This is a genomic window from Achromobacter colocynthidis (assembly GCF_057334535.1).
Genome location: NZ_JBHFIZ010000038.1, coordinates 431,308 through 485,830 on the forward strand (window position 1 = coordinate 431,308; position 54,523 = coordinate 485,830).

Genomic DNA, 54,523 nt, shown 5'->3' on the forward strand with positions numbered 1-54,523 from the left:
CCAGTTCCATGGGCAGCATGTAGTTCTGGAATTCGTGGGCCTGGCCCGCGTCGTCGATCAGCTTGTATTCAACGCTGGGACCCACGTTGCGCAGGTTCTCGTTCTTCTTGCCCGCCGCGCTGCCCGACACCGATGCCACGTGCTCGGCAAAACTCTGGTTGGGGCCCTTGGGATCGCCGCGCGTCAGGTCTTCCACATTGATCGGCCGCATGGCCGTGATCTCTACGCCCATGCTGCGCGGACCGGCCGACGTGTGAGCGGTCACTTCGCTTGTCTTGCCCACCGTGCCGTCAACGGCGAAAGTGGCATCCTGGGAACCTACTAGCGGATAACCCTTCAAGACCACCGTGCTGCCGCCATCGTCAAAGCTGGACTGGTACACCGTCATGCCCTTGAAACGCAACGGCTCGTTGACCTCGATGGTGGAATCGAAGGTCTTGCCCGTATCCGGGTCGGTGACTTCAACTTCGCTGGCGAAACGACTGGGCATGCCGGTCGAGTAGTAATCAACCACGAACTTCTTCAGCTTCAGCGTGAAGGGCATCGGCTGCACCAAGGCGCCGTCGCCCACCATCACGACCGCCGTACTGGCCTGGCCGCCTTCGGGCACCAGCACGCTGGCGCGGAAACTCGGGTTATTGACCGACAGGCGGCCGCTTTCGGGCACTTCCGAGATCAGCATGTTGTCGACAATGGGTTGCTTGCCGCCGAACATGACTTGCAGCCGCACGGGCAACTCGCTGTCTAGCAGACCGCCCACGCAGATGATGACCATGGCCGCGTGCGCGAACACATAGCCCAGGCGGTTGGCGCTGCCCTTCTTGGCGGCCAGCAGCACGCCGTCGTTGTCCTGCCGTACACGCACGGCGTAACCCAGCCGTTCCAGCAGCGCCTTCAGCCCTGCCGAGGTCTGCGCGACATCGGTGGGCTCTTCCGTTTCAACGCGATGCGGAAACGCGCGCAGGCTGCTCGCGCGCACGTGCTCGCGGAATGAGCGCGCTTCGCGCAGCATTTTGGGTGCGTTGCGGGTCAGGCACACCGAGGTCGACACGACCAGGAAACCCATGATCAGCAAGAACCACCAACTGTTGTAAACGTGCCAGATGGAAAACTTGTCGAACACCTCGTACCAGAACGGGCCGAACTGGTCGATGTAGTTGCTGGACGAGCGGTTCTGCTGCAACACCGTGCCCACCAGGCTCGCCACGCAGATGAACATCAACAGGCTGACGGCGAACCGCATCGAACCGAGCAGTTCGAAGAAGTCACCGGGCAGGCTGCGCAAAGAGGGGCGAGTGTGGGTTCGTGTTGAATTCATGAAAAAAGGGGGGCCGCGCGATCGGCTACCCCCCTCATAGACAGCGCGTAACGGAATCGGGTTCCGTCACGCTCAGGTTGCATGAACGCGGACCAGCCGCGCGTGTTGCGGGCTGGCGCCTACCGCAGGCCTGCCGCGTAGTCGGACACCGCCTTGATATCGGCATCCGACATGCGGTCCGCAATCGCGAACATGATGTCGTTCTTGCGGTCGCCGCTGCGGAACAGCTTGAGCTGCTCTTCAATGTACATGGGGAACTGCCCCGACAAGCGGGGGTACTGCGCGGGCATGCCCGCGCCATTGGCAGAGTGGCACGCCGCGCAGGCCGGCACATTGCGTTCGGGCAAGCCACCGCGCCAGATCTTCTGGCCCAGATCCACCAGCTTCTCTTGGCCTGCCGTGGCGGGTTCCTTGAGAGGCTGTTGCGCCAGGTACAGCGCGATGTTCTGCATATCGGCCGGCGTCAGGTTCTGCGCCATGGCGGTCATCGGCGTGGGGTTGCCACCCGCGCCGTTGCGCACAGGCAGCTTGGCGCCCTGCTTGATCTGGAAGTCGGCCAATTGCTTGGCCAGGTATTCGTGGGGTTGCGCGGCCAGGTTGGGGTTCACCGGGATGGTGCTGTTGCCCGCCGCGCCGTGACAGGACGCACAGGCGATGATGCCTCTGGAGGCGTCGCCTTGGTCAAACAGCTGACCGCCCTTGGCGGCATCTGGCTTGGCCGGGCCCGCAGCGCCGTCAGCGGCGAAACTGGGTGTAGAGAAGGCGGAGGCGCCGAGCAACAGCCCGCTCGCAACCAACATTCGGGACAGCACACGCTTCATGAAGACCTCGACGATCACATCGATCAAGGCGCAAAAAGGCGCCCACGCCTGCCCCGCACACCCTGGAAAACCGTATCGAACCTCATTTGCCCAATCTGCCTGCCAAGTTGCCGCTGGCACCTAAACAGTAAGCAAAAAAGACGGCTCCGCGCACGGGGACCACTGTTGCAAACGCCGGATTATACAATAGGGCTCGAAACCAACCGTATCCAAAGCCCATCCGTGTCCCTCCTACATCGCGCCTCCTTCCTTACCTCCGCAGCTCGCCTCGACCAGTTGCCGGCCGCCGGCGCTCCCGAGGTCTGCTTTGTTGGCCGCTCCAACGCCGGCAAATCCACGGCCATCAACGTGCTGTGCAACCAGCGCCGCCTTGCGTTTTCCAGCAAGACGCCGGGCCGCACGCGCTTGATCAACATGTTCGGCTTGCCCGACCCGCTGGATCCGGAAGGCCACATCGGTTTTCTCGTTGACTTGCCCGGCTATGGCTATGCGTCCGTCGCGCGCAACGAAAAAGAAAAATGGGCGGACATCCTCGGCGGCTATCTGCGCGACCGCGAGTCGCTTGCAGGCATCGTGCTGCTGATCGACATCCGCCGCGGCGTCACCGAACTTGACCGCCGCCTGGCCAACTTCATCGCCCCCACCGGACGCCCGGTGCTGGCGCTGCTGACCAAGGCCGACAAACTGCCTTACGGACAGCGCATGCGCACGGTGTTCTCCGTCCGCAAAGACCTGGCCGACATCGGCGCCCTGCACACCATCCCGTTCTCGGCGCCCGAGCGCATCGGGCTGGAAGAAGCCGGCGCCCACATTGAGAATTGGATTTCCCCCAAGGTCGAATCATGAACCCGCAGATCATCACCCCTGAGTTTCCGGTTTCCCGCCCCCGCCGCCTGCGCCGCGACGACTTCACCCGCCGTCTGGTGCGCGAAAATGCGCTGACGGTCAATGACCTGATCTACCCCGTCTTCGTGACCGACGGCACGGGCGTGCAGCAAGCCGTGGCGTCCTTGCCCGGCGTGGTCCGCTATTCGCTGGACACGCTGCTGCCGGTGGCCGAGCAATGCGTGAAGCTGGGCATTCCGGTGATGGCGCTGTTCCCCGTCATCGACCCCGCGCTGAAAACGCCCGACGGCATCGAAGCCACCAACCCGCGCGGCCTGATTCCGCGCGTGGTGGGCGAGCTGAAAAGGCGGTTCCCCGAACTCGGCATCCTGTGCGATGTGGCGCTGGACCCCTATACCAGCCATGGCCAGGACGGCGTCATTGACGAGAACGGCTACGTCATCAATGAAATCACGGTCGAGATCCTGGTCAAGCAGGCGCTGACTCAAGCCGCGGCCGGTGTCGATATGGTCGCCCCCAGCGACATGATGGACGGCCGCATCGGCGCGATCCGCCAGGCGCTGGAAGCCAACGGCCACATCCACACGCAGATCATGGCTTACTCGGCCAAGTACGCCAGCGCGTTCTACGGCCCGTTCCGCGACGCGGTGGGCTCGGCCACCAACCTGGGCAAGTCAAACAAAATGGCTTACCAGATGGACCCGGGCAATCTCGATGAAGCCTTGCGCGAAGTGGCCGCCGATCTGAACGAAGGCGCCGACATGGTCATGGTCAAGCCGGGCATGCCGTATCTGGACGTGCTGCGCCGCGTGAAAGACACGTTCCGCGTGCCCACGTTCGCCTATCAGGTCAGCGGCGAATACGCGATGATCAAGGCCGCCGCCGCCAACGGCTGGCTGGACCACGACAAGGTCATGATGGAAGCGCTGCTGGCGTTCAAGCGCGCTGGCGCCGACGGCATCCTGACCTACTTCGCCATCGAAGCGGCCACGCTGCTCAAGGCGCAGCGCTAAACGCTTTTACGGCTAGGCGCCGGCTTCGTCCGGCGCAGCCCCAGCCACGTTCCACCCAACACGCAAGCCAGGCCCAGCACGTGGGTCAACGTGACGTGTTCATCCAGGAACAGGGACGCGAACAGCAACCCGAATATCGGCAGCCAGTTCACGAACAAGGCCGCGCGGCTGATGCCCAGTCGCGCGATGCCGGCATTCCAGATGATGTTGCTGACGCCTGACGCAATCACCGCTGAAAACAGCAGCACCAGCCACGGCCACCACGTCATCTGCCAGGTATCGGTCTGGTAGGAAGACGGCGTCACCGCCGCGTGCACCACCAGCATCAGGCCACCCGCCAGGTACATGTACCAAAGCATGCCCAACGGATCCATCGTGCGCGACATGCGCTGGATCACCAGCCCGCCAAACACGAACACCAGCACGGCCACGAAAACCACCGCATCGCCCCAGCCCGTCAGCCCGAACTGCGCCCCGCTGCCCGCCACCACCATGCCCACGCCCAGCAGGCCGAGCAAGGCCCCGCAGATGCGTACCGTAGTCAGTTTTTCGCGATAGAACAGCGCGGCCAGCAATGCCGACAACAGCGGGCTGGTGGCCATGATCAGCGTGCCGTTGGCCGCCGATGAAAACCGCAGCCCCGACACCAGCGCCACTTGGTGCGCGTACACAACCAAGAAACCCGCCAGCGCCACCCAGCCAAGTTCCATGCGGCCCAGCTTGGGCACGCGGCCTCGACGGGCCTTGATGATCAGGGTGACGGTGATGAACGCAATGACGATCCGCACGGCGGCAAGCGCCTGGATGTCCATGTGCTGCGTGAGGTACTTGATGGAGACGATGTTCAGGCCCCATGTGGCCATGACGAACATCAATTGAACATAGATAAGACCGTTACGGTCCTGGCTTGCATCAACTGTTGTGGACGTCACGGGCGCCGGCCTGGAGGGAGTGGAATGCGCCGCCCACGCGGCGCAGCCGCCATGGTATATCGCCCGTCGTCAGCGCACCAGCACCTTGTCCAACGATTCCGTGAAGCGCTTGGCGTCCTGGAAACCGACGACGCGCGCGTCCGGCAATTCCTTGCCGCCCGGTTCAAAGAACATGATGCCCGGCGGCCCAAACAGCCGGAAGCGCTTGAGCAGGGCCCGGTCGTCGGCGTTGTTCGCGGTGACGTCGGCCTGCACCAGCAACATACCGGACATGCGCTGCGCTACGCCCGGATCGGTAAACGTGAAGCGCTCCATTTCGCGACACGACACGCACCAGTCGGCATAGAAATCCAGCATGACCGGCTGGGTGCTCTGCGCCAGCAGCGCGTCCAGTTCCGCGTTGTTGCGCACGCGGGTGAACTGAAGCTCGCCTTTGGTGACGGCCGTGCCCACGGATGCGTCGCCACGCGCGGCCAGGTGCGACAACGGTTGCAATACGTCGCGCCCGCCGCTGGCCGCACCCAGCAGCCACGCAGCAGCGGCAAGCGCCAACAACAGCCCCAGCCCCTTGCCGAACATGCGCGCGGCGCCGGCGCCCGCGGGCAAGGCATCAAACGCACGCAGCATCACCGCCGACACAACCGCCAGGAAGGCCCAGCCCGACATCTGCACCCAGGTTGGCACCACGGGTATCAGCATCCACCACGCCGTCGCCAGCAGCAGCATGCCGAACAGGCGCTTGACGCCGTCCATCCAGGGGCCGGCCTTGGGCAGCAAGGCGCCCGACGATGCACCCACGATCAACAGCGGCACGCCCATGCCCCAGGCCATGGCGAACAGGGCCGAACCGCCCAGCACCACGTCGCCCGTCTGCGAGATATACAACAGCGCACCCGCCAGCGGCGCGGCAACGCAAGGTCCGACAATCAGCGCCGACAAGGCGCCCATCAGCAGCGCGCCGGTGTAGCGGCCGCCCGGCACGCGCGATGAGCGTTCTGACAGTTTGGCCTGCACGCCTGACGGCATCTGGAAAGTGAAGACGTCAAACATCGCCAGTGCCAACACGGTCAGCAGGATGGCGAACAGCGTCAGGATCCAGGGGGTTTGCAACCATGCGGCCAGGCCCGCGCCGCTCAGTCCGGCGGCGACGCCCAGCGCGGTGTACACCACCGACATGCCCAGCACATACGTTGCGGCCAGGGCCAGGCCACGCCCGCGCGAGGGCCGGGCCTGCGTTGCGCCGCCCAGCACGATCGAAGACAGGATGGGGATCATCGGCAACACGCAGGGCGTGAATGCCAGCAGCAAGCCCAGAACCAGGAACACGCCAGCGGTCTTGGCCCAACCCAGGCCGCCCAACGCATCGGCCAGGCCGGTATCGCCGGCCTTGACCAGCGCGCTCAAGCCGCCAGAAGACCCGGCGGGAGCGGCTTGCGCGCCTGCCCCATCCGCCAGCGCGTAGCCGCCGGCAACCGGCGTGAGCTTGACGCTGCTGTCCATGGGCGGATAGCACAGGCCGGCATCCGCGCAGCCCTGTCCGGTCAAGGTCAGGGTGAAAGGTTGCCCACCCGCGCCCACCGGCACGCGGATCATCACATCCTTGTGAAAGACCTCCATGTCCTTCTCAAAGGTCGGGTCGTACTTGACCTCGCCTTTGGGGTAGACCGCCTCGCCCAACGTGGTGGCGCCGATCGGGCTGATCGTGATGCCGAAGCGCTCGCGGTACATGTAGTAGCCGGGCGCGACCTTGTAATGCAGTTCCAAGGTGTCGGGCGCGGCCATCTGCGCGCTGAACACGAACGCCTTTTCGGGTTCCAGGAATTCGGCTTCGGCCTGCGCGGCCGCCTGCCAGGTCAGCAGCAACAGCGCCGTCGCCAGCAACACCAGGCTGCGCCCGATCAAGGCGCGCGCCGCGCGGATGGCAGGAATCGAGCGCCCGCGCGCACCGACGATACCGGCAAGTTGCAACATTATTCTCTCTTGGTTTGCTTGACGGCCGTCTGTTCGCGAACCCAGTCCAGATAGGGTGCGGCGCCGCCGATAACGGGCAGCACAATGATCTCGGGCACATCGTAGGGATGCATCTGCGCCAGGGCCTGAACAACGGCCTGATGACGCGCGTAGGTGGTCTTGATGTGGATGGGGACTTCTTCCGTCCCCTCGACCTCTCCGTTCCACAGATAGATGGACAGGCCCGGCGCGCCAAGGTTCACACAGGCGGCCAAGCCATCTTCCACCAGCACATGCGCAATGCGCTTGGCCAACAAGAGATCGGGTGCATTGCTGATGACCAGCACGACGTCGTCATCGCGCAACATGGAGCCTCCTTGGGATACCCGTGTGGGATGTAACTCGGGGTATTTTATCGATATTGCGGCGACCGCTCCGGTTCCATCAACGCGGACGTCCCCCCACCATGCCACCCGCTTTCACGAGGCCCGCATGCCAGACCAATGCCTGTTCTGCCGGATCGCCCGGCACGAGATTCCCGCCCACATCATTCATGAAGACGAGCGTTTGCTGGCCTTCCTGGACATCCAACCCGTGCGGCCGGGGCACACGCTGATCATTCCCAAGCAGCATTACCCGTACTTCGAGGACATGCCGGCTGACCTGGCGGGGCACATTGTGAACCTGGGACAGAAGCTGGGCCGCCACATGAAGCGCCTGTACGGCGTGGAGCGGGTGGGCTTCGCCTTCACCGGCATACACGTGGCGCACTCGCACGCGCACGTTATCCCCATGCACCACACGCAGGACGTCACGTCCACGGCGTACATCGAACAGCAGAACCTGACGTTCAAGATGCCGCCACAACCGCCTCAAGAGGCCCTGGCGGCCACCGCCGCGCAATTGCGGGGGGAACTGCACGCGTCCTGATTCAAAGCGCGAGTCGGATGCGCCAACGCCGGGCAAGCAAATGCCCGGCGCAAATAAAACAAGGGCGGGCCCGAAGACCCGCCCTTGTCGCTTATCTAGCAACCGAATTTATTCGGCGCTGTCCTCAGCGGCTTCATCAACTTCCGGACGGTCAACCAGTTCCATGAAAGCCATGGGAGCGTTGTCGCCTTGACGGAAGCCCATCTTCAGCACGCGGGTGTAGCCACCGTTACGGGCCGCGTAACGCGGGCCGATTTCGGCAAACAGCTTCACCACCGCATCGCGATCGCGCAGACGGGCAAATGCCAGACGCTTGTTCGCCAGCGTGGGCTCTTTGCCCAGCGTGATCAGGGGTTCGATGACGCGGCGCAATTCTTTCGCCTTCGGCAGCGTGGTCTTGATAGCTTCGTGAGTGATCAACGAAACGGCCATGTTGCGGAACATGGCAAGACGGTGACTGCTGGTGCGGTTGAGCTTACGCAAGCCATTACCGTGACGCATGATAAGTTTCCTTTGAATCTAAAGATGGCGTTCGCCATCGGGTTGCCGGCTCTTCTATCAACCTGCAATCAGGCTGCGGTCCGGTAGAAAACGGTGCATTTTACGACGAATTCGCAAACCGCCCGACGGGGTTGCCGGGCGTTGCAGGAGACGCCCCGTTGCCAGGGCGCCACCCGTTTAAAACTTAGGGACGCTCCAGGCCCAGGGGCGGCCAGTTCTCGAGCTTCATGCCCAAGGTCAAGCCACGTGCAGCCAGAACTTCCTTGATTTCGTTGAGCGACTTGCGACCCAGGTTCGGGGTCTTGAGCAGCTCGTTTTCGGTACGCTGGATCAGGTCGCCGATGTAGTAGATGTTTTCGGCCTTCAGGCAGTTGGCCGAACGCACGGTCAGTTCCAGGTCGTCGACCGGACGCAGCAGGACCGGGTCGATCTGCGGCGTGCCGCGGACCGGCGCTTCGTACGAATCGCCAGCACCTTCCAGCGCGGCGAAGACCGAGATCTGGTCCATCAGGATGCGAGCCGACTGGCGCACCGCTTCCTCGGGCGAGATCACGCCGTTGGTTTCGATGTCCAGAACCAGCTTGTCCAGGTCGGTGCGCTGTTCAACACGGGCGCTTTCCACCGCGTAGCTGACGCGGCGAACCGGGCTGAACGAAGCGTCCAGAACGATGCGGCCGATGGTGTGGGTGCGGTCTTCCGACAGCGCGCGCACGTTGCCCGGCACATAGCCACGGCCCTTCTCAACCTTGATCTGCATTTCCAGCTTGCCTGCGTCCGTCAGGTTGCAGATGGCATGGCCGGGGTTGATGATCTCGACGTCGTGCGGCAGTTCGATGTCGCTGGCCAGCACGGTGCCCGCGCCAGTCTTGCGCAGAACCAGGGTCACTTCGTCGCGATTGTGCAGCTTGAAAACCACGCCCTTCAGGTTCAGCAGGATGTCGACGACATCTTCGCGAACGCCCGGGATGGTCGAATATTCGTGCACCACGCCCGTCATTTGCACTTCGGTCGGCGCGTAGCCGGTCATCGAAGACAGCAGGATGCGGCGCAGGGCGTTGCCCAGAGTATGACCGTAGCCACGCTCGAACGGCTCCATCACGATCTTGGCATGGTGCGTGCCGACCGGTTCGACTTCAATGGAGCGCGGCTTCAGAAAACCTTGAGTGGACATTTACTGTGTTCCTTTTCAATACCCTCGGCTCGTTACACCGATAAGGCTGATGGACAGGGTGAAACATGAAACTCGGGCGGCGCAAAAACGCCGGCCGATACTTACCGCAAAGCCCGCCCCACCAAAAGGCGGAAAGCGGGCTGCTGCGAGACGTGCAAACGGGGCGCGGGACCAGTAGCCGGCACACCTGCGAAGGAGGCGCCGGCCGACCTGATTAACGCGAGTACAGTTCGACGACCATCGATTCGTTGATGTCGCGAGCGACGTCAGCGCGATCGGGAGCCGACTTGAACGTACCGGTCAGCTTGGTCGTGTCGACTTCCACCCATTGGGGGATGCCCATGCTGGTGGCCAGATCGAGCGATTCCTTGATACGGCCTTGCTTCTTGGCCTTTTCGCGGATCGAGATGACGTCACCGGCCTTGACCAGCATCGAAGCGATGTCAGCCGTGTGGCCGTTCAGTTCGATGGCGCGGTGGCTCACCAGCTGGCGAGCTTCGGCGCGCGTCGAGCCGAAGCCCATACGGTAGACGACGTTGTCCAGGCGCGATTCCAGCAGCTGGATCAGGGTTTCGCCGGTGTTGCCACGGCGACGCTCTGCTTCAGCGAAGTACTTGCGGAATTGCTTTTCCAGCACGCCGTACATGCGCTTCAGCTTTTGCTTTTCGCGCAGCTGCAGGCCGTAGTCGGAAGTGCGGGCACCCGAAGTGCGGCCGTGTTGGCCAGGCTTGGAATCCAGCTTGCACTTGGAATCCAGCGAGCGACGGGCGCTCTTCAGGAACAGGTCAGTACCCTCGCGGCGCGAGAGCTTGCATTTGGGTCCAATATAACGTGCCATGTGGATTCCCTTTAGATACGACGACGCTTCGGCGGACGGCAGCCGTTGTGCGGAACGGGCGTGATGTCGGCGATGGACGAAATCTTGATGCCCAGCGCGTTCAGAGCGCGGACAGACGATTCGCGGCCAGGACCGGGGCCCTTGATGCGCACTTCCAGCGTCTTGATGCCGTATTCCAGCGCGACGCGGCCAGCCGTTTCAGCGGCGACTTGCGCGGCAAACGGGGTCGACTTACGCGAACCCTTGAAACCAGCACCACCCGAAGTGGCCCACGACAAAGCGTTGCCCTGACGGTCGGTGATGGTGATGATGGTGTTGTTGAACGAAGCGTGAACGTGCGCGATGCCGTCCGAGACGTTCTTCTTAACCTTTTTGCGCACGCGCGAAGCGCCGCTGGTGGAAGCTTTCGCCATAATCCAGTTCCTCGATTATTTCTTCAGGGACGCAGCAGCACGACGCGGGCCCTTACGGGTCCGGGCGTTGGTGCGAGTGCGCTGGCCGCGCACGGGCAAACCGCGCTTGTGACGCATACCGCGGTAGGTTCCCAGGTCGATCAAACGCTTGATCGAGAGCTGTACTTCACGACGCAGGTCGCCTTCAACCGTGAACAAACCAACATGTTCGCGGACGCGTTCCAATTCAGCGTCGTTCAGATCCTTGACCTTTTTGTCAAAGGGTACGTTTGCCGCTTCGCAGATTTTGCGAGCGCGCGTACGACCAATGCCAAAAATGGCGGTCAGTCCGATCTCGGCGTGCTGTTGCGGCGGGATGTTAATGCCAGCAATACGGGCCATGACTATTCCTTGAATAAATCTGTTGCGTAGTCGCTAACCCGAGTTAGCCTTGACGCTGCTTGTGACGCGGGTCGGTGCAGATAACACGCACCACGCCGTGACGTTTGATAACTTTGCAGTTGCGGCAGATCCGCTTAACCGATGCCATTACTTTCATGGTTGACTCCTAATTTTCCGTAATCCGGTTCCGCTCATTTGGAGCGGAAAACTATCCTGGCTCGCGTCAGATCATAGGGCGTGAGCTCCACTGTGACCTTGTCACCCGGCAGGATCCGGATGTAATGCATACGCATCTTGCCGGAAATATGGCCCAACACCACGTGGCCGTTTTCGAGCTTGACGCGAAATGTCGCGTTCGGGAGGTTCTCAAGAACCTCGCCTTGCATCTGAATGACGTCGTCCTTGGACATTCTTTTGCTTACCGCATCGGCAAACCCGCGCCCTTGAAGTTGGCCTTCTTGAGCAACGAGTCGTACTGGTGAGACATCATGTAGGCCTGAACCTGTGCCATGAAATCCATCGTCACCACCACAATAATCAACAGAGACGTACCACCGAAGTAGAAGGGAACGTTCCAGCGCATCACCAAGAATTCAGGCAACAGGCACACCAAAGTGATGTACAAGGCACCTGCGAGCGTCAGACGCATCAGGATCTTGTCGATGTAGCGCGCCGTTTGCTCGCCCGGACGAATACCCGGAACAAACGCACCACTCTTCTTCAGGTTGTCCGCCGTTTCGCGGCTGTTGAACACCAGAGCCGTGTAGAAAAAGCAGAAGAAAATAATAGCGACGGAGTACAGCGTGATGTAGAGCGGTTGACGAGGTGACAGGGCCGCAGCCAGGTCACTAAGCCAGCGCATGTTCTCACTGCTGGAGAACCAGCTCGTGATCGTGGCCGGGAACAGAATGATCGACGATGCGAAAATCGGCGGAATCACCCCTGCCATGTTCAGCTTCAGCGGCAAATGCGAGCTTTGACCACCGTAGACCTTATTGCCGACCTGACGCTTGGCGTAGTTCACCGTGATCTTGCGCTGTCCGCGTTCCACGAACACCACAAAAGCGGTAACCAGCACCACCAGAGCCACAATGAACAGTGCCGAAAGCACGGACATCGCGTTGGTGCGGACCAGGTCCAACAGTGCAGCCAGCGCCGCGGGCAGACCCGCAACGATACCTGCGAAGATCAGGATGGAAATCCCGTTGCCAAGACCACGTTCAGTGATCTGCTCACCCAGCCACATGACGAACATGGTGCCAGTGACCAGAGTCACAATGGTCGTGAAGCGAAACAGCATACCCGGATCGATCACCAGTCCCTGTTGGGACTCCAACGCTACCGAAATGCCCACTGCTTGCACCAGCGCCAGCACGACTGTGCCGTAGCGGGTGTATTGGGTAATCTTCCGACGACCGGATTCGCCCTCTTTCTTGAGCGCTTCCAGCGACGGCACCACCACCGACATCAACTGCATGATGATGGATGCCGAAATGTACGGCATGATCCCCAGGGCAAAAATCGAGAAACGCGAGAGCGCCCCACCCGAGAACATGTTGAACAGGCCCAGGATCCCGCCCTGGTTCTGACGGAACAAGTCCGCCAGCGCATCCGGATTAATACCCGGTACGGGGATGTGTGTACCCAAACGGTAAACCACCAGAGCGAGCACCAGGAACACAAGACGGCGCTTCAAATCACCGTACCGTGCTCCGGTTTTGCCCAATGCCTGCGCGTTAGCCACTCGTCACCTCATGATCAAGCAAGCGAGCCGCCCGCGCCTTCGATGGCGGCGCGAGCGCCGGCCGTCGCGGTAATGCCCTTGAGCACGACCTTGCGCGAGAGTTCACCCGACTTGATGACCTTGGCGTAACGAACCGCCTGACCAATCACGCCAGCCGCCTTGAGCACTTGCACGTCGACTTCGTCGATGGGCAAGGCTTGCAGGTCCGACAGACGGACTTCGGCGTACAGGTGCTGACCGAGCGGGGTGAAACCACGCTTGGGCAGACGACGCTGCAGCGGCATTTGACCGCCTTCGAAGCCAACCTTATGGAAACCGCCCGAGCGCGACTTCTGACCTTTGTGGCCACGGCCGGCGGTTTTACCCAGACCCGAACCGATACCACGGCCGACGCGGCGCTTGGCGTGCTTGCTGCCCTCAGCGGGCTTCAGCGAATTAAGTTGCATATCCGACATGGTGATTCCTTAGGCTTCCGAGACGGAAACGAGATAATCCACCTTACGGATCATCCCACGCACCTCGGGCGTATCGACCAACACGCGGCTGCTGTTGATGCGGCCCAAGCCCAAACCGCGAACCGTGTCACGGTGCGATTGCTTGGTACCGATCACGGAGCGCACGAGGGTCACTTTGATCTGCTTCTGAGCCATGATTTACCCCAGGATTTCTTCGACCGACTTGCCGCGCTTGGCAGCAACATCGGCCGGGGTCAGGGAAGCGCGCAGACCATTCAACGTGGCGCGAACCATGTTGTAGGGGTTGCTCGAGCCCAGGCTCTTGGCAACCACGTTACGCACACCCATCACTTCAAAAATAGCGCGCATCGGGCCGCCGGCGATAACGCCAGTACCTTCAGCAGCCGGCGAGATCAGCACGGTAGCGGCGCCATGCTTGCCAACCACGGTGTGGTGCAGCGTGCCGTTCTTCAGAGCAACCTTGAACATGCCGCGACGGGCCTGTTCCATTGCCTTCTGGACGGACACCGGCACTTCACGCGCCTTGCCCTTACCCATGCCGACGCGACCATCGCCATCGCCAACCACGGTCAGCGCGGCAAAGCTCATGGTGCGACCACCCTTGACCACTTTGCTCACGCGGTTGACCGCGATCATCTTTTCGCGGAGGCCGTCATCGTTCTCTTTTTCCGCGGCGTTCTTGCCTTGTACTTTAGCCATTTGACAGATCCTCGCTTAGAACTTCAGGCCGGCTTCACGCGCGGCATCGGCCAGCGCTTTCACGCGGCCATGGTAACGAAAGCCCGAGCGATCGAAAGCGACCAGTTCAATACCGGCAGCCTTGGCCTTTTCGGCCACGCGCTTGCCAACCAGCGTCGCAGCGGCAGTGTTGCCACCTTGACCGGTTTGGCCAGCCAGTTGCGCACGCACTTCGGCTTCCACCGTCGAGGCGCTGACCAGAACGCGATCGCCTTCCGGCGAAATGATGTTGGCGTAGATGTGCTGGTTCGAGCGGAAGACCGAGAGGCGGTGAACGCGCAACTCGTTGATCTTCCGGCGGGTCGGAACCGCACGACGCAAACGGGAAACTTTTTTGTCCATGATTCGTCCTTGCGTGCGCCGTTATTTCTTCTTGGTTTCTTTGATGACGACGCGTTCGTCCGAGTAACGCACACCCTTGCCCTTGTAGGGTTCGGGTTCGCGGTACGAGCGGATTTCAGCGGCCATCTGACCGACGACTTGCTTGTTGGCGCCCTTGATGACGATTTCCGTCTGGGTGGGGCATTCGGCCTTGATACCGGCCGGCAACTGATGCAAAACGTCGTGCGAGAAACCGAGCTGCAGCTTAACGGCATCGCCTTGGATCGAGGCGCGGTAACCCACGCCAACCAGGGTCAGCTTGCGCTCGAAGCCCTTGCTCACGCCGGTAACCATATTGGCAACCAGAGCGCGCACGGTACCCGACATGGCATTGGCGTGACGGGATTCGTTGGCGGCGGCAAACGTGAGCTTGCCTTCGTCCATCGCAACCGTAACGTCGCCAGTCAGGGCTTGAGTCAGGGTGCCCAGCGGGCCCTTGACGATGATCTGATCCTGCTTGATGTCAGCTTCGACACCCTTGGGCAGTTCGACCGGATACTTAGCGATACGTGACATTCGAATTTCTCCTTAGGCCACGTAGCACAGCACTTCGCCGCCGACGCCGTTGGCGCGAGCCTTACGGTCGGTCATGACGCCGCGCGAGGTCGAAACGATAGCCACGCCCAGGCCGTTCATGACCTGAGGAATGCTGGTACGGCCCTTGTAGATACGCAGACCGGGGCGCGAAACGCGTTCAATGCGCTCGATAACCGGACGACCAGCGTAGTACTTCAGGGTGATCTCGAGCTCAGGCTTGGCCTGGGTGCCCTTGATTTCAAAGCTGTCGATGTAGCCTTCGTCTTTCAGCACAGCGGCAATAGCCGCCTTCAGCTTCGAGGAGGGCATGCTCACCGTAACTTTGTCCACTTGCTGCGCATTGCGAATGCGGGTCAGCATATCGGCGATGGGATCGCTCATGCTCATAATGTATCTCCTACCAGCTGGCCTTGGTGATGCCGGGGATTTCGCCCTTCATCGCCATTTCACGCAGTTTGTGACGCGTCAGGCCGAACTTGCGGAACACACCGCGCGGACGACCGGTGACCACGCAACGGTTACGTTGGCGCGTCGGATTGGCATTGCGCGGCAGCTGTTGCAGCTTGAGCCGAGCTTGGTAACGTTCTTCGTCGGTCTTCGACTGGTCGTCGATGATCGCCTTCAACTCAGCGCGCTTGGCAGCGAACTTGTCAGCCAGCTTGGCGCGCTTGATGTCGCGATTGATGAGGGAAAGTTTAGCCACGTCATCAGCCCCTTAGTTACGGAACGGGAAGCTGAAGGCCGTCAACAGCGCCTTGGCTTCTTCGTCGGTCTTCGCGGAGGTGGTGATGCTGATGTTCAGCCCACGCAGCGCGTCGATCTTGTCGTACTCGATTTCGGGGAAAATGATTTGCTCTTTCACCCCGATGTTGTAGTTGCCACGGCCGTCGAACGCACGACCCGAGATACCACGGAAGTCGCGCACGCGAGGCAGCGCGACCGCAACGAGGCGATCCAGGAATTCGTACATGCGTTGACCACGCAACGTGACCATGCAACCAATCGGGTAGTTTTCGCGGATCTTGAAACCGGCGATAGCCTTCTTGGTCTTCGTCACGACAGGCTTTTGGCCAGCGATCTTGGTCAGGTCCGACACCGCGTGTTCGATAACCTTCTTATCGGACACGGCTTCCGAGACACCCATGTTCAGGGTGATCTTGGTGATGCGCGGCACTTCCATGACGCTCTTGTAGCCAAACTTGGCCTGCAGGTCGCCAGCGACCTTGCTCTTGTAGAAATCTTGCAAACGAGACATGTCTATCGCCCCTTACGCCTTGGCGCCGACAACGGCACCATTGGAACGGAACACGCGGACCTTGCGACCTTCGACTTCTTGAACGCCCACGCGGTCGCCACGACCGGTTGCGGGGTTGAAGAGCGCCACATTCGAGATGTGGATCGGCATGGTCTTTTCGACAATCCCGCCCGGGTTGTTAGCCATCGGGTTGGCTTTCACGTGCTTCTTGGCAACGTTGACGCCTTCGACCAGGACGTGGTCGGCATCAACACGTGCCAGCACGGTACCGCGACGCTTCTTGTCGCGGCCGGTCAGGACGATGACTTCGTCGCCTTTACGAATGTTGTTCATCGTAGGGCTCCTTACAGCACTTCCGGGGCCAACGACACGATCTTCATGAACTTCTCGGTACGCAACTCGCGCGTAACGGGTCCGAAGATGCGGGTGCCGATGGGCTCCAGCTTGGCGTTGAGCAATACGGCGGCATTGCCACCGAACTTAATCAGCGAACCGTCTTTACGGCGCACGCCCTTGGCGGTACGAACCACCACGGCATTGTAAATTTCGCCTTTCTTGACGCGTCCGCGCGGAGCCGCATCTTTGACGCTCACCTTGATGATGTCGCCGATACCGGCATAACGGCGCTTGGAGCCACCGAGCACCTTAATGCACATGACATGACGCGCACCAGTGTTATCGGCCACGTCCAGCGTGGTCTGCATTTGGATCATGATTTTTCCTGTTCCAACTTAACTGGAAATACTGTTTTCCCGGGGTTTTCCCCCCGAGGAACTCTGCAATTCCTGCCAGTTTTGGTCCCGTCAGGTCTGCCGCCCTGCTTTTGTGTTGTAGACCTAGAGCTTTCGCTCTACCTCTGCAACGGGTTGGCAACGCAACGACCCTGGGTTGAAATCCTGCGGGTATTCCCCCAACACGACGAGTTCAGAAGCTAGCTTTTAGTGCTAAACATCCCTTAACTCAATCGACAATCTGGGAAAGCTGATCATTCTAGCGTGGTTAAATTTTGAGCGCAAGCACTTTGTTGGAATGACGCACAAAAGACCACGCTCCCCTATAAGGGGAACGGTATTCGAGCTATCCGCCCCTATTTCTGACGGTAGTAGCCCTTCTCCCAGGCGTCATGATTGGCCTTGCCGCGACGGATTTCATCCGTGAACGGCGCCGCTCTGAGCACCAGGCGATTCAACCATTTTACCGGAACCCGGCAGGGGCGCTCAAAGTCGACAAACAACACGGCCCGCAGGCCCGGCGTGTCGTTGTGGACTTGATGGGGATACAGGTCGTCAAACACCACGGCCCGACCTTCCTGCCAGTGGTACCGCTCGCCCCCGACCTCGATCCAGCAGCGTTCGGCGGGTTCCGGCACAACCAAGCCCAGGTGCAGGCGCAGCACGCCGTTGTAGGGGCCGGTATGCAGCGGGATCCGTTTGCCCGGTTCCAGAATCGAAAAGAACGCGCTTCGGATGCCGGGTATGCCTTGCAGGGCGCGCGCAGTCTCGGGACAGCGCGCCAGGTTGCGCTCGGAACGCAGCCCGTAGCCCATGAATACGAACGTCTTCCATTGGTCGTCGGACGTGATCATGCCGACATCCGGGGAGATCTCGTGAAACGCCGGCAGATGCTGGCGTTCGGCCAACAATTCCGTAAGTTCAGCACGGATAGCAGGGGTGCGAGCTTCAAGCTCGGGGATCCACGGGAACTGGCTGTTCTGGAAGATCGGCTTGTCGCCCACCAGCGATGCCCGTGCTATCCGGTGGCGCAACCAATCAATAAAGCGAAACAGCAGCCGGGAATACAGACTGGGTTTGCTGCCGGGAAGCGCATCAACGGGTTGCACGATAGGAATGGGATCAGGCTGCATAAGAGGGTCCCATTGTGTCCAAGCCCGCATGGCCTTGCAAGGCTCGGCCTGTGGATTGGCTCCAATCTTGCAATGCGGATTGGACCTCCCCGCCACACGCAAGCTGGTTTAGACTGGCGTGGGCGATACGCGATCGCACTCCACTCCCATTTCGCAAGGAACGACAGGCATGTATGAACAGTTGGCGCTGTATATCGACGGCGAATTCATCTCCGGCGAGGGTAGGCGCACCCAGGACGTCATCAACCCGGCCACGCTGGAAGTGCTTGGCCAGTTGCCTCACGCCACGGAAGCGGATCTGGACCGTGCGCTAGCCGCCGCGCAGCGCGCGTTCGAATCGTGGAAGAAGTCTTCTCCGATGGATCGCTCCGCCATCTTGCGCAAGGTTGCAACGCTGTCGCGCGAGCGCGCCAAGGAAATCGGCCGCAACATGACCTTGGACCAGGGCAAGCCGCTGGCCGAAGCCGTGGGCGAAGTTACCTCCTGCGCCGAACACGCTGACTGGCACGCCGAAGAATGCCGCCGCATCTATGGCCGCGTGGTCCCGCCCCGCAACCCGGACGTGCGCCAGTTCGTCGTGCGTGAACCCATCGGCGTGTGCGCCGCGTTCACGCCCTGGAACTTCCCGTACAACCAGGCCATCCGCAAGATCGCCGCCGCGCTCGGCGCCGGTTGCACGGTGGTGCTGAAGGGCCCGGAAGATTCGCCCAGCGCCGTCATGGCGATTGCCCGCATGTTCCACGACGCAGGCCTGCCCAAGGGCTGCCTGAACATCGTCTGGGGCGAGCCCGCCAAGATTTCCGATTACCTGATCCGTTCGCCGATCGTGCGCAAGGTGTCGTTCACCGGCTCCGTGCCGGTGGGCAAGCAGCTGGCCGCGCTGGCCGGCGCGCACATGAAGCGTGTCACCATGGAACTGGGCGGCCATTCGCCCGTGCTGGTGTTCGACGATGCCGACATCGACCGCGCCGCTGAAATGCTGGCCAAGTTCAAGGTCCGCAACGCCGGTCAGGTCTGCGTGTCGCCCACCCGCTTCTACGTGCAGGAAGGCGCCTACGAACAGTTCCTGGCGCGCTTCTCCGACGTGCTGAAGAACATCAAGGTTGGCGACGGCCTGGAAGCCGGTACCGACATGGGCCCGCTGGCGCACGAACGCCGCGTGCCCGCCATGAGCGCCTTCATCGACGACGCCAAGAAGCATGGCGGCAAGGTCGTGGTCGGCGGCGGCCCGCTGGACCGCAAGGGCTTCTTCTTCGCCCCCACGGTCGTGACGGAACTGCCGGACGACTCGATGCTGATGACCGAAGAGCCCTTCGGCCCCGTGGCGCCGGTGGTCCGCTTCAAGGACACCGACGAAGTCCTGCGCCGCGCCAACAGCCTGCCGTTTGGCCTGTCGTCCTACGTGTTCACGAACTCGCTGAAGACGGCCACCAAGGTCTCCAATGGCCTCGAAGCCGGCATGGTCAACATCAATCACTTCGGCAGCGCGCTGGCCGAGACGCCGTTCGGCGGCATCAAGGACAGCGGCATCGGCAGTGAAGGCGGCCTGGAAACGTTCGACGGTTATCTCGTCACGAAATTCATCACGCACATCTGATCGGTTTCGACCGTCAGCCAAAAGCCCCGCAAGGGGCTTTTTTTTCGCCCAGCACCCAGCACCAACCCCCCAAGCCCCAAGCGACAAGCACTCCCCATGCGTTTCATGATGCTGTCATGGGTGTCCGGGAATATTGCGCTTCGCTGACAGGCACCTGACCTTGAACAAGGAACTGTCTGCCCCTCTTTCCAGGAAATGTACGCGCAATGAATGCCCTCTCCCGCTTCGCCCGCACTGCCGGCGCCGCCACGCTCGTGGCCCTGCTCGCCGCTTGTGGCGGCGACGATGACGACAGCAGCTCCCCGGTCACCGAGACGCCCCCGCCTGTCACGGAGACGCCGGTCGCGCCGCCCGCCCCCGTGCAAGTCGCGTTCATGCCCGACATCCACTTCCACGACGTCTACGCCGACTTCAAGGATGGCTCGTTCCCCGGCATCCCGAACCCGAAGCATGGCGACAACGCCACCATCCGCACGATGTACGCGCAACTGACGTCGACCCGCCTGTTCAACGAAAACTACTTCGCTTTCCTGGCCGCGCTGGATAACGCCGTATCGCGTGGCGTGAAGTACATCGCGCTGCCAGGTGACTTTTCGGATGATGGCCAGCCCGTGCACATGCGCGGCCTGGTCAAGATCATGGACGACTATTCGAAGAAGCACGGCATTCAGTTCTTCGCGGCCCCGGGCAACCATGATCCCAACCGCCCCTTTAACCAGGCCGCCGGAAAAAGCGACTACCTGGGCCTGGACCCGGTAACCGGCGCCATCGGCTTCTCGCAACCGATCTACAGCCGTGGTGGCAATGCCGCTTGCAGCACGCCCTACAGCGGCGACTGGGCGCTGATCGGCAGCACCTACTGCACGGAAGAAGTCCTGCACATGGGATACGCCGGCATCACCGACGCGTTGAAGCAGCACGGCTTCATGCCGCAGCCGCAAAACGTCTATTACGAAACACCGTACAGCACCTACAAGTACGAAGACTACGACTACACCACCGCACGCGATCAAGCCAACTGGATCAACCGCCAGTACGAGATCTGCGCGGAAGGCACGGGCGGCCCGAACAAGCCGCAGAACTACACGCTATGCAAGATGGTTCCGGACACGTCCTACGTGGTGGAACCGGTCAAGGGCGTCTGGTTGGTTGGCATCGACGCCAACGTCTATGTGCCCACCGGCATCGGTGCGAATGACTTCACCGGCTCTGGCGACCAAGGCTACAACAAGATGCTCACGCACAAGGCCCACGTCATCAAATGGCTGACGGACGTGGTCGCGCGCGGCAAGGCGCAGGGCAAACAGGTCATCGCGTTCAGCCACTTCCCGATGTCGGAGTTCTTCAACGGCGCGTCGGACGACATCGAGGCGCTGTTGGGCGCCAACAAGATGCAGATGATCCGCCGCCCGGCCGAGAACACCACGCGGGCGCTGGCCGAAACCGGTTTGAAAGTGCACGTGGGCGGCCACATGCACTTCAACGACATGGCGGCGCGCAACTACGGGGCCGATACGGCGCTGTTCAACATCCAGGCGCCGTCGATGGCGGCCTACGTGCCGGCCTACAAACTGATGACGCTACACAGCGCGGACGAGATCGAAGTGCAAACCATCCGCCTGGACAAGGTGCCGCGCTTTGACGAGTTGTTCGACCTGTACCGCGCCGAGAACGCCTACACGACGCCGGCGCGCTGGGACGTGTCGATCCTGGACGCCAAGGACTACGGCGACTTCACCTATCGCTACATGAGCGAATTGGTGCGCCTGCGCCTGCTCAACGACGACTGGCGCTGCGAAATGCGTGAACTGGTCAAGAGCCCGCTCACCGGTGCCGACCTGCTGACGCTGTCGCAACTGCAAACCACCGTCACGCTCAAGGAACTGGCGAGCACCGGCAATCAGAACAATCTGACTCCCGCCTTCTTCGCTTGCCTTGCGGAGGGCGGTGGCAGCGGCGCCAGCAACGCCGCCTATGCCGGCAACGTGGCGGATGCCCAAGCACGCGCTCAAGCCCTGGCGCAAGCCAACGGCATGCAGTTGTCTGACTTTGCGCAGTGGAAGGCACTGGACATGGCGGGTGACTTCGTGCGCATCGCCAACGCGGGCGACCTGGCGTTTGCCGACATCCCGGCGCAACGCGCCAACCAGTACAAGCTGTTGGCCCAGGCCCTTGCCAATAGCAACGCTTCGGTTCAGATGAACGGCAACAGCGTCAGCAACGCCAACACGCTGGCCGACCTGTTCAAGGCGCGCTTCAAGCCGCTGATGGCGATCATGTTGAAGCTGGCTGCGGGCGCCCCGTCGGAACACATCCGGCTGGACCTGACCAGCAACAGCATCGTCAATCTTTCGAACGAGCCTTCACCGTTTTAAGCGCTCGAAGATCGCGCGGCGTCATGCCGAAGCGGTTCTTGAACAGGCGGCTGAAATGCGACGGGTGGGTGAAGCCCACCTGGTACGCCAGTTCTCCGATGCCACGATGGCGGTGCCGCGAATCCAGCAACAGCTCGCGGCACCGGTCCAGGCGCTGATCAAAGATGAAGGACTCCACCGACAGGCCCCCTGCCCGCAGAATGCGGTGCAGATAGGCCACCGACACGCCGCAGCCCTGCGCCACCTGCTGCGGCGACAGCGCGGGGTCCGCCAGGTGCTGCCGGATATACGCCAGCACGCGCTGACGGTGCGCGAGCGTAACGCTGCTATCGGATTCAGATGCATGCCCCTGCCCCGGCTGCACCAGGAACAGCACGATCAAATCGATCAAGCGTTCGCCAAGCTCGGTCACCTCGGTGTCCGACCAACCGCCCATGCCTTTGAACAGATGGTCCATGTAGCTGGCCAGCATCGCGCCGCGCGGTGAGCCGTCGTCGATGCGCAGCTTGTGAAACGCGCCGATGCGCGAATCCCGCTGCGACAAGGCACTGCGCGGGAACGACACGCTCAGGCTGCGATAGCCCGATGAGCCCAGCGCCGTTGCCTGATACGGCAAGCTCTGGTTCATCAGGTACACGCAGCCTGGCTCGACCTGAAATTCACGGCCTTGCTGGCGTACGGCAAGCGGGCCGGACAGCGGCAGGCCGAACGTGTAGAACTCCTGGTCCAGACGCGACACGTTGCCGGCCGTGCGCTCCAGCTTCTGTCCCTGATAGTGCAGGTCATTGAATTGCAGGCTGGCGCGGCGGGCGTAGCGCACATGCCCGGCGAAATGATCCGGCTTGCCGCGATGTACCTCGAACGGGCCGAATGCGTCCGCCAGGGCCGCGCGCCATTGCTCACGCCCGTCGGCGCCGGCAGCGGCCGAAATGGCGAATTCCGTATCGGGCATGTCTCGGTCTCCTGAACGCGGCGGCAAGCGCAATTTGATCTTGCGTCTACAAGCTCTTGACTCACCCTGCTTTGGGGTGCGCGGCGCATTGTGGATGCGTCTGGCGCAAGTCTATAGTCAGCCCGATAAGCACACAACCTGGACAACCCGGGAGGAGACTCATGGCAAACGCGCCCGCAATGGCCGACCGCCACACGCCGGCTTCGCGCTATCTGCGCTGCGAGGGCCGCGAGCTGCACTACATGGAATGGGGCACGCCGGATGCGCCCCCCATCGTCATGTGGCACGGCCTGGCCCGCACCGGCCGTGATTTCGACGACCTGGCACAAGCGCTGGCGAACGACTACCGCATCATCTGCCCGGATACGATCGGCCGCGGTCTATCGCAATGGAGCCCCGATCCGGTGTCCGAATACCGGCTGGATTTCTACGCGCGCCTGGCGCTAGCGCTGGCCGATGGCCTGTCGCTTGCGCGCATGCGTTGGGTGGGCACGTCAATGGGTGGTGCAACCGGCATGCACGCCGCCGCCACCACCTTGCGCGACCGTATCTCGCACATGGTCGTCAACGACATCGGACCCGAACTGCCCCAACCCGCTGTCGACCGCATCCTTGCCTACGCGGGCAACCCGCCCGCCTTCGATACCGTCACCGAACTGGAAGCGTGGCTGCGTGTGGCCTACAAACCTTACGGCTGGCAGAGCGACGCGCAATGGCGGCGCATGGCCGAGACTTCGGTCCGGCGCCTGCCCGATGGCCGCGTCACGGCGCATTACGACCCCGCCATCGTGGGCCAATTCAAGCACCATCCCGATGACTACAACCGCTGGAGCGGCTACGACACGCTGCGCATGCCCTTGCTGCTCTTGCGCGGTGCAGACTCCGACCTGCTGCTGCCCGAAGTCGCTCATGCCATGACGCAGCGCGGCCCACGCGCCACGCGCATCGACTTCCCCGACTGCGGCCATGCCCCCGCATTGAACGTGGCGCCGCAGATCGACGCCATCCGCCAATTCCTTGCCACGCCGGACCCCATGGAGGGCGCGCGCGCCCCCCAATAACAGGAGACTTCCCATGAATCGCATTTTGCTGGCCACCCTGGCGGCCCTTTGCATGAACTCAGCGGTGGCCGCGAAGGACTTTGTCGTAGCCCATGTGTACGACAAGACCGGGCCGCTGGAAGCCTATGCCAAGCAGACACAAGCGGGCCTGATGCTGGGCTTGGAATACGCCACGCAAGGCACGATGACCGTGGCTGGCCGCAAGATCCGTGTCATCGAAAAAGACAACCAGGGAAAGCCGGATGTCGCCCGCGCGCAGTTGGCGTCCGCCTATGCCGACGACAACGCTGACATTGCCGTAGGCCCGACCTCGTCCGGCGTGGCGTTGGCCATGCTGCCCATTGCTGAAGAGTACGAAAAGATCTTGCTGGTGGAACCCGCCGTGGCCGACTCCATCACCGGAGCCAAGTGGAACAAGTACATCTTCCGCACCGGCCGCAATTCGTCGCAAGACGCCATCGCCAACGCCGTGGCATTCGACCAGGCCGGCACCTCGATCGCCATGCTGGCGCAAGACTACGCCTTTGGCCGGGATGGCGTGAAAGCCTTCAAGGGCGCCTTGAAGAACGCCAAGATCGTTCACGAGGAATACCTGCCCGCCAACGCCACCGACTTCACCGCGGGTGCACAACGCCTGTTCGATGCGTTGAAGGACAAGCCCGGGCGCAAGATCATCTTCATCCTGTGGGCGGGCGCCGGCAACCCGTTCAAGATCGCCGACCTGGACCCCAAGCGCTTCGGCATCGAAATCGCTACCGGCGGCAACACGCTGGCCGCAATGACGCCGCTTAAGTCCCTGGCCGGCATGGAAGGCGCCACGTACTACTACTACGGCATCCCGAAAAATCCCATCAACGATTGGCTCGTGGCCGAACACCAAAAGCGCTACGGCCAACCGCCTGACTTCTTCACAGCGGGCGGCATGTCGGCCGGTATCGCGATCGCGGCGGCGCTGAACAAGACCGCGGGCAATTCGGACACGGACACGCTGATCAAGGCCATGGAAGGCATGAGCTTTGATACCCCCAAGGGCAAGATGACCTTCCGCCCCGAAGACCACCAGGCCATGCAGTCGATGTACCACTTCCGCATCAAGAACGATCCGTCGGTGCCGTGGGCCGTGCAGGACCTGGTCAAGGAGATCACGCCCGACCAGATGAACGTGCCCATCCAGAACAAGCGCTGAAGGCCGGTTGCCGACATGCTGGAAACCCAATCGCTCACCATCCGGTTCGGCGGGCACGTGGCCGTCAACGACGTCAGTTGCCGCTACGCGCCGGGCACGCTGACAGCCATTGTCGGCCCGAACGGCGCAGGCAAGACCACGTACTTCAACCTGATCTCCGGCCAGTTGCGCGCAAGCGCGGGTTCGGTGCGCTTGAATGGGCGCGACCTGACATCACTATCGGCCCCCGCCCGCATGCATGCGGGACTGGGCCGCGCGTTTCAGTTGACGCAATTGTTCCCGCGTCTGTCGGTGCACGAGAACGTACGGCTGGCGCTGCAATCCCGGCAGCAAGGCTTGAGCTGGCGCCAGATCCGCTTCTGGCGCACGTGGGATGACGACCGAAATCTGCTGGCGCGCGCGGATGCGCTGCTTGAACGCACCCGCTTGTCGGCACGCCGCGACCAGGCCGCCGCCGACCTGCCGCACGGCGACCAGCGCAAACTGGAAATCGCCATGCTGATCGCGCTGGAACCGCGGGTATTCATGTTTGACGAGCCCACGGCGGGCATGAGCGTGGACGACGTGCCCGTGGTGCTGGAGCTGATCCGAGAGCTCAAGAACGATCCGACAAAAACGATTCTGCTGGTTGAACACAAGATGGACGTCGTGCGTGAACTTGCCGACCGCATCGTCGTGCTGCATAACGGCCAACTGATGGCTGATGGCGAACCCGCCGCCGTCATCGCGTCGCCCATCGTGCAACAGGCGTACCTGGGCGTCGCCCCCACGGAGAAGCCGGCATGAGCGCGCCCCTGCTGCTTGAACTCAAGGGCGTGCACACGCACATCGGCGCCTATCACATCCTGCATGGCGTGGACCTGTCGGTACCGGCCGCGGCCGTCACCATGCTGCTGGGCCGCAATGGCGCCGGCAAGACCACCACGCTGCGCACCATCATGGGACTGTGGCGCGCGTCGCAAGGCCAGGTGACGTTCGACGGCACGCCCATCGGCGGGCCGGCAACGCGCAAGTCACCGCCCGACATGGCGCGCATGGGCATGGCGTACGTGCCCGAGAACATGGGGATCTTCGCGGACCTGTCCGTGAAAGAGAACATTCTGCTGGCCGCGCGCCAGGCCAAGAACGCGGATCAGCTCGACACGGCCCGACTGGAATGGATATTTGGGTTCTTCCCCGCGCTACGTAAATTCTGGCTGCACCCTGCGGGCAAGCTGTCAGGCGGACAAAAGCAAATGCTGGCAGTGGCGCGCGCCATCATCGAACCGCGCCGGCTGCTGCTGATCGACGAGCCCAGCAAGGGCCTCGCGCCCGCCATCATCCAGAACATGATCGACGCCTTCATCGAACTCAAGCAGGCATCCACCACCATTTTGCTGGTCGAACAGAACTTCAACTTCGCGCGGCTGGGCGGCGACCATGTGGCCGTCATGGATAACGGCCGCGTCGTCCATGCGGGCGACATGCAGGCGCTGGCGCAAGACGACGCACTACAGACGCGGCTGCTGGGCCTGTCGCTGGGAAGCCATCAATGAGCACGCTGGATATCGATACACCCTTGCCGCGCGTACGTGCGGATCTGCGCCCCGTTCTGCTGGTGCTGGCGCTGGCCGCGCTGGCGCTGCCCTTGGTGGGTTCGTTCTCAACCTGGATCACGCTGACGCTGGCGGGCCTGGCAATGGGCATGATCATCTTCATCGTTGCGTCAGGCATGACGCTGGTGTTCGGGCTGATGGACGTCCTGAACTTCGGCCACGGCCTGTTCATCGCCATTGGCGCCTACATGGCGGCGACCGTGCTGGGCGCGATGTCCGACTGGACCCAGACAGGCAGCCTGTGGATGAACCTGGCCGCCGTACTGCCGGCCATGATCGTGGGCATGCTGGTGGCGGGCGCCGTCGGCCTGGCCTTTGAACGGGTGATCGTGCGTCCCGTGTATGGGCAGCATTTAAAGCAGATCCTGATCACGATGGGCGGCATGATCATCGGCGAAGAGATCATCAAGATGATCTGGGGGCCGCAAACCCTGTCACTGCCGCTACCCGAGGCGCTGCGTGGCGCATTCCTGCTGGGCGATGCGGCCATCGAGAAATTCCGTATCGTTGCCTTGGCCGTCGGCGTGCTGGTGTTGGGTGGCATGCTGTGGCTGCTGAACCGTACCAAGTTGGGGCTGTTGATCCGCGCGGGCGTCGAAGACCGCGAAATGGTCGAAAGCCTGGGCTACCGCATCCGCCATCTGTTCGTGGGCGTTTTCGTCGCGGGGTCGATGCTGGCGGGCCTGGGCGGCGTGCTGTGGGGCATGTACCAGCAGTCGATCGTGCCGCAACTGGGTGCGCAGGTGAACGTGCTGATCTTCATCGTCATCATGATCGGCGGCCTGGGTTCGACGGTCGGCTGCCTGATCGGTGCGTTGCTGGTCGGCTTGATGGCCAACTACACCGGCTTCCTGCTTCCCAAGGCGGCCCTGTTCTCGAACATCGCGTTGATGGTCGCCATTTTGTTGTGGCGGCCGCAAGGCGTGTATCCGGTCACGAACCGCTAGGAGCCCAGACATGTCATTTCGCCTGCTCTCCGGCGACCCGCCTCGCAGCCCGCTGCTGGCGCTTGCGCTGATTGCAATCGTCGCCCTGCTTGCTACCGCGCCCTTTCTCTTTCCCGGTCCCAAATCGCTGGCGGTGGCGGCCAAGATCCTGGTGTTCGTGATTCTGGTCGCCAGCTATGACCTGCTGCTGGGCTACACCGGCATCGTGAGTTTTGCGCACACCATGTTCTTCGGCATTGGCGCCTATGGCGTGGCAATCGCCAGCATCCGGATGGAACCGGGGTGGACGGCGGTGTTCGCAGGGGTGGGCGCGGGCCTCGCGGTATCGCTGGCGTTTGCATTGCTGATCGGCCTGGCCAGCCTGCGGGTGCGCGCCATTTTCTACGCGATGATCACGCTGGCGGTCGCAGCCGCGTTCCAGACATTGGTGTCGCAATTGTCGGACCTGACAGGCGGCGAAGACGGCCTGAACTTCAAGGTGCCGCAACTGCTGCGGCCGGCGTTCCGGCCCTTTTCCGAACCGGTGTTTGGCGTCACCATCGACGGCCGCATCATCACCTATTACCTGATTGCCGCGGTCTGCGTGGTGTTGTTCCTGATGCTGCTGCGCATCGTCAATTCGCCGTTCGGCCGCGTGCTCCAGGCCATTCGCGAAAACCCCTTCCGCGCCGAGGCCATCGGCTACCGCACCGTGCTGTACCGCAGCCTGTCGAACCTGCTTGCCGCCGCGTTCGCCACGCTGGCCGGCGCGCTGTACGCGCTTTGGCTGCGCTACAACGGCCCGGACACCACGCTGTCGTTCGAAATCATGCTGAATATCCTGCTGATGCTCGTGATTGGCGGCATGGGCACGATGTATGGCGCGGTGGTGGGCGCCAGCCTGTTCGTATTCGCGCAAAGCTATCTGCAAGACGGCTTGCAAGTCATCCACGACGCGGTGACGGGCGTTGCGCCATTGGCGTTGCTGTTCGAACCTGACCGCTGGCTGCTATGGCTGGGGATTCTATTCGTGGTGTCGGTGTATTACTTTCCGACGGGAATCGCGGGGCGATTGAGGGAGTTCGCGCGGCGGCGCTAACGCCCTCAAGTGCCTCCGCGCGCCGGCATGCGCCCATGCCGCGCGCTAGGCTTGTCGCCTTATTTCACCTTGCTGCGTACGCGATCCAGGTCGCGGCTAAGCTGGTCAATCTGGCGCTGCATCGCGCTGAACTGCCGCTCGTTCGCGCTGTTGTTGCTGCTACTGCTACTTCGGTTGCTATCGCTTTGCTTGCGCTCCAGTGAGGCAATCTTTTTGTCCTGATCGTCCACCTTGCGTTGCAGCGCGCGGTTCTCGTTCTTCAGATCGTCCAACGTACGCGTTTGATCCCGTACCTGATCCATCGCCCTCTGCAACTCCCTGACTTCCATGCCGGCGCGCGCCCGGCTATCGCTCCCAACGACCAGCACGCTGTCGTGGATGGGCCGAGAGATCTCCACATCCTTGAAAACGATGTTCTGTGCGCTTGCGAATGTTGAGAAACCCGCGCCCGCCAACACCATGAAACCTGCTATGCCAAGCTTGCCCGCGGACCTGATCATGTTGCCACTCCTGTGGTCAGAATTGTCAGCGCAATGGGTGCGCTGGCTGAATTTATATCAGGAGCCATGGGGGGTTGTAACAACGCAGGCGCCAATAGTGGCTACGCTGCGTTTCAAAGCCGGCAAGGACCAGGCAGCAACCGCGGCGACGGTCACTTTCCGCTCTGGCGCAGCGTGTCCGCCTCGCGCCGCAGGCTGTCGACTCGCCGCTGCATCTCGTCGATCTTGCCTCGGTCAAGCTGCGAGCCAGCCGGCGTAGGCTGCAAGGGCCGCATCGTCGAACCCGTATTCAACGGCATCATGGCGGGCGCAGCCCCAGCGGCGCTGGCCGGCTTCTGGGTGAACAGGCGCTCCAGCAATAGCAGTTGATTGCGCTGATTCTCCAGGGTCTGTTCCTGCGACGCCAGCGCTTGCTCGTCCTCGTCATCCGATCCGAAGATGGCGGCGTGGTCACGGGACCCGGGAGGCAGCTTCACGCGAGGCTCGGGGCCGGCGTTCAAGACGTTCTTACCGGCACGGGCGTCATCGGGTGGCGCCGCCGGGCCGTTACCTGCGCCCGCATCCACCGCTTGCGCGGCGGCGGTACCAGCCAAGCACAAGGCGGCGACAAGCACATTGGCCCGTACGGTACTGCGCATGATGTTCCTGACCCGCATCGGCATAGATCTCAAGGACGAAAAAAAACGGCAAGGGGTTTAGCCCTTGCCGTTTTATATCAGAACGGCGAACCGTTCCGATGACTGCTTTACTTAGATGATACGTGCGGCTTCAACCAGACGCACCACACGCCACGACTTCGAGCGCGAGATGGGACGGCCTTCAGCGATTTCAACCGTATCGCCTTCGTTGTATTGGTTCGATTCATCGTGCGCCTTGTACTTCGCGGAACGCATGATGATCTTGCCGAAGATGGGGTGCTTGACGCGGCGCTCAACGAGCACAACGACAGTCTTGTCCATCTTGTTGCTGACGACCTTGCCAACCAGCGTACGCTGGCGCTTGGCCACTTGGGTGTTTTGAGTTTCGCTCATGTTTATTTCCCTGCCTTCTCGGTCAGCAAGGTACGAACGCGCGCAATGTCGCGACGCACGTTGCGCAGCTGGCTGGTGTTGGCCAGTTGCTGCGTGGCCTTCTGCATACGCAGACCGAATTGTGCCTTCAGCAGGCTTTCGAGCTCTTTGCCGAGCTCGGCGGCGTCTTTCGAACGGAGTTCGCTAGCTTTCATGTTAGTACTCCTTAAGCACCGATATGACGCGCGACGAACGTGGTCGAAATCGGCAGCTTGGCAGCGGCCAGGCGGAAAGCTTCACGCGCGATCTCTTCGCTCACACCTTCCATTTCGTAGAGCACTTTGCCGGGCTGAATTTCAGCGACCCAGTACTCAGGATTACCCTTACCGTTACCCATGCGGACTTCGGCGGGCTTTTGCGAGATGGGCTTATCCGGGAAAATGCGAATCCAGATACGGCCGCCACGCTTGATGTGACGATTGATAGCACGACGAGCGGCTTCGATCTGGCGAGCGGTCAGACGGCCACGGCCGGTGGCCTTCAGACCGAATTCGCCAAACGACACGTGGGTACCACGAGTCGCCAGACCGGTGTTGCGGCCCTTCTGCTCTTTGCGATACTTTCTGCGAGAGGGTTGCAGCATGGTTATTCTCCTTCAGGCGCCGGAGCAGCGTCCGCCTTGCGGGGACCACCACGACCACGACCACCCGGACGACCGGTGCGAGCACCGTCCGGACGATCACCACGCGGAGCGCGGCGCGGACGACGTTCTTCTTCGCGCGGGGCAGCGGTTTCCGGCGGCAATTCGCCGTTAGCCAGCATGTCGCCCTTGTAGACCCAGACCTTGATGCCGATCACGCCATACGTGGTGTGGGCTTCAGAGGTGCCGTAGTCAATGTTGGCCTTGAGGGTGTGCAGCGGCACACGGCCTTCGCGATACCACTCGGTGCGAGCAATTTCGATACCGTTCAGACGGCCCGAGCTCATGATCTTGATGCCTTGGGCACCCAGACGCATCGCGTTTTGCATCGCGCGCTTCATTGCGCGACGGAACATGATGCGCTTCTCGAGCTGTTGCGAAATCGAGTCGGCGATCAGTTGAGCATCGGTTTCCGGCTTGCGGATTTCCTCGATGTTGACGTGCACAGGCACGCCCATCAGACGCTGCAGATCAGCCTTCAGGTTTTCGATGTCCTCGCCGCGCTTGCCGATCACCACGCCCGGACGAGCCGAGTAGACGGTGATGCGGGCATTCTTGGCCGGACGCTCGATGATCACGCGACCAACGGAGGCGCTCTTGAGCTTCTTTTTCAGGTACTCGCGAACGCGAATGTCTTCGGCAAGCATCGTGCCGAAGGCCTTGTCGTCGGCGAACCAACGCGAGGACCAATTACGGGTGACCGCGAGACGGAACCCAGTGGGGTGAATTTTCTGACCCATCGTGACTCCTTAAGCTCCGACCTTGACCGTGATATGGCAGGTCTGCTTCTCGATACGGTTGCCGCGGCCCTTGGCGCGAGCGGAGAAGCGCTTCATCGACTGAGCCTTGTCCACAAAAATCGTGGTGACTTTCAGTTCGTCGATATCGGCGCCGTCGTTGTGCTCGGCGTTGGCGATGGCGGACTCGACAGCCTTCTTCAGGATGACGGCAGCCTTCTTCGGCGAGAAGGTGAGGATTTCCAGGGCACGACCGACCTTCTGACCACGGATCAAGTCCGCAACCAGACGGGTCTTCTGTGCCGAGATGTGCACCCCACGGATAATGGCAGTAGTTTCCATCGCTTACCTCTTCGCCTTCTTGTCCGCAGCGTGGCCCTTGAACGTACGGGTCAGCGCGAACTCGCCCAGCTTGTGACCGACCATGTTCTCGTTGATGTACACGGGAACATGTTGCTTGCCGTTGTGAACCGCGATCGTCAGGCCGATGAACTCGGGCAGGATCGTGGAACGACGCGACCAGGTCTTGATCGGCTTCTTGTCTTTGCCCGCGACGGCCGTGTCCACCTTTTTGATCAGGTGAGCATCGACAAACGGGCCTTTCTTGATCGAACGTGACATAGTGTTCGCCTCTTACTTGCGCTTGCGCCGTTGGACGATCATATTGTTCGTCCGCTTGTTGCGACGGGTCTTGAAACCCTTCGCCGGGGTGCCCCACGGGCTGACCGGCTCGCGTGCTTCACCGGTACGGCCTTCGCCGCCACCGTGCGGGTGATCCACCGGGTTCATGGCAACGCCACGAACCGTCGGGCGGATACCACGCCAACGCATTGCACCGGCCTTGCCGATTTGGCGCAGGCTGTGTTCTTCGTTACCGACTTCACCAATGGTGGCGCGGCATTCGATGTGCACACGGCGAACTTCACCCGAGCGCAGACGAACCTGAGCGTAGATGCCTTCGCGAGCCAGAAGGACGGCGGAAGCGCCGGCCGAACGGACCATTTGAGCACCCTTGCCAGGCAGCATTTCGACGCAGTGAATCGTCGTACCCACCGGGATGTTGCGGATCGGCAGCGTGTTACCAGCGCGGATCGGAGCATCGGTGCCCGACAGCAAGGTAGCACCCACTTCCAGACCACGCGGAGCGATGATGTAACGACGTTCGCCGTCGGCGTAGCACAGCAGTGCAATGTGCGCCGTACGGTTGGGGTCATATTCCAGACGCTCGACCTTTGCCGGGATACCGTCCTTGTCGCGACGGAAGTCGACGACACGGTAGTGTTGCTTGTGACCACCACCACGGTGACGGATCGTGATGTGACCGTTGTTGTTACGGCCAGAACCACGGGTCTTCTTTTCCAGCAGCGGCGCGTAGGGCTCACCCTTGTGCAGGTTCGGGCTAACAACCTTCACCATGCCACGGCGGCCAGCCGAAGTCGGCTTAACTTTTACGAGGGCCATTTACTTCACCTCCGCAAAGTCGATTTCCTGGCCGTCCTTGAGCGACACGTAAGCCTTGCGCTCATTACGGCGACGGCCAACGAATCGGCCAAAGCGCTTGACTTTGCCCTTACGGTTGAGGACCTGCACGGACTCGACCTGCACCTTGAAGAGCAGTTCGACGGCAGCCTTGATTTCCGGCTTGGTAGCGTCAGCCACGACACGGAAAGCGACTTGCTGATTCTTCTCAGCGACGAACGTGGCCTTTTCGGTCACGATCGGAGCCAGAATGACTTGCATCAAGCGTTCAGCGTTCATCCCAGCATCTCCTCGAGTTGAGCGATGGCCGGCTTGGTGATCAGCACTTTCTTGTAGTGGACCAGCGACAACGGATCGGCATAACGGGGCTCGACAACAGCAACGTGCGGCAGGTTGCGGGTGGCGAGGTAAACATTCTCATCAACGCTGTCGGTGATGATCAGGACCGAGTCCAGGCCCAGGCTCTTCAGCTTTGCAGCAGCAGCCTTGGTCTTGGGCGATTCCAGATCAAACGATTCGACAACGGCGATACGGTCTTCGCGAGCCAGTTGCGACAAGATCGAACGGATCCCGGCGCGGTACATCTTCTTGTTGACCTTCTGGCTGAAGTTCTCTTCGGGCGAGTTCGGGAAAATCCGACCACCGCCACGCCACAGCGGCGACGAAGTCATACCAGCGCGTGCGCGGCCGGTACCCTTCTGGCGCCAGGGCTTCTTGGTCGAGTGCTTAACTTCGGCACGATCCTTCTGAGCGCGGTTGCCGGCACGGGCATTGGCTTGGAAAGCCACCACGATCTGATGAATCAGTGCTTCGTTGAAGTCACGGCCGAAGATCGTATCGGGCGCGCTGAACGTAGCAGCGGCCTGACCTTGGTCGTTCAGGAGCTTGAGATCCATTTACTTACGCTCCCTTCTTGGCCGGGGCCTTGATGGCCGGGCGCACGACGATGTCGGCGCCAGCGTGGCCGGGGACAGCGCCCTTGACCAGCAGCAGGCCACGCTCAACGTCAACGCGAACGACGTCGAGGTTTTGAACGGTGCGGGTGACATCACCCAGGTGACCAGCCATCTTCTTACCCGGGAACACGCGGCCCGGATCTTGAGCTTGGCCAATCGAGCCGGGAACGCGGTGCGAACGGGAGTTACCGTGCGACGCGCGTTGCGAACCGAAGTGGTGACGCTTGATGGTACCGGCGAAGCCTTTACCAATGGTCGTGCCCGTCACGTCGACCTGTTGGCCGGCTTCGAACACGGATTCCACGGCGATCACGGCACCGGCTGCAAATTCAGCAGCGCGAGCGGGATCAAGGCGGAATTCTTTGAGGATGCTACCGGCTTCAGTGCCGGCTTTGGCGTAGTGGCCCGTTTGCGGCTGAGCCACACGCGAGGCACGACGAGTGCCATAAGCCACTTGGATCGCGGCGTAGCCGTCGGTTTCCAGCGACTTAACTTGGGTCACGCGGTTGTTAGACACGTCCAGCACGGTTACCGGGATGGATTCACCTTCCTCGGTAAAAATGCGGGTCATGCCGACCTTGCGACCCACCAGCCCCAGCCGGTGAGCGGCGGGCGTGGGTGTCGAATTCGACATCGTTTTCTCCATTCCTGACTGCGATTGGTCAGGGCTAATCAGGCAAAAGGTAACGGCCTTTGCCCTACGACTATGTTCAACCTGGTTGGTGTTGCCTCTAGCGACTTCTTTGCCTTGCAGCAAAGGAGCAATTCAAGCCAATCCGCCCATAGTTAGACTCGCCACAAAATGGCAAGCTTGGCATATTAGCATGATTTTTTCAGGCGGCACAAGCACTTAGCCCGCTTTGGGCCTGGGGAAGTGGGCTGTTTTGCCACACTTCAAACGGGCAAAATCGGTTACCGAACAGGTTCCCGGTTGGGTTGCCCAACAGGCGGCCGCGCGAACAGGGCGCCCTTGGGATAGTGAGTGACCGCTTACCTGGCGACGACGCCCGCCTCAGGGTCGCTATTCAAGCCGTTTTCCTGGCCCTGCCCGACTCGTGCCAGGGGATCAGCACCTTGCGAAGCGATCCCACCGCGAAGTACAGCACAAAGCCGATCATGGCCAGCAACAGCACCACGGCGAATAGCGTGTCGACCTCCATGTCCTGCAACTTGACGGTGGCCAGGTAGCCCAGCCCTCGCGAGCCGGCCACGAACTCCGACACCACCGCGCCGATGATGGACAACACGATCGCCATTTCCATGCCCGTCAATATATAGGGCAGCGACGCCGGTATCACCAGCAGGCGGAAACGTTTGCGGCCGGTCGCGTTGCCCACCTGAAAGACCTCGACCAGGCCGGTGTCGACCGATTTCGCTCCCAGGTAGCTATTGGCAAACACGGGAAAGAACGCCATCAGCGCCGAGATCACGATCTTGGATTCGATGCCAAAGCCGAACCAGAGGATAAATAGCGGAATCAGCGCAACCTTGGGCGTCAGTTGCAAGGCGACGACGAATGGCTTGAAGATCGTGTCCAGCAGTTCGACCCTGCCCAGCACCTGGCCGATCAACGTACCCGTCACCACCGCGATCACGAACCCGCCCAGGCATTCGGCCAGTGTCGTATAGATGTGGAAATAGGTATCGGGCCGCTGCATCAACTGCACCAGCGCGGCCAGCACGTCCTCGGGCGGCGGCAACACCAGCGGCGACACGTCAAAAAGCGTCACATAGCTTTTCCACAGAACAAAGAACACCACCACGGAACAGAGTTGAATGGCGAAGCGTTTCATTCAGATCTCCAGGTGCTTGCGCAGTTCGGCGCACAGCCGCGCATATTCGGGGTGTTCGCGCTGCTCGGTGCGTGGACGCGGCAGATCCACGCGGATCTCCGCCGCCACGCGGCCCGGACGGGCAGACATGACAATGACGCGGTCGGCCAGATGTACGGCCTCGCTGATCGAGTGAGTAATCAGGAACGCCGCAAAGCCCTCGCGCATCCAGATGCGTTCGGCGTCCGCAATGATCTGCTCGCGAGTCAGTGCATCCAACGCACCGAAGGGTTCGTCCAGCAGCAGCAACTCGGGGTTTGAGAACAGCGCCCGCGCGAACGAGGCCCGCTGGCGCATGCCGCCAGATAGCTCCGACGGATTGCGCTTTTCGAATCCGCCAAGGCCCACCATGGCGCACAACTGCCGTGCGCGCTCCAGATCGGCGGACGTCGCCCCCGTGGTCATCAGTTTGGGCAGGGCCACGTTCTGCTCGATGTTCAGCCATGGCAGCAAACGATGCTCTTGAAAGGCAACGCCAAAGCGAACCGGATTGGAAGCGCCCCGCCCCGGCCAGGCGATCTGGCCTTCGCTGGGCGACTCCAGGCCGCACAGCAGCCGCAGCAGGGTGGACTTGCCGCAGCCAGACGGCCCGATGATGGCAACGAACTCGCCCGGCGCGATATGTTGGTTCACCCCCTGCAAGGCGGTGGTCACGCCTGAGTCGGTCTTGAATTTCTTGGTGACGTCGATAAAGCGGACGATCGCCGTGCCCGCATCCACCGCCGGCGCTATGGATAGGGCTTCAGGCAACAGCGCTCTCCCAGATGTCGTTGGTATAGAGCTTGCGATCGGTTGCGCGCATCAGGCCGGCGTCCAACAGCAGCTTGCTGCCTTCCTGCCATTGCTTGGGATCGTTGCGCACCGCCTGGTCCGCGCCATGGCTCAGCCACAGTTCGCGGTTGCCGCGCAGGTCTTGCAGCGCGATATCGGTCTTCTCGATACCGGGGATATCGAACGCGTCCCCCATCAGCGCGATGGCTTGCATCAAGGCTGCGTCATCCATCGTGGCCAGCTCCCTCACGGCTTGCACCACGCCACGGGTGAAGGCGACATAGGCGTCACGGTTTGCCGCCAGTTCGCTTTCGCGCGCCACATAGACCTGGCCGGGCACGCCGTCGTCGGCGTGCATGACCGAGATCGCCAGCTTTTGCGCCCGCAAACGCGACACCGTGCTGGTATTGCCAAAGAATGCGTGCAGGCGGCCTGCCTCGATCATCGCGAACGACGCGGGGCCATCAGCGACCCGCTCCCGGCGCACCGACTTCGGGTCGACGCCGGCGTGCGCCAGCATCAGGTTCAAGGTGGCTTCCATCGAGCCTCCAAACGAGGCCAGCCCGACGATCTTGCCGGCCAATTCGCGAGCGTCCGCGATCGGCGCGCGCTCGGCGGACACCACGACGAAGGGCGAAATCTGGGCGATGGTGCCGAAGGCGACGACGTCGGAGTTACCTTGCGCGCGGGCGGACATGTAGTTGGCGGCACCCGTGCGGCCGGCGCTGACTTGGCCCGCCGCGGCCAGTTGCACCACTTGCGCCGCGCCGCGGCCGACTTCCACGCGCAGGTCCAGGCTTTGCGCCTTGAACTTGCCGGACGCCGATGCATACAGCACAGGCGCAAATGCCAAGGACAAGGTGAACGGCGTCAGGAACGTGAATTTGCCGCCCGGTGCGGCATGCACCGCACCCGCCGCGGGCAACATCAGGGCGCCCGCCATGCCGGCGGCCGCCCCCAGGAAAGATCTGCGATTCATCAAGGGGTCTCCAAACGGGGACTTCATACAGGGGCTAAATTCGGGGGCTCATTTCGGCAGATGCTGCAAGACACATGCATCACGCCTTCGCCGCTGCCGCAGCGCGTTTACGCTCCGCCTTGGCGATGGCGATCGGATGGTCGGCGGGATAGTCCGGCAGGTCCGGGCGGTTCGCGCCCAGCATCACGCACATCAGCGCTTCTTCCTGGCCTTCGTTGCGCAGGCCGCGATAGATGCCCGGCGGCACCGAGATCACGTCGCGTTCACTCAGCACGGTTTCGAAGGTCTCGCCCTGGTATTCCAGGAACAAGCGGATGTTGTGGCCGCGCAGGATGAAAAAGGCCTCTTCGACATCCGGGTGTACGTGCATGGGACCTTCGCAGCCGGCGGGCAGCACCATCGTGGAGAACGTGAAGTGCTCGGCCGGAATCGAGTTCTGGTCATCGCGCACGCCAGCCGCGCCGGTGCCGATGTAGCGCGTTTGCGCACGGCGATAGACGGGGTCGACTTCGGCCTGCCAGCCCAGCGCGTTCCAGTCGTAGGACCGCGTCGCGCGGCGGGCGACCCGAGTCTCCATCCATTCGCCCAGTGACTTGTCCTTGGGACGCTTCCAACTGGCGAATTGGGGGTTCTCCTGATCGGGAACGGGAATCTCATGGTTTTGGGGTGCAGCATTCATGGCGTTTCCTTTTGGTCACGTTCGGCCAGGCGATTCCTGGCGGGAAAAGACGGGGATTGCGATCAGAACGAGTGCTGGATGCCGACGCCAAACTGGCGACGGCTGATGTCGTCGCCAGTGGTGTGGTCGCGCGTGTCGGTATCGTTGAAGAGCACGTACAGGTTCGTGCGCTTGGACAGGTAGTGCTGGTAGGCCACCCCCACGCCGGATGCCTGGGACAGTACGGCGTGCTGGTAGCTGGCCATGACGCGGCCGCGACCCGCCGGAACGCTGACGCCGAACGTGTAGACGCGGTCGCGGTCGCCACCGGCGGCGACGTAACCGGGCGCGGGGTTCAGATTGATGTCGCGCTGTTCGTTGTAGCCGGCGTGCAGCTTCAAGATCTCGAAATCGTAAGCGGCGGCCAACTGTAGATTCTTGGCGTCGCGGCGTGCTGGCGTCAGGTTCGACGCGTTCAGTTGCTCGTAGGTGGCGGCCAGCTTCAGCGGGCCGTGGCCGTAGCGCAGGCCGGCCGTCACCACGCGGTCATTGTCAGCCGTCCGGAAGCCCTGCTCCGCATCGGGCGAAAAGCTGTAGCCGATGCCGGCCTCAAGCCCATTCCAGGCTGGTGTGAAGTACAGGACGGAATTGCTGATGCGACCGTCGACGCCGAAGTCCCCGGATTTATAGCCAAAGGTGTTGCCGATCGAATTGCGTGACCACGACACGCCGAACGGGCTGGCGACAAACGGTGTCCATGCATAGCCGAACACCACTTGGCGTCCCACCCGTACCTCGCCGAATCCGCCCTTCAATCCGACCGTGGCCTGGCGGCCGAACAGCCGGCCTTGTGTGTTGGTGCCGTTGTCGCCGTTGAAGCCGCTTTCCAACTGAAAGGTAGCCGCCAGGCCATTGCCCAGGTCCTCGACCCCGCGCAGGCCCCATCGCGACTGGCTCGAAATACCGCTGTCGACACTGAGCTTGGTGGCGTGGTCATTGGTGTCCGATCGGAAGCCCATGTCAATCAGGCCGTAGAGGGTGATGGACGATGCCTCCACGGCCGGCGTCGCGTGCACGGTATGGGTGACGATGGGCGCCAGGCTGGCGAAGGCGACGGCGAGGCCGACGGAAACCGCACGGCGCGGCGAGTACTGGGTCATGCTGGTATTCCCCTGGGTCTGTACTTCCACGCGTTAGGGTCGGGCGGCTGGCGCTGCTGCCCGGCCGTTGCGACATCGGAGTGGCGTACGTTTTATTGGTGAAACGTTGATTTGCAAATGAGACGGACGCAGTATAATTGCGCTGCATCAAAAACCATTCCCGGGATTACCCGTATGCCCACTGCACTCATTTCTTCCGTGTCGCCAACGGGATCTGGCCTGGGGCCCGACCCAACGCGCGCGCTGTCCGCCCGACTTGAAGACCTGGATGAAGGCTTCCCTTTGCACCAGGCGCCCTCGGCGATCGGCACCCTCACCTACCGAAGCGCGGGCACCGGCCCCGCCGTGGTTTTGCTGCACGGCATCGGGTCTGCCGCCGGCTGCTGGCTGGATGTCGCGCTGATGTTGCGCGACGGGTTTCGCGTCATCGCCTGGAACGCGCCAGGCTATGCCGGTTCCACGCCGCTGCCCCAGGCGCATCCGTCGGCCGACGATTACGCCGACGCCTTGCATCAGTTGCTGGCGCACGCGGGGGTGTCGGAATGCGTGCTTGTGGGCCATTCCCTTGGCGCCATCGTGGCGGGCGCTTATGCGGCGCGCGGGGCCGGCAACGCGCACGTCGCGATTCGGCGACTGGTGCTGCTCAGTCCCGCCCAAGGGTATGCAAGCCATGACGAGGCACAACGCGAGGCCGTACGAACGCGCCGCTTGACCTTATTAGAGGCAGAGGGCATCGAGGGCATCGCCGCGCAACGGGCTGCTGCATTGCTATCGAATGCGGCGACGCCGGCCATGCGGGAATGGGCGAGCTGGAACATGCGCCAGATTTCGCCGGCCGGGTACCGCCAAGCGGTCAGCCTTTTGTGCGACAGCGACCTCCTGTCCCGTCAAGCACCCGCCATGCCGGTGGACGTGCGGGTGGGCAATCACGACGTCATCACGCCCGCCGCTCAAGGCCAAACCGTGGCACAAGCCTGGCACGCTTCGTTTGCACTGATCGACGGCGCGGGCCATGCCTGCCATATCGAGCGCCCCGCACAAGTCGCCGAGATCGTGCGCGGCTCGGCCAGGAACGACGGCGGCGTCAAGACGGAGTCCCCTTTTGCTTGAAGACACCAACGTGAATGAAGACAAGCGCTACACCGTACCGGCGCTTGAGCGAGGCTTGCGGCTGCTGGGCGAATTCAACCGTCAAGATCGTGTGCTGGGCGCCCCGGAATTGGCGCGCCGGTTGAACATTCCGCGCTCAACCGTGTTCCGGATGTTGAACACGCTCGAGGCCCTGGGTTTCGTCCGCAGGGTCGACGGCGGCGCGGCGTACAGGCTGGATATGGCCGTGCTGCGCCTGGGCTTTGAGTATCTGGCGTCGCTGGAACTCACCGACCTGGGCCGGCCGTTGTTGGAACGCCTGCGTGACGCCACCGGCTATTCCACCAATCTGGTGGTGCGCGACCGCCGCTCCGCGGTCGTCGTTGCCAAGGTTTCCGCGCCCACGCCCTTCGTCAGCACGGTCTTCGTCGGCACCCGCCTGCCGACCCATGCAACGCTGCTTGGCCGGGCGGTCATGTGCGACCTTTCCCTGCCCGAGCTACTTGATCTTTATGGCGCCGATCCCTTGCCGCCGCACTCAGCGCACACGCCGCGCAGCGTGCCGGCGCTGCACGCCTTGCTTCAGGAAGATCTGGCGCGAGGCTATGTGATCGAACGCGGCTTCTATGAAGCTATCGTCGGCAGCATTGCGGCGCCCGTGCGCGATGCCAGCGGCCGCGTCGTCGCGGCGTTGGGCGTCACCATACCCACCCAAGGGCCTGAAGAACCGACGATCGACGAAGCCTCCGTCATCCACGCGGTATGCGCCGCTGCGCATGAACTGTCCGTCTCGCTCGATTATGTGCCGCCAGTGGCAGAGCACAACGTCGTCTCCGGAAGGACCTGACCCTGAACCCGTACCAATTTGAGGATGTACCGATGTTGAAGATAGCCATGGTGGGCTGCGGCGCAATCGGCGTCGCCGCTCTGGAGTTGCTTGCCAACCGTACTGACTTGGCGGTGACTACGGTGCTTGTGCCCGCATCGCATCTGGACGATGCGCGCCAGCGCATCCAGCCCTGGGCGCCGCAGGCCACCATTCACGCCGCGCTTGACGCGGCGCCCACGCGCCCGGACTTGCTGGTGGAATGCGCCGGTCACAGCGCCATCATTGAGCATGTGTTGCCCGCCCTGCGCGCGGGAATCCCATGCGTCGTCGCCTCGGTAGGCGCCTTGGCGGCGCCAGGGCTCATTGAAGCGTTGGAACAAGCCGCGCGCGCCGGCCAGACGCGCGTGCAACTGCTGTCAGGTGCGATCGGCGCCATTGATGCGCTGGCTGCGGCACGGCATGGCGATCTGGACGACGTGGTGTACACCGGGCGCAAGCCGCCGCTTGCCTGGCGCGGCACACCAGCGGATAAGCAGTTCGATCTGACAACGCTGGACCACGGCGCTACGGTCATTTTCGAAGGCACCGCGCGCGAGGCCGCGGCCACCTATCCGAAAAACGCCAACGTGGCAGCCACGCTGGCACTGGCCGGGATCGGATTGGACCGTACACGTGTGCGCCTGTTGGCCGACCCCGATGTGCAGGACAACGTGCATCACGTTCATGCCAAGGGTGCATTCGGCGAGTTTGAACTGACGATGCGCGGCAAGCCGTTGGCCGCAAACCCGAAGACCTCGTCGTTGACCGTCTACAGCCTGGTGCGAGCCATCTGCAATGCCGTGGAGCCGGTGGTGATCTGAACACATCGGCCGCAGGCTACGCCGCAAAAACAAAATGGCCGCATTCCCTGGGGAATACGGCCATTTTTTACGAGCCTACCGGCGAAGGTAGCAGGCTCGGTTCGTCTTACTGCAGCGCGATTTCGACGTCGACGCCGGCCGGCAGGTCCAGACGCATCAGGGCGTCAACGGTCTTGTCGGTGGGATCAACGATGTCCATCAGGCGCTGGTGCGTACGAATTTCGAACTGGTCGCGCGACGTCTTGTTGACGTGCGGCGAACGCAGGACGTCGTAGCGACGGATACGCGTGGGCAGCGGCACCGGGCCGCGGACAACGGCGCCGGTACGCTTGGCGGTGTCGACGATTTCAGCGGCCGATTGATCGATCAGCTTGTAATCGAAAGCTTTCAAGCGGATACGGATCTTTTGGTTTTTCATGGCGTTTCCTAAAGAACGAGAGGCGAAGGCGACGAGGCGCCCTCGCTGGTTGTTTGCTGCTTAAGTGATCCGAATTACTTCAGGATCTTGGCGACGACGCCGGCGCCGACGGTACGACCGCCTTCACGGATGGCGAAACGCAGGCCTTCTTCCATGGCGATCGGAGCCAACAGCTTGACCGTCATGGCCACGTTGTCGCCCGGCAAAACCATTTCCTTGTCGGCCGGCAGCTCGATCGTGCCCGTCACGTCCGTCGTGCGGAAGTAGAACTGGGGACGATAGCCTTGGAAGAACGGAGTGTGACGGCCGCCTTCTTCCTTGGACAGGATGTACACCTCGGACGTGAAGTCCGTGTGCGGCGTGATCGAGCCCGGCTTGGCCAACACTTGGCCACGCTGGACGTCTTCACGCTTGGTGCCGCGCAGCAGAATGCCCACGTTGTCGCCGGCTTGACCTTGGTCGAGCAGCTTGCGGAACATTTCAACGCCCGTGCAAGTCGTCTTGACCGTCGGCACCAGGCCCACGATTTCGATTTCTTCGCCGACCTTCACGATGCCGCGTTCGATACGGCCGGTAACCACCGTGCCACGACCCGAGATCGAGAACACGTCTTCAACCGGCATCAGGAACGTGCCGTCCACGGCGCGCTCGGGCGTCGGGATGTACGAATCCAGTGCAGCGGCCAAAGCCATGATGGCTTGCTCGCCCAGTTCGCCCTTGTCGCCTTCCAGCGCCAGCTTGGCCGAACCCTTGACGATCGGGGTGTCATCACCCGGGAAGTCGTACTTCGACAGAAGTTCGCGAACTTCCATTTCCACCAGCTCGAGCAGCTCGGCGTCGTCAACCATGTCAGCCTTGTTCAGGAAGACGATGATGTACGGCACGCCAACTTGGCGGCTCAGCAGGATGTGTTCACGCGTTTGCGGCATCGGGCCGTCAGCGGCCGACACAACCAGGATCGCGCCGTCCATTTGCGCGGCGCCCGTGATCATGTTCTTCACATAGTCAGCGTGACCCGGGCAGTCAACGTGAGCGTAGTGACGCGCTTCCGTTTCGTACTCGACGTGGGCGGTGTTGATCGTGATGCCGCGAGCCTTTTCTTCAGGAGTCGCATCGATCTGGTCGTAGCCCTTGGCTTCGCCACCGAACTTGTTCGACAGAACGGTCGTGATAGCTGCCGTCAACGTCGTTTTGCCGTGGTCAACGTGACCAATCGTACCCACGTTCACGTGCGGCTTGGTACGTTCAAACTTGCCTTTTGCCATGATCTCTATCCTTTAACTTTCAAGGAAACTTGAATCTGCCAGGCCACCCGGATGGGCGGACCTGGCTAGGGTTATTTACTTGGCCCGAGCGGCGATGACTTCGTCAGCGACGTTCTTGGGAGCCTCGGAGTAATGCTTGAATTCCATCGTGTACGTGGCACGACCTTGCGTCAACGAACGCAGGTTCGTGGCGTAACCGAACATCTCGGCCAGGGGCACTTCAGCCTTGATGGTCTTGCCGCCACCGACCATGTCATCCATGCCTTGGACCATGCCGCGACGCGAGGACAGATCGCCCATCACGGTACCAGCGTAGTCTTCCGGCGTTTCGACTTCAACGGCCATCATCGGTTCCAGCAGCACGGGGCTAGCCTTGCGCAGACCTTCCTTGAATGCCATGGAGCCGGCCATCTTGAACGCGTTTTCGTTCGAGTCCACATCGTGGTACGAACCGAAGAACAGCGTGCACTTGACGTCGACGATCGGGTAGCCAGCCAACACGCCCGAAGGCAGCGTTTCCTGAATGCCCTTGTCCACCGCGGGGATGTATTCGCGAGGAACCACACCGCCCTTGATGGCGTCCACGAATTCGTAGCCACCGCCAGGAGGCAACGGCTCGACCTTCAGCACCACGTGACCGTACTGGCCACGGCCGCCCGACTGCTTGACGAACTTACCTTCAACTTCGTCGCAGGTCTTGCGGATGGTTTCACGGTAGGCCACTTGCGGCTTGCCGACGTTGGCTTCAACGCCGAACTCACGCTTCATGCGGTCGACCAGAATTTCCAGGTGAAGCTCGCCCATACCGGAAATGATGGTTTGGCCGGATTCTTCGTCGCTGCGCACGCGGAACGACGGATCTTCCTGAGCCAGACGCGACAGCGCCAGACCCATCTTTTCCTGGTCAGCCTTCGACTTCGGTTCCACGGCCTGCGAAATCACGGGCTCGGGGAAAATCATGCGTTCGAGCAGGATGTGGGAGTCGGTGTCGCACAGCGTTTCGCCGGTGGTCACGTCTTTCAGACCCACCACGGCGGCGATGTCGCCTGCCAACACTTCCTTGATTTCTTCGCGGTTGTTCGCGTGCATCTGCAGAATGCGACCGATACGTTCCTTCTTGCCCTTGATGGGGTTGTAGACCGTATCGCCCGACTTCAGGACGCCCGAGTAAACGCGCACGAAGGTCAATTGACCCACGAACGGATCGCTCATCAGCTTGAATGCCAGCGCCGAGAACTTCTCGCCGTCGTCAGCTTCGCGCGTGATGGGATTGCCATCGTCGTCCTGGCCGTCAACCGCGGGAATATCCACGGGCGAAGGCAGGTAGTCGATGACCGCGTCCAGCATGCGCTGCACGCCCTTGTTCTTGAAGGCGGTGCCGCACAGCATCGGCTGGATTTCGCCAGCGATGGTGCGTTGGCGGATGGCCAGGTTGATTTCGGCTTCGTCCAAGGAACCCGTTTCCAGGTACTTGTTCATCAGCTCTTCCGACGACTCAGCGGCGGCTTCAACCAGCTTTTCACGCCATTCGTTGGCCAGGCCTTCCAGCTCGGCGGGAATATCGTGGTAGTCGAACTTGATGCCTTGGCTGGCTTCGTCCCAAATGATCGCCTTCATCTTGACCAGGTCGACCACGCCTTGGAACGTGTCTTCGGCGCCGATCGGGATCACGATCGGCACGGGATTGGCGCGCAGGCGGTTCTTCAGCTGGTCATAGACCTTGAAGAAGTTGGCGCCGGTGCGGTCCATCTTGTTGACGAAGGCCAGACGCGGCACGCCGTACTTGTTGGCTTGGCGCCACACGGTTTCGGACTGGGGCTGAACGCCACCCACCGCGCAATAGACCATGCAAGCACCGTCCAGGACGCGCATGGAACGTTCCACCTCAATGGTGAAGTCCACGTGACCCGGGGTGTCGATGATGTTGATGCGGTGTTCGGGATAGTTCTTCGCCATGCCACGCCAAAACGCCGTCGTAGCTGCCGACGTAATGGTGATGCCACGCTCTTGTTCTTGTTCCATCCAGTCCATGGTGGCAGCGCCATCATGCACTTCGCCAATCTTGTGATTGACGCCGGTGTAGAACAGGATACGTTCGGTCGTGGTGGTTTTCCCTGCATCGATGTGCGCAGAGATACCAATGTTGCGATAGCGCTCGATCGGGGTTTTGCGGGCCATGGTGGATTAGTCCTTAAATTACCAGCGGAAATGGCTGAAGGCCTTGTTGGCCTCTGCCATCTTGTGCGTGTCTTCGCGCTTCTTCATCGCGGCGCCACGACCTTCGGAGGCGTCGATCAGTTCGCCAGCAAGACGCAGATCCATCGACTTCTCGCCACGCTTCTTGGCGGCTTCACGGAGCCAACGCATAGCCAGGGCCAGGCGGCGCACGGGGCGCACTTCAACCGGCACTTGGTAGTTGGCACCGCCAACGCGGCGGCTCTTCACTTCGACGATCGGCTTGATGTTGTTGATCGCCAGGCTGAAAACTTCGATCGGCTCTTTGCCGGTCTTGGTTTGCACTTGCTCGAGGGCACCGTAAACGATGCGCTCGGCGACGGCCTTCTTGCCGTCCAGCATGACGACGTTCATGAACTTGGCGAGCTCGACGCTACCGAACTTGGGATCGGGCAGAATCTCGCGCTTGGGTACTTCGCGACGACGGGGCATTGTTGCTTCCTTGTGTCTGTTCAGTTGAACCGTGTTTCATTACACGGCCATGGCCGCCCATTGGGACGACCCCTTACGTGCCGCGCTCCATCCCAAAAGCCGGAGGGCGCGGTCGCACTTCCCTAGTGACGGGCTTCCGCCACACGGGGGTACTGCTGACTCGTTATTAAGCCTTCTTCGGGCGCTTGGCGCCGTACTTCGAGCGGGCTTGCTTACGATCCTTGACGCCTTGCAGGTCGAGGGAACCGCGCACGATGTGATAACGCACACCGGGCAAGTCCTTCACACGACCGCCACGCACCAGAACCACCGAGTGCTCTTGCAGGTTGTGGCCTTCACCGCCGATGTACGAAATGACTTCGTAACCGTTGGTCAGACGCACTTTGGCAACCTTGCGCAGAGCAGAGTTCGGCTTCTTGGGGGTGGTGGTGTACACGCGAGTGCACACGCCGCGACGTTGCGGGCAGTTTTCGAGCGCGGGGCTCTTGCTTTTGATGATGCTGACTTCGCGCGGCTTGCGCACGAGTTGGCTAATGGTAGGCATGACCTTTGAAATCCCTTTTACGTACCACTGGTAAGTACTTACGTACTCGTCTCCAGAAGAGTGTCTTTCGGAGAAGGCAGTTCGCGCAAAACCGCCTCAAACGTTCATGTACGTAAAAGAGCGGGCTTGCCAACAAACTATGACAAACGCACAAAACTGATAGCGGCCGGGCAGCCAAGAGGTAGTTGCAACTGATGGACCCGAAACTGATGGCCCCGAAACAAAAGGCTCGTGACGCACCTTGGTTTCAGACCGGGTTTCAGACCGGGTTTCAGACCCTGACTAAGCTCTTGAACTGTTTGCCTTTAGCGTACAGATTTTGCGCGCGAAATAAAGCAGTAAGCCCTTTAGCATAACTGAGATCAAGGCGTACTGTCAAAGTTTTTTGTAAGTCGAGCGACGCGGCGCGCAAATTGCGAAAAGCCGGCGAAAAGGCAGCGACTTGGACGGTGCTTGTGAAAAATGGGGCCGCGTTGCCGGAGAGATTCGACATACCGACAGGCCGGGAAACCCTGCCTGCGAAGAGGCAAGCTGCGGGTAAACCATGGGGTTTCAGCGCATTCGGCAGTGTAGCGCCAGGTGGCGGCTTAGCGGTCGGCGAACAAGTAACCGCTGCCGTACACCGTGCGGATCGGCAACATCACCCCCGCCAGTTCGGCCTTGCGGCGCAGGCGGCTGACGATGACGTCGATGCTGCGCGACCCACTGGCGCGCGCCCCGCCTCCTTCGACCCGCAGTTCATCGCCCAATTCAGAGCGTCCGACCGCCCTGCCCGCCACCTCAAGCAGCGCCCGGACGATCAGGCGCTCATTGGCCGACAGCGAGATCGTCGCCCCCGATGGGGCAACCAGTGTCCAGCCCTGATCGCGCAGTTCCCATTGACCGGTCACCGCGTCATCAGCCGCCGGGGTCTCTTGACTGGGCGGCAAGCGCCGCGCCAGCGCCAGCAGGATGCATGCGAGTTCGCGCGGATCCTGGGGATCGGGCAAGCAGGCGTCGGCGCCGCTTTGCAAGCAACGCAGCCGGCTATCCACGGAAATGCCCCTGCCTGTCACCACGATTCCCATGGGCGAAGACCCGTGCAACCGGGCGACGAGCGCATAGCCGATTTCCCCCAACGTACCAACGTCTAGGACAACGGCATCGTAGACACCGCTATTGAGCAATCCGAACAGCTCGAGTGAGGTCGAACAGCCACGAGCGGAGATTCCAGCTTGCAGCAAGGCCGACACGGCGGCGTTTCGCGCGACCTCGTCCGGCGACATCATAAGTATGCGTAATTGATTCATAGCAATTTCAACCCCCTGACCGACACCGCCCACGCGACCGCATGTGACGCTGCACGTAGGACGGTTGCGACAGTGTGGCGCGTTGTTACGCAACAACTCCAGTCAAGATTCGTTAACTTTGCAATGTTTGACAGTTCTTGCCACAACGTAGCCAGACGCCTCGCCGCGCGAGTTATCATTCGTTTACACAAATTCGCCCACCTTTGCAGTAGGTCGCCGACGGCGAACTTGCGCAGCAAACCTCCGCGAGACTTTTCTGATGAAGATTGCGTCGCTGGAAGACGACCTTGACCAAGCCCGGCGCATCCACCAAGTGTTGACTGCCGCGGGATACACCTGCTCCAGCTATCACCAGAGCCGGGACCTGTTGGCTGCGTTGCGCTCGGAGACTTTCGATCTGGTGCTGCTGGATTGGCATCTGCCAGATATTGATGGCGACGATGTGGTGCGCTGGTTGCGCGTCAATATCGGCCCCCGCATCCCCGTCATTTTCCTGACCAATCGGTCTTCTGAAGACGACCTGGTGGAAGGGCTGCGCGCCGGCGCCGACGATTACATCGTCAAACCGCTGCGCCCCCTGGAATTGCTGGCCCGCGTAGCCGCGCTGTTGCGACGCAGCCAGATCGCCGAACCTGCCGATGACACTTTCGACGTGGCGCACTACCGCATCGAGCCTGGAGCGCGCACGATCTCGCTAAACGGCACCGCCGTGTCGTTGGCGCCCAAGGAATTCGATCTTGCGCTGCTGTTCTTTCGCAATCTGGGCCGGCTCATGTCGCGCGACGTGATTGCCGAATGCGTGTGGAACCGCGAGATTCCCGCCACGTCACGCACCCTGGATACGCACCTGTCCAACATCCGCCAGAAACTCCAGCTACGCCCCGAACACGGCGTGCGCCTGAGTTCGTCCTATGCGCTTGGCTATCGGCTGGAACTGAACAGCGCCGTGGAAGACAACCCGGCCAGCCCGTCGTAGACACGACGCGCGCACTCCTGGAGAACTGATTCTTATGAGCCGCTGCCGCGCGCTTTCTTTGCTTGCCTTGCTTTCCTGCCTGTCCGTGTCCACGGCTGTGCGCAGCCAGCCCGCAGGAGCATTGGGCGACGACTTCATCTATCGCGTGCGTCAGGGAGACACCCTGATCAACCTGGCCACGCAGTACACGCGCAATCAGGCGAACTGGACGCAGCTGCAAACCTTGAACAAGGTCGTCACGCCGGAATTGCTGCCCATCGGACTCGAATTGCGGATTCCGCTATCGATGATTCCCGAACGTCCCGCCCAAGCGCGCGTGGTGCACGTCAGCGGGCAAGCCGACCTGAACGGCAAGACCCTGCAAGCGGGCGCCAGTGTGGCGGAAGGCAGCACGGTGGTGACTTCACCGAATGGCTTCGTGACTCTGGAATTGGCCGACGGATCCAAGCTTACGCTGCCCGCCGGCGGCTCGGTCGAATTGACCCGGCTGCGCCAGTTCGAAGGCACCGCGCTGACCGACTCCGTCATCCATGTGCAGCGCGGCAGCGTCGAATCCACCGTCGCGCCCGCTGGCCAAGGCGTCGGCCGCTTCGAAGTCCGGACCCCTGTCGCGGTAACGGGCGTGCGGGGCACGCGATTCCGCGTGCAAAGCGGCGCAGGCGGTGTGCACAGTGAAGTGCTGGAAGGCAGCGTGCGGCTGCAGGCGCATGCGCCGGGAACCGCGCCCGCCAAGCCCGTCTCGGTGGCGCGCGGTTATGGCGCGGCCGTGCGCAATGACGGCAGCGTGTCCGGTGTGCGCGAACTGCTGGCCGCGCCGCAACTGAGCGCCCCCGAACGCACAGGCGGCGGCGCCTGGACCAGCGCCTTCGCGCCCGTGGCCGGTGCGCAAAGCTACCTGGTGCGCGTGTCACGCGATCCCGAAGGCGCGCTGCCGGTATCGTCGGCCAGCTTCGCCACGAACAGCATTAGCTTCAACGCGCCGGGTTCCGGCACGTTCTACGTTTCGGTGCGCGCGGTCGACGATCTGGGCCTGAGCGGACAAGACGCGGTCGCCACGTTTGAAGGCGCGAACCAGTTGATGACCTCGTTCGGCCTGGGGGTCAGCAGCGGCACAGGCGGACTCATCACGCTGACTGAATACTAGGCACTGCCCGATGGCCGACACCCCCGACGCCCTCGACCGGACCTCGCGCTCAGGGCTGTGGCTGACGGTGATATTGGCGGCGCTGGCGGCCTTGCTGGGCTTGTTGAATGGCCTGGGCCGGGTCGATCAGATTCTGTACGACCGCGCCATCACCATGAGCGGCCGCGCGGCTGACCCGGATATTCTGATCGTCGCCATTGATGACGCCAGCATCGAAACGCTGGGGCGATGGCCCTGGCGGCGGGCGATCCATGCCGCGTTGCTGGACCGTCTTCAAGGCGCCCGGGCGGTTGGGCTGGATTTGATCTTCGCGGAAAGCGACACGGTCAATCCCAACGACGACTTGCTGCTTGCCCAGAGCATCCAGCGCAATGGCCGGACGGTGCTGCCGGTTGTCCTGGACCGCTTGAACAATCCTTCCGCGATGTCTGCGCCGATCCCCGCGCTGGCGAACGCCGCGGCTTCAACTGGCATCATCAACGCGCGCATTGATCCCGACGGCATGGTGCGTGAAGCCACGTTGACGACCCGATTCGCGGGCAAGCGCCACAACCACCTGGCTCTCTCCATGCTGGAGGTGGGCGGCCAAGGCAAAGAGGTGGAACGGTTTCTACAACGAGCAGGGCCCAGCGGCGACATCCTGATCCCGTACACAGGCCCCGCTGGCCACATGCGCACCGTTTCCTACCTGTCTGTCTTGCGAGGCGACCTGAGCCCGGAGGCCTTGCGCGGCAAGTACGTGCTGGTAGGCGCCTGGGCGACCGGCCTGGGCGACGCTTACCCCACGCCGGTCGCGCACGATTTGAGCGGCATGTCGGGCGTGGAGATCATCGCCAACCTGATGCAGGCCGCCCGCGACGGCGTGTCCTACCATCGCCCGCCCGCTGCCTGGAACGCGTTGTTTTCCGCGCTTCCCGTACTGCTGGCCTGCCTGGCGCTGTGGCGGCTATCGCCCAAGCGGGCATTACTGGTCAGTGTTGCGCTCGTTGCCGGCATCCTTTTGACAGCGTGGTTGCTGCTGGCCTACGCCAGCCTGTGGTTCGCGCCGACCGCGGCCCTTGTGGGCGTGGCGCTTTGCTATCCGCTATGGAGTTGGCGTAGCCAGGAGGCGGCGCTGCGTTACATGGACCATGAACTACGCCGGCTGCAACGCGAATATCCCCCCGTCTTGAATGAAGCGCGCGCCCCGTCGACCGGCCCGAATGCATCGCTGGAAAGCCGAGTTGGCGAATTGCAGCGCGCGCTGGAGCGCGTGCGTAACCTGCGGCGCTTCCTGGCCGATGGACTGGACGGCATGCCCGACGCGACGCTCGTCTTCGACCAGGAAGGCCACATGCAGTTTCGCAACCAGGCCGCGGTCATGTACTTCCAACGGCTGGGCATGCGCCCGCCCCGCGTGGGCCACCCCGCCACGCACCTGCTTGAGAAAACGATTTCCGACGACACGACGCGGCAGCGCGTGGCCGACGCCCTGCGCGGCAAGCTTCCCACCAACGACACATCGCGATGGACGGCCGATCTGGAAGTGCGCGATTACGCCGGGCGCGACCTGATCTTGAAGTGCGCGCCGATCCACACCGCCGAAGGCAATTTCGCGGGCACCGTCGCCACGTTGACGGATATTTCGCGCATTCGCCAAGCCGAACGCCAGCGTGAAGAGACGCTGCGCTTTATCTCGCACGACATGCGCGCCCCCCAAAGCTCCATCCTGGCGCTGGTCGAGATGAAGCAGGAATCGGGCGCCCCGGATGGGCAGGGTGAAACGCTTGCCCGCATCGCCACCCTTGCGAACCGCACCCTGCATCTGGTTGACGACTTCGTACACCTGACGCGCGCGGAATCAATGACGATCGGTGCCGTCGAACTCGATCTGGGTAGCCTGCTGCAAGACGGCGTGGACGAGTTCTGGGCATCCGCGCACAAGCGCGGCATCACGCTGCGCCTGCGCACGCCGCTGCCGATTGCTTACACACTGGGTGATCAGACGCTGCTGATGCGCGCCCTATGCAATCTGATCGACAACGCCATCAAGTACAGCCCACCCCAGACATGCGTCGAATGCGCAATAGAACAGTCTCAGGATTTCTGGCGAGTAACCGTCCAGGACCAGGGACAAGGCATCGCCGAATCCGATCTGGCACGGCTGTTCGAGCCCTTTTCGCGTGTGGGCGTCGAGACCCGGAATGACGTGGGCGGCGCCGGGCTGGGCCTGGCGTTCGTGCGCACCGTGGCTGAACGCCATGGCGGCACGGTGGAAGTCCGTAGCGCAATCGGCGTGGGGTCTGTGTTCACCTTGTGCTTGCCTGTCGCGCCGGAAGCCGAGGACGGGAAGTAGCCCCGCCAGTCCGGCGCATCACTGGAAGGTGTGGGAAATTACCGCCGGCTTGCCGGCCTTGATTTCAAGCGTTCCCCGGTACGGCGGCAGGTCCGCATTGCGCAGCACCACCTGGTACTTGCCGGGTATCAAGCGTATTTCCTTGACTGGCGGGCTGATGCCGCGCGCCACACCGTTGACCCAGACTTCACCCCACGGCCGGATATCCAGGCGCACCCGGACAGGCACACCCATAGGCTTGGGTTTGTTGGCTACACCGTCGGCAGCCGTGGCCGCATCAGCAGGTGCCGGGGCTTGGGCGCCCGGCGTGGCCGCGGCCAACGGGGGCTCGGATGGCTCGGACGCCATTGCCGGCGCATTCTGCGCCCCGGATGGTGTGGCCGTCGCCGGCTCGACGGGCGTAGCGGGCGTAGCGGGGGTGGCCGGCACTTGTTGCGGCGCGGCGGGCGCGGCGGGCGCGGCGGGAGGCGTGGCCACGACCGCGGGCGGCACGGCAGCTGGAGGCATCGGGTGCACGGCCGGCGGGTTGGGCATGACCACTTCGGAACGGGTGATCAGCGCATTGGGCGCGCCCTTGCCCCAGTGAAACCAGCCATACACGCCGATGCCGATCAAGGCCAGGAGCGCCAGCATTCCCAGTAACGGACGACGACTACGGCTTGGCTTGCGCACCGCCGCCGCCGCGGGCGGCGGCGTGTTGCTGGCACCGGCGACGAGGTCTGCCTCGTCCGGAGATGGCTCGATATACGCGGCTACCCCCAACAGGGCAGCCAGCTCGGCCAAGGTCTGCGGCCGGTCAGCCGGCAACATTGCCAGGCCGCTATCAATGACGGACAGAAATTCCGGGTTGTATTTGGACAGGCCCAGCGACGTCAACGGTTCGTAGGCATCCTCTGCGCGCCGCTCTGGAGCGGGCGGCGGCCGATGCCCGGTCACCAAGGCATGCATCACCGCGCACAACGCGTAGATGTCGCTCCACGGGCCTCTGGGCCATTCCATGGAATCGGTATACAGCTCAAACGGCGCAAAACCGGGCGTCGGACTGCGGCTCGCACGACGCGAGCGCGCAACAACCAGTTCGGGCAGCAAATGGGCGCGCGCGTTCTCGTCCATCCCCACGGTGTCCAGCGAGATATCGCCACAAATCTCACCCTGCGCGTGCAGGGCGATCAGCGAGGGCAACAGGTCGGAGACAAGCCGCTTGATGCGAGATTCCGGCACGCCTCCCGCCATGCTGGCGGCGATCGCGCTCAATGGACGCAAGGCAAGCGGCGCGGCGCCTGAAAACGGCCCACGCGGCGTCAAGAGGCCGGTGGAGGAAGACATGATGGAAATTGCGCTCATGCGCGGAGTGATGCGAAGATGGAATAGTGTGAATATTATCCAATCCGCAACACCAGGACATTGCCGAAGATGTCCGAGCGC

The 54,523-nt window shown here is 62.1% G+C and carries 66 protein-coding genes (1 of these 66 cut by a window edge); 17 read left to right on the forward strand and 49 right to left on the reverse strand.

Features of this window, described 5'->3' with window-relative positions:
* Together ACE04A_RS26105 and ACE04A_RS26110 are read right to left on the reverse strand one after the other, a co-directional pair.
* Positions 1-1,318: the 5' portion of a cytochrome c biogenesis protein ResB gene (locus ACE04A_RS26105; protein WP_259251176.1), read on the reverse strand. The gene continues 761 nt to the left of window position 1, outside the view; 1,318 of the gene's 2,079 nt are visible here — the first part of the coding sequence; it begins with the start codon at positions 1,316-1,318; its stop codon lies off the left edge, out of view.
* A 119-nt stretch (positions 1,319-1,437) separates the two neighbouring features.
* Positions 1,438-2,139, reverse strand: a complete 702-nt coding sequence (locus tag ACE04A_RS26110) for a c-type cytochrome (RefSeq protein ID WP_100857537.1) — start codon at positions 2,137-2,139, stop codon at positions 1,438-1,440.
* Between the two features lie 222 nt (positions 2,140-2,361).
* Between ACE04A_RS26110 and yihA the strand changes: the two genes are divergently transcribed.
* A complete protein-coding gene (yihA, locus tag ACE04A_RS26115) occupies positions 2,362-2,985 on the forward strand; it encodes a ribosome biogenesis GTP-binding protein YihA/YsxC (protein ID WP_006216506.1) in 624 nt (207 codons plus the stop codon).
* Entirely contained in the window at positions 2,982-3,998 is a 1,017-nt protein-coding gene (hemB, locus tag ACE04A_RS26120; protein ID WP_447992215.1) for a porphobilinogen synthase, read from the forward strand. The genes yihA and hemB overlap by 4 nt, the downstream gene beginning before the upstream one ends.
* Here hemB and ACE04A_RS26125 read toward each other — a convergent pair.
* The 3 genes from ACE04A_RS26125 to cutA form a co-directional block, all read right to left on the reverse strand.
* Positions 3,995-4,870 (reverse strand): DMT family transporter, encoded by an 876-nt coding sequence (locus ACE04A_RS26125; RefSeq protein ID WP_100857536.1) that lies wholly within the window; start codon positions 4,868-4,870, stop codon positions 3,995-3,997. The genes hemB and ACE04A_RS26125 overlap by 4 nt on opposite strands.
* A gap of 129 nt (positions 4,871-4,999) precedes the next feature.
* Complete coding sequence (gene dsbD / locus ACE04A_RS26130) at positions 5,000-6,901, reverse strand: protein-disulfide reductase DsbD (protein ID WP_259251179.1); 1,902 nt, start codon at positions 6,899-6,901, stop codon at positions 5,000-5,002.
* Positions 6,901-7,248: a divalent-cation tolerance protein CutA gene (cutA, locus tag ACE04A_RS26135; protein WP_050448300.1), complete on the reverse strand. Its 348-nt coding sequence runs from the start codon at positions 7,246-7,248 to the stop codon at positions 6,901-6,903. The genes dsbD and cutA overlap by 1 nt, the downstream gene beginning before the upstream one ends.
* A gap of 124 nt (positions 7,249-7,372) precedes the next feature.
* On the opposite strand from cutA, the gene ACE04A_RS26140 reads away from it, so the two are divergent.
* Entirely contained in the window at positions 7,373-7,810 is a 438-nt protein-coding gene (locus tag ACE04A_RS26140) for an HIT family protein (RefSeq protein WP_100853742.1), read from the forward strand.
* A 108-nt stretch (positions 7,811-7,918) separates the two neighbouring features.
* Here the strand turns inward: ACE04A_RS26140 and rplQ are convergent, their stop codons facing one another.
* The 19 genes from rplQ to ACE04A_RS26235 all read right to left on the reverse strand — a co-directional run bounded on the left by rplQ (position 7,919) and on the right by ACE04A_RS26235 (position 18,109).
* Entirely contained in the window at positions 7,919-8,311 is a 393-nt protein-coding gene (gene rplQ, locus ACE04A_RS26145; RefSeq protein WP_006389635.1) for a 50S ribosomal protein L17, read from the reverse strand.
* A gap of 184 nt (positions 8,312-8,495) precedes the next feature.
* Complete coding sequence (locus ACE04A_RS26150; protein ID WP_006216514.1) at positions 8,496-9,482, reverse strand: DNA-directed RNA polymerase subunit alpha; 987 nt, start codon at positions 9,480-9,482, stop codon at positions 8,496-8,498.
* Positions 9,483-9,696: 214 nt separating this feature from the next.
* On the reverse strand, positions 9,697-10,320 hold the full coding sequence (gene rpsD, locus ACE04A_RS26155) for a 30S ribosomal protein S4 (RefSeq protein ID WP_448718225.1): 624 nt from the start codon (positions 10,318-10,320) through the stop codon (positions 9,697-9,699).
* A gap of 11 nt (positions 10,321-10,331) precedes the next feature.
* Complete coding sequence (gene rpsK / locus ACE04A_RS26160) at positions 10,332-10,733, reverse strand: 30S ribosomal protein S11 (RefSeq protein WP_006216516.1); 402 nt, start codon at positions 10,731-10,733, stop codon at positions 10,332-10,334.
* A gap of 15 nt (positions 10,734-10,748) precedes the next feature.
* The gene (gene rpsM, locus ACE04A_RS26165; protein ID WP_006216517.1) at positions 10,749-11,114 is read right to left on the reverse strand and encodes a 30S ribosomal protein S13; all 366 of its coding nucleotides are present in this window, start codon (positions 11,112-11,114) and stop codon (positions 10,749-10,751) included.
* Between the two features lie 43 nt (positions 11,115-11,157).
* Complete coding sequence (gene rpmJ, locus ACE04A_RS26170) at positions 11,158-11,271, reverse strand: 50S ribosomal protein L36 (protein WP_003806928.1); 114 nt, start codon at positions 11,269-11,271, stop codon at positions 11,158-11,160.
* 34 nt (positions 11,272-11,305) lie between these two features.
* A complete protein-coding gene (gene infA / locus ACE04A_RS26175) occupies positions 11,306-11,524 on the reverse strand; it encodes a translation initiation factor IF-1 (protein WP_003806927.1) in 219 nt (72 codons plus the stop codon).
* An 8-nt stretch (positions 11,525-11,532) separates the two neighbouring features.
* Positions 11,533-12,858 carry a preprotein translocase subunit SecY gene (gene secY, locus ACE04A_RS26180; RefSeq protein WP_054420844.1) on the reverse strand — a complete coding sequence of 442 codons (1,326 nt, stop codon included), beginning with the start codon at positions 12,856-12,858 and terminating at the stop codon, positions 11,533-11,535.
* Between the two features lie 14 nt (positions 12,859-12,872).
* Complete coding sequence (gene rplO, locus ACE04A_RS26185; RefSeq protein WP_013397002.1) at positions 12,873-13,313, reverse strand: 50S ribosomal protein L15; 441 nt, start codon at positions 13,311-13,313, stop codon at positions 12,873-12,875.
* Positions 13,314-13,322: 9 nt separating this feature from the next.
* Positions 13,323-13,508 carry a 50S ribosomal protein L30 gene (gene rpmD, locus ACE04A_RS26190; RefSeq protein ID WP_006216520.1) on the reverse strand — a complete coding sequence of 62 codons (186 nt, stop codon included), beginning with the start codon at positions 13,506-13,508 and terminating at the stop codon, positions 13,323-13,325.
* 3 nt (positions 13,509-13,511) lie between these two features.
* Positions 13,512-14,033 carry a 30S ribosomal protein S5 gene (gene rpsE / locus ACE04A_RS26195; RefSeq protein ID WP_006216521.1) on the reverse strand — a complete coding sequence of 174 codons (522 nt, stop codon included), beginning with the start codon at positions 14,031-14,033 and terminating at the stop codon, positions 13,512-13,514.
* Between the two features lie 15 nt (positions 14,034-14,048).
* On the reverse strand, positions 14,049-14,414 hold the full coding sequence (rplR, locus tag ACE04A_RS26200; protein WP_006227039.1) for a 50S ribosomal protein L18: 366 nt from the start codon (positions 14,412-14,414) through the stop codon (positions 14,049-14,051).
* A 21-nt stretch (positions 14,415-14,435) separates the two neighbouring features.
* Positions 14,436-14,969, reverse strand: coding sequence for a 50S ribosomal protein L6 (rplF, locus tag ACE04A_RS26205; protein ID WP_046807445.1), 534 nt, complete (start codon positions 14,967-14,969; stop codon positions 14,436-14,438).
* 12 nt (positions 14,970-14,981) lie between these two features.
* Complete coding sequence (gene rpsH, locus ACE04A_RS26210) at positions 14,982-15,377, reverse strand: 30S ribosomal protein S8 (protein WP_006216525.1); 396 nt, start codon at positions 15,375-15,377, stop codon at positions 14,982-14,984.
* A 10-nt stretch (positions 15,378-15,387) separates the two neighbouring features.
* Positions 15,388-15,693 carry a 30S ribosomal protein S14 gene (gene rpsN, locus ACE04A_RS26215; protein WP_006216527.1) on the reverse strand — a complete coding sequence of 102 codons (306 nt, stop codon included), beginning with the start codon at positions 15,691-15,693 and terminating at the stop codon, positions 15,388-15,390.
* Between the two features lie 12 nt (positions 15,694-15,705).
* Positions 15,706-16,245: a 50S ribosomal protein L5 gene (rplE, locus tag ACE04A_RS26220; protein WP_006216529.1), complete on the reverse strand. Its 540-nt coding sequence runs from the start codon at positions 16,243-16,245 to the stop codon at positions 15,706-15,708.
* A 12-nt stretch (positions 16,246-16,257) separates the two neighbouring features.
* On the reverse strand, positions 16,258-16,578 hold the full coding sequence (gene rplX / locus ACE04A_RS26225) for a 50S ribosomal protein L24 (protein ID WP_056571030.1): 321 nt from the start codon (positions 16,576-16,578) through the stop codon (positions 16,258-16,260).
* An 11-nt stretch (positions 16,579-16,589) separates the two neighbouring features.
* On the reverse strand, positions 16,590-16,958 hold the full coding sequence (gene rplN, locus ACE04A_RS26230) for a 50S ribosomal protein L14 (protein WP_046807446.1): 369 nt from the start codon (positions 16,956-16,958) through the stop codon (positions 16,590-16,592).
* Between the two features lie 374 nt (positions 16,959-17,332).
* On the reverse strand, positions 17,333-18,109 hold the full coding sequence (locus tag ACE04A_RS26235) for an aspartyl/asparaginyl beta-hydroxylase domain-containing protein (protein WP_259251213.1): 777 nt from the start codon (positions 18,107-18,109) through the stop codon (positions 17,333-17,335).
* 169 nt (positions 18,110-18,278) lie between these two features.
* Here ACE04A_RS26235 and ACE04A_RS26240 point away from each other — a divergent pair, with 169 nt between their 5' ends.
* Both ACE04A_RS26240 and ACE04A_RS26245 read left to right on the forward strand, forming a co-directional pair.
* Positions 18,279-19,706 (forward strand): NAD-dependent succinate-semialdehyde dehydrogenase, encoded by a 1,428-nt coding sequence (locus ACE04A_RS26240; protein WP_046807447.1) that lies wholly within the window; start codon positions 18,279-18,281, stop codon positions 19,704-19,706.
* Between the two features lie 206 nt (positions 19,707-19,912).
* Positions 19,913-22,081 carry a metallophosphoesterase gene (locus ACE04A_RS26245; protein ID WP_259251216.1) on the forward strand — a complete coding sequence of 723 codons (2,169 nt, stop codon included), beginning with the start codon at positions 19,913-19,915 and terminating at the stop codon, positions 22,079-22,081.
* On the opposite strand, the gene ACE04A_RS26250 is transcribed toward ACE04A_RS26245, so the two are convergent.
* Positions 22,050-23,033 carry an AraC-like ligand-binding domain-containing protein gene (locus ACE04A_RS26250; protein WP_279993446.1) on the reverse strand — a complete coding sequence of 328 codons (984 nt, stop codon included), beginning with the start codon at positions 23,031-23,033 and terminating at the stop codon, positions 22,050-22,052. The genes ACE04A_RS26245 and ACE04A_RS26250 overlap by 32 nt on opposite strands.
* Positions 23,034-23,212: 179 nt before the next feature.
* Here ACE04A_RS26250 and ACE04A_RS26255 point away from each other — a divergent pair, with 179 nt between their 5' ends.
* From ACE04A_RS26255 to ACE04A_RS26280, 6 genes are read left to right on the forward strand one after another with little or no spacing between them, the layout of a single operon-like run.
* Positions 23,213-24,094: an alpha/beta fold hydrolase gene (locus ACE04A_RS26255; RefSeq protein ID WP_485820688.1), complete on the forward strand. Its 882-nt coding sequence runs from the start codon at positions 23,213-23,215 to the stop codon at positions 24,092-24,094.
* A 13-nt stretch (positions 24,095-24,107) separates the two neighbouring features.
* Positions 24,108-25,280 carry a substrate-binding domain-containing protein gene (locus ACE04A_RS26260; protein ID WP_279993447.1) on the forward strand — a complete coding sequence of 391 codons (1,173 nt, stop codon included), beginning with the start codon at positions 24,108-24,110 and terminating at the stop codon, positions 25,278-25,280.
* 15 nt (positions 25,281-25,295) lie between these two features.
* Entirely contained in the window at positions 25,296-26,066 is a 771-nt protein-coding gene (locus ACE04A_RS26265; RefSeq protein WP_448718222.1) for an ABC transporter ATP-binding protein, read from the forward strand.
* Positions 26,063-26,815 carry an ABC transporter ATP-binding protein gene (locus tag ACE04A_RS26270; protein ID WP_485820681.1) on the forward strand — a complete coding sequence of 251 codons (753 nt, stop codon included), beginning with the start codon at positions 26,063-26,065 and terminating at the stop codon, positions 26,813-26,815. The genes ACE04A_RS26265 and ACE04A_RS26270 overlap by 4 nt, the downstream gene beginning before the upstream one ends.
* Positions 26,812-27,822 carry a branched-chain amino acid ABC transporter permease gene (locus ACE04A_RS26275; RefSeq protein WP_100853736.1) on the forward strand — a complete coding sequence of 337 codons (1,011 nt, stop codon included), beginning with the start codon at positions 26,812-26,814 and terminating at the stop codon, positions 27,820-27,822. The genes ACE04A_RS26270 and ACE04A_RS26275 overlap by 4 nt, the downstream gene beginning before the upstream one ends.
* Before the next feature lie 10 nt (positions 27,823-27,832).
* Positions 27,833-28,900 (forward strand): branched-chain amino acid ABC transporter permease, encoded by a 1,068-nt coding sequence (locus ACE04A_RS26280; protein WP_438858694.1) that lies wholly within the window; start codon positions 27,833-27,835, stop codon positions 28,898-28,900.
* Positions 28,901-28,959: 59 nt separating this feature from the next.
* Here ACE04A_RS26280 and ACE04A_RS26285 read toward each other — a convergent pair whose 3' ends face one another.
* The 17 genes from ACE04A_RS26285 to ACE04A_RS26365 all read right to left on the reverse strand — a co-directional run bounded on the left by ACE04A_RS26285 (position 28,960) and on the right by ACE04A_RS26365 (position 39,682).
* Positions 28,960-29,400 carry a hypothetical protein gene (locus tag ACE04A_RS26285; RefSeq protein WP_259251223.1) on the reverse strand — a complete coding sequence of 147 codons (441 nt, stop codon included), beginning with the start codon at positions 29,398-29,400 and terminating at the stop codon, positions 28,960-28,962.
* Between the two features lie 152 nt (positions 29,401-29,552).
* On the reverse strand, positions 29,553-30,038 hold the full coding sequence (locus ACE04A_RS26290) for a hypothetical protein (RefSeq protein ID WP_259251225.1): 486 nt from the start codon (positions 30,036-30,038) through the stop codon (positions 29,553-29,555).
* 111 nt (positions 30,039-30,149) lie between these two features.
* A complete protein-coding gene (rpsQ, locus tag ACE04A_RS26295) occupies positions 30,150-30,431 on the reverse strand; it encodes a 30S ribosomal protein S17 (RefSeq protein WP_006216549.1) in 282 nt (93 codons plus the stop codon).
* A 2-nt stretch (positions 30,432-30,433) separates the two neighbouring features.
* Complete coding sequence (rpmC, locus tag ACE04A_RS26300; RefSeq protein ID WP_003806912.1) at positions 30,434-30,625, reverse strand: 50S ribosomal protein L29; 192 nt, start codon at positions 30,623-30,625, stop codon at positions 30,434-30,436.
* An 11-nt stretch (positions 30,626-30,636) separates the two neighbouring features.
* Positions 30,637-31,053 carry a 50S ribosomal protein L16 gene (gene rplP / locus ACE04A_RS26305; protein WP_006216552.1) on the reverse strand — a complete coding sequence of 139 codons (417 nt, stop codon included), beginning with the start codon at positions 31,051-31,053 and terminating at the stop codon, positions 30,637-30,639.
* Positions 31,054-31,055: 2 nt separating this feature from the next.
* The gene (gene rpsC, locus ACE04A_RS26310; protein WP_100853732.1) at positions 31,056-31,850 is read right to left on the reverse strand and encodes a 30S ribosomal protein S3; all 795 of its coding nucleotides are present in this window, start codon (positions 31,848-31,850) and stop codon (positions 31,056-31,058) included.
* A gap of 9 nt (positions 31,851-31,859) precedes the next feature.
* Positions 31,860-32,189, reverse strand: coding sequence for a 50S ribosomal protein L22 (rplV, locus tag ACE04A_RS26315; protein WP_006227021.1), 330 nt, complete (start codon positions 32,187-32,189; stop codon positions 31,860-31,862).
* A gap of 3 nt (positions 32,190-32,192) precedes the next feature.
* Complete coding sequence (gene rpsS / locus ACE04A_RS26320) at positions 32,193-32,468, reverse strand: 30S ribosomal protein S19 (protein ID WP_006216555.1); 276 nt, start codon at positions 32,466-32,468, stop codon at positions 32,193-32,195.
* Positions 32,469-32,480: 12 nt separating this feature from the next.
* On the reverse strand, positions 32,481-33,308 hold the full coding sequence (gene rplB, locus ACE04A_RS26325) for a 50S ribosomal protein L2 (RefSeq protein WP_006216556.1): 828 nt from the start codon (positions 33,306-33,308) through the stop codon (positions 32,481-32,483).
* Positions 33,309-33,605 carry a 50S ribosomal protein L23 gene (rplW, locus tag ACE04A_RS26330; protein WP_006216557.1) on the reverse strand — a complete coding sequence of 99 codons (297 nt, stop codon included), beginning with the start codon at positions 33,603-33,605 and terminating at the stop codon, positions 33,309-33,311. It abuts the gene before it with no gap.
* A complete protein-coding gene (gene rplD, locus ACE04A_RS26335) occupies positions 33,602-34,222 on the reverse strand; it encodes a 50S ribosomal protein L4 (protein WP_006216558.1) in 621 nt (206 codons plus the stop codon). The genes rplW and rplD overlap by 4 nt, the downstream gene beginning before the upstream one ends.
* Positions 34,223-34,226: 4 nt before the next feature.
* A complete protein-coding gene (rplC, locus tag ACE04A_RS26340; RefSeq protein ID WP_050448287.1) occupies positions 34,227-34,916 on the reverse strand; it encodes a 50S ribosomal protein L3 in 690 nt (229 codons plus the stop codon).
* 391 nt (positions 34,917-35,307) lie between these two features.
* Positions 35,308-36,075, reverse strand: a complete 768-nt coding sequence (locus ACE04A_RS26345) for an ABC transporter permease (protein ID WP_279993452.1) — start codon at positions 36,073-36,075, stop codon at positions 35,308-35,310.
* Entirely contained in the window at positions 36,076-36,864 is a 789-nt protein-coding gene (locus ACE04A_RS26350) for an ABC transporter ATP-binding protein (protein ID WP_448718221.1), read from the reverse strand.
* Entirely contained in the window at positions 36,857-37,864 is a 1,008-nt protein-coding gene (locus ACE04A_RS26355; protein WP_447992221.1) for an ABC transporter substrate-binding protein, read from the reverse strand. Before ACE04A_RS26355 ends, ACE04A_RS26350 begins: the two co-directional genes overlap by 8 nt.
* A 79-nt stretch (positions 37,865-37,943) precedes the next feature.
* Positions 37,944-38,543, reverse strand: a complete 600-nt coding sequence (locus ACE04A_RS26360; protein WP_279993454.1) for a cupin domain-containing protein — start codon at positions 38,541-38,543, stop codon at positions 37,944-37,946.
* A 62-nt stretch (positions 38,544-38,605) separates the two neighbouring features.
* Positions 38,606-39,682, reverse strand: coding sequence for a porin (locus ACE04A_RS26365; protein WP_259251234.1), 1,077 nt, complete (start codon positions 39,680-39,682; stop codon positions 38,606-38,608).
* A 174-nt stretch (positions 39,683-39,856) separates the two neighbouring features.
* Between ACE04A_RS26365 and ACE04A_RS26370 the strand changes: the two genes are divergently transcribed.
* From ACE04A_RS26370 to ACE04A_RS26380, 3 genes are read left to right on the forward strand one after another with little or no spacing between them, the layout of a single operon-like run.
* Positions 39,857-40,792, forward strand: a complete 936-nt coding sequence (locus tag ACE04A_RS26370) for an alpha/beta fold hydrolase (protein WP_448718218.1) — start codon at positions 39,857-39,859, stop codon at positions 40,790-40,792.
* Positions 40,785-41,618: an IclR family transcriptional regulator gene (locus ACE04A_RS26375; protein WP_448718217.1), complete on the forward strand. Its 834-nt coding sequence runs from the start codon at positions 40,785-40,787 to the stop codon at positions 41,616-41,618. Before ACE04A_RS26370 ends, ACE04A_RS26375 begins: the two co-directional genes overlap by 8 nt.
* A gap of 32 nt (positions 41,619-41,650) precedes the next feature.
* Positions 41,651-42,460, forward strand: coding sequence for an aspartate dehydrogenase (locus tag ACE04A_RS26380; RefSeq protein WP_485820682.1), 810 nt, complete (start codon positions 41,651-41,653; stop codon positions 42,458-42,460).
* Between the two features lie 106 nt (positions 42,461-42,566).
* Here ACE04A_RS26380 and rpsJ read toward each other — a convergent pair whose 3' ends face one another.
* From rpsJ to ACE04A_RS26410, 6 genes are all read right to left on the reverse strand, one after another.
* Positions 42,567-42,878: a 30S ribosomal protein S10 gene (gene rpsJ / locus ACE04A_RS26385; RefSeq protein ID WP_003806903.1), complete on the reverse strand. Its 312-nt coding sequence runs from the start codon at positions 42,876-42,878 to the stop codon at positions 42,567-42,569.
* A 74-nt stretch (positions 42,879-42,952) separates the two neighbouring features.
* On the reverse strand, positions 42,953-44,143 hold the full coding sequence (tuf, locus tag ACE04A_RS26390) for an elongation factor Tu (protein WP_006221899.1): 1,191 nt from the start codon (positions 44,141-44,143) through the stop codon (positions 42,953-42,955).
* Between the two features lie 75 nt (positions 44,144-44,218).
* Positions 44,219-46,321, reverse strand: a complete 2,103-nt coding sequence (gene fusA, locus ACE04A_RS26395; protein WP_259251240.1) for an elongation factor G — start codon at positions 46,319-46,321, stop codon at positions 44,219-44,221.
* Positions 46,322-46,339: 18 nt separating this feature from the next.
* Positions 46,340-46,810: a 30S ribosomal protein S7 gene (gene rpsG / locus ACE04A_RS26400; RefSeq protein ID WP_006216561.1), complete on the reverse strand. Its 471-nt coding sequence runs from the start codon at positions 46,808-46,810 to the stop codon at positions 46,340-46,342.
* A 166-nt stretch (positions 46,811-46,976) separates the two neighbouring features.
* Complete coding sequence (gene rpsL, locus ACE04A_RS26405) at positions 46,977-47,354, reverse strand: 30S ribosomal protein S12 (protein ID WP_005017264.1); 378 nt, start codon at positions 47,352-47,354, stop codon at positions 46,977-46,979.
* 587 nt (positions 47,355-47,941) lie between these two features.
* Entirely contained in the window at positions 47,942-48,643 is a 702-nt protein-coding gene (locus tag ACE04A_RS26410; protein WP_259251245.1) for a response regulator transcription factor, read from the reverse strand.
* A gap of 259 nt (positions 48,644-48,902) precedes the next feature.
* On the opposite strand from ACE04A_RS26410, the gene ACE04A_RS26415 reads away from it, so the two are divergent.
* From ACE04A_RS26415 to ACE04A_RS26425, 3 genes are read left to right on the forward strand one after another with little or no spacing between them, the layout of a single operon-like run.
* On the forward strand, positions 48,903-49,619 hold the full coding sequence (locus tag ACE04A_RS26415) for a response regulator transcription factor (protein ID WP_279993460.1): 717 nt from the start codon (positions 48,903-48,905) through the stop codon (positions 49,617-49,619).
* Positions 49,620-49,653: 34 nt separating this feature from the next.
* On the forward strand, positions 49,654-50,763 hold the full coding sequence (locus ACE04A_RS26420) for a FecR domain-containing protein (RefSeq protein WP_448715663.1): 1,110 nt from the start codon (positions 49,654-49,656) through the stop codon (positions 50,761-50,763).
* Positions 50,764-50,773: 10 nt separating this feature from the next.
* Positions 50,774-53,098, forward strand: coding sequence for a CHASE2 domain-containing protein (locus tag ACE04A_RS26425; protein WP_485820683.1), 2,325 nt, complete (start codon positions 50,774-50,776; stop codon positions 53,096-53,098).
* 18 nt (positions 53,099-53,116) lie between these two features.
* On the opposite strand, the gene ACE04A_RS26430 is transcribed toward ACE04A_RS26425, so the two are convergent.
* Complete coding sequence (locus ACE04A_RS26430; protein ID WP_448715665.1) at positions 53,117-54,424, reverse strand: serine/threonine-protein kinase; 1,308 nt, start codon at positions 54,422-54,424, stop codon at positions 53,117-53,119.
* Between the last annotated feature and the right edge of the window lie 99 nt (positions 54,425-54,523).

Coding starts and splice junctions, on each gene's coding strand:
- rpsM (WP_006216517.1), bottom strand. CDS start 11,114: ATGGCCCGTATTGCTGGCATTAACATCCCGCCGCAACAGCACGCCGAG.
- ACE04A_RS26420 (WP_448715663.1), top strand. CDS start 49,654: ATGAGCCGCTGCCGCGCGCTTTCTTTGCTTGCCTTGCTTTCCTGCCTG.
- rplC (WP_050448287.1), bottom strand. CDS start 34,916: ATGTCGAATTCGACACCCACGCCCGCCGCTCACCGGCTGGGGCTGGTG.
- ACE04A_RS26345 (WP_279993452.1), bottom strand. CDS start 36,075: ATGAAACGCTTCGCCATTCAACTCTGTTCCGTGGTGGTGTTCTTTGTT.
- rplD (WP_006216558.1), bottom strand. CDS start 34,222: ATGGATCTCAAGCTCCTGAACGACCAAGGTCAGGCCGCTGCTACGTTC.
- rplF (WP_046807445.1), bottom strand. CDS start 14,969: ATGTCACGTATCGCTAAGTATCCGGTCGAACTGCCCAAGGGTGTCGAA.
- rpmD (WP_006216520.1), bottom strand. CDS start 13,508: ATGGCTCAGAAGCAGATCAAAGTGACCCTCGTGCGCTCCGTGATCGGT.
- rpsH (WP_006216525.1), bottom strand. CDS start 15,377: ATGAGCATGAGCGATCCCATCGCCGATATGCTGACCCGCATTCGCAAT.
- ACE04A_RS26260 (WP_279993447.1), top strand. CDS start 24,108: ATGAATCGCATTTTGCTGGCCACCCTGGCGGCCCTTTGCATGAACTCA.
- rpsD (WP_448718225.1), bottom strand. CDS start 10,320: ATGGCACGTTATATTGGACCCAAATGCAAGCTCTCGCGCCGCGAGGGT.
- fusA (WP_259251240.1), bottom strand. CDS start 46,321: ATGGCCCGCAAAACCCCGATCGAGCGCTATCGCAACATTGGTATCTCT.
- ACE04A_RS26275 (WP_100853736.1), top strand. CDS start 26,812: ATGAGCACGCTGGATATCGATACACCCTTGCCGCGCGTACGTGCGGAT.
- ACE04A_RS26285 (WP_259251223.1), bottom strand. CDS start 29,400: ATGATCAGGTCCGCGGGCAAGCTTGGCATAGCAGGTTTCATGGTGTTG.
- rpsQ (WP_006216549.1), bottom strand. CDS start 30,431: ATGAGCGAAACTCAAAACACCCAAGTGGCCAAGCGCCAGCGTACGCTG.
- tuf (WP_006221899.1), bottom strand. CDS start 44,143: ATGGCAAAAGGCAAGTTTGAACGTACCAAGCCGCACGTGAACGTGGGT.
- cutA (WP_050448300.1), bottom strand. CDS start 7,248: ATGTTGCGCGATGACGACGTCGTGCTGGTCATCAGCAATGCACCCGAT.
- ACE04A_RS26125 (WP_100857536.1), bottom strand. CDS start 4,870: ATGTTCGTCATGGCCACATGGGGCCTGAACATCGTCTCCATCAAGTAC.
- ACE04A_RS26415 (WP_279993460.1), top strand. CDS start 48,903: ATGAAGATTGCGTCGCTGGAAGACGACCTTGACCAAGCCCGGCGCATC.
- rplN (WP_046807446.1), bottom strand. CDS start 16,958: ATGATCCAAATGCAGACCACGCTGGACGTGGCCGATAACACTGGTGCG.
- rpmJ (WP_003806928.1), bottom strand. CDS start 11,271: ATGAAAGTAATGGCATCGGTTAAGCGGATCTGCCGCAACTGCAAAGTT.
- infA (WP_003806927.1), bottom strand. CDS start 11,524: ATGTCCAAGGACGACGTCATTCAGATGCAAGGCGAGGTTCTTGAGAAC.
- ACE04A_RS26270 (WP_485820681.1), top strand. CDS start 26,063: ATGAGCGCGCCCCTGCTGCTTGAACTCAAGGGCGTGCACACGCACATC.
- rplP (WP_006216552.1), bottom strand. CDS start 31,053: ATGCTGCAACCCTCTCGCAGAAAGTATCGCAAAGAGCAGAAGGGCCGC.
- ACE04A_RS26370 (WP_448718218.1), top strand. CDS start 39,857: ATGCCCACTGCACTCATTTCTTCCGTGTCGCCAACGGGATCTGGCCTG.
- ACE04A_RS26410 (WP_259251245.1), bottom strand. CDS start 48,643: ATGAATCAATTACGCATACTTATGATGTCGCCGGACGAGGTCGCGCGA.
- rplB (WP_006216556.1), bottom strand. CDS start 33,308: ATGGCCCTCGTAAAAGTTAAGCCGACTTCGGCTGGCCGCCGTGGCATG.
- ACE04A_RS26355 (WP_447992221.1), bottom strand. CDS start 37,864: ATGAATCGCAGATCTTTCCTGGGGGCGGCCGCCGGCATGGCGGGCGCC.
- ACE04A_RS26250 (WP_279993446.1), bottom strand. CDS start 23,033: ATGCCCGATACGGAATTCGCCATTTCGGCCGCTGCCGGCGCCGACGGG.
- rpsC (WP_100853732.1), bottom strand. CDS start 31,850: ATGGGTCAGAAAATTCACCCCACTGGGTTCCGTCTCGCGGTCACCCGT.
- ACE04A_RS26150 (WP_006216514.1), bottom strand. CDS start 9,482: ATGTCCACTCAAGGTTTTCTGAAGCCGCGCTCCATTGAAGTCGAACCG.
- ACE04A_RS26360 (WP_279993454.1), bottom strand. CDS start 38,543: ATGAATGCTGCACCCCAAAACCATGAGATTCCCGTTCCCGATCAGGAG.
- ACE04A_RS26425 (WP_485820683.1), top strand. CDS start 50,774: ATGGCCGACACCCCCGACGCCCTCGACCGGACCTCGCGCTCAGGGCTG.
- ACE04A_RS26255 (WP_485820688.1), top strand. CDS start 23,213: ATGGCCGACCGCCACACGCCGGCTTCGCGCTATCTGCGCTGCGAGGGC.
- rpsJ (WP_003806903.1), bottom strand. CDS start 42,878: ATGAAAAACCAAAAGATCCGTATCCGCTTGAAAGCTTTCGATTACAAG.
- ACE04A_RS26280 (WP_438858694.1), top strand. CDS start 27,833: ATGTCATTTCGCCTGCTCTCCGGCGACCCGCCTCGCAGCCCGCTGCTG.
- rpsL (WP_005017264.1), bottom strand. CDS start 47,354: ATGCCTACCATTAGCCAACTCGTGCGCAAGCCGCGCGAAGTCAGCATC.
- dsbD (WP_259251179.1), bottom strand. CDS start 6,901: ATGTTGCAACTTGCCGGTATCGTCGGTGCGCGCGGGCGCTCGATTCCT.
- rplE (WP_006216529.1), bottom strand. CDS start 16,245: ATGTCTCGTTTGCAAGATTTCTACAAGAGCAAGGTCGCTGGCGACCTG.
- ACE04A_RS26110 (WP_100857537.1), bottom strand. CDS start 2,139: ATGAAGCGTGTGCTGTCCCGAATGTTGGTTGCGAGCGGGCTGTTGCTC.
- ACE04A_RS26265 (WP_448718222.1), top strand. CDS start 25,296: ATGCTGGAAACCCAATCGCTCACCATCCGGTTCGGCGGGCACGTGGCC.
- rpsS (WP_006216555.1), bottom strand. CDS start 32,468: ATGTCACGTTCGATCAAGAAAGGCCCGTTTGTCGATGCTCACCTGATC.
- rplV (WP_006227021.1), bottom strand. CDS start 32,189: ATGGAAACTACTGCCATTATCCGTGGGGTGCACATCTCGGCACAGAAG.
- ACE04A_RS26140 (WP_100853742.1), top strand. CDS start 7,373: ATGCCAGACCAATGCCTGTTCTGCCGGATCGCCCGGCACGAGATTCCC.
- ACE04A_RS26430 (WP_448715665.1), bottom strand. CDS start 54,424: ATGTCTTCCTCCACCGGCCTCTTGACGCCGCGTGGGCCGTTTTCAGGC.
- rplR (WP_006227039.1), bottom strand. CDS start 14,414: ATGGACAAAAAAGTTTCCCGTTTGCGTCGTGCGGTTCCGACCCGCCGG.
- rpsE (WP_006216521.1), bottom strand. CDS start 14,033: ATGGCTAAAGTACAAGGCAAGAACGCCGCGGAAAAAGAGAACGATGAC.
- rplO (WP_013397002.1), bottom strand. CDS start 13,313: ATGTCGGATATGCAACTTAATTCGCTGAAGCCCGCTGAGGGCAGCAAG.
- rpmC (WP_003806912.1), bottom strand. CDS start 30,625: ATGAAAGCTAGCGAACTCCGTTCGAAAGACGCCGCCGAGCTCGGCAAA.
- rpsK (WP_006216516.1), bottom strand. CDS start 10,733: ATGGCGAAAGCTTCCACCAGCGGCGCTTCGCGCGTGCGCAAAAAGGTT.
- ACE04A_RS26245 (WP_259251216.1), top strand. CDS start 19,913: ATGAATGCCCTCTCCCGCTTCGCCCGCACTGCCGGCGCCGCCACGCTC.
- ACE04A_RS26380 (WP_485820682.1), top strand. CDS start 41,651: ATGTTGAAGATAGCCATGGTGGGCTGCGGCGCAATCGGCGTCGCCGCT.
- ACE04A_RS26290 (WP_259251225.1), bottom strand. CDS start 30,038: ATGCGCAGTACCGTACGGGCCAATGTGCTTGTCGCCGCCTTGTGCTTG.
- rplQ (WP_006389635.1), bottom strand. CDS start 8,311: ATGCGTCACGGTAATGGCTTGCGTAAGCTCAACCGCACCAGCAGTCAC.
- ACE04A_RS26235 (WP_259251213.1), bottom strand. CDS start 18,109: ATGCAGCCTGATCCCATTCCTATCGTGCAACCCGTTGATGCGCTTCCC.
- rplX (WP_056571030.1), bottom strand. CDS start 16,578: ATGAACAACATTCGTAAAGGCGACGAAGTCATCGTCCTGACCGGCCGC.
- rplW (WP_006216557.1), bottom strand. CDS start 33,605: ATGAACGCTGAACGCTTGATGCAAGTCATTCTGGCTCCGATCGTGACC.
- hemB (WP_447992215.1), top strand. CDS start 2,982: ATGAACCCGCAGATCATCACCCCTGAGTTTCCGGTTTCCCGCCCCCGC.
- ACE04A_RS26240 (WP_046807447.1), top strand. CDS start 18,279: ATGTATGAACAGTTGGCGCTGTATATCGACGGCGAATTCATCTCCGGC.
- rpsG (WP_006216561.1), bottom strand. CDS start 46,810: ATGCCCCGTCGTCGCGAAGTACCCAAGCGCGAGATTCTGCCCGATCCC.
- ACE04A_RS26365 (WP_259251234.1), bottom strand. CDS start 39,682: ATGACCCAGTACTCGCCGCGCCGTGCGGTTTCCGTCGGCCTCGCCGTC.